Source organism: Paenibacillus sp. P32E (assembly GCF_001909085.1).
GTDB lineage: Bacteria > Bacillota > Bacilli > Paenibacillales > Paenibacillaceae > Paenibacillus_AQ > Paenibacillus_AQ helianthi.
In genome coordinates this window covers 288,357-346,027 of record NZ_LVYY01000002.1, presented here as the reverse complement: position 1 = coordinate 346,027, position 57,671 = coordinate 288,357, and the positions used below count along the sequence as shown (strand labels likewise).

General features: G+C 48.4%; 59 protein-coding genes (2 of these 59 cut by a window edge). 47 read left to right on the top strand and 12 right to left on the bottom strand.

Going from position 1 to position 57,671, the window contains the following annotated elements; translation table 11 throughout:
* Positions 1 to 1,294, bottom strand: the 5' portion of a protein-coding gene (locus A3848_RS03690; protein ID WP_074083589.1) for a preprotein translocase subunit SecA. 983 nt of this gene lie to the left of the window's left edge; the window shows 1,294 of its 2,277 coding nt (coding positions 1-1,294); its start codon is at positions 1,292 to 1,294; the stop codon falls past the left edge of the window.
* 254 nt (positions 1,295 to 1,548) lie between these two features.
* On the opposite strand from A3848_RS03690, the gene A3848_RS32105 reads away from it, so the two are divergent.
* Positions 1,549 to 1,707 (top strand): hypothetical protein, encoded by a 159-nt coding sequence (locus A3848_RS32105; RefSeq protein ID WP_178381898.1) that lies wholly within the window; start codon positions 1,549 to 1,551, stop codon positions 1,705 to 1,707.
* 155 nt (positions 1,708 to 1,862) lie between these two features.
* Here the strand turns inward: A3848_RS32105 and A3848_RS03685 are convergent, their stop codons facing one another.
* Together A3848_RS03685 and A3848_RS03680 are read right to left on the bottom strand one after the other, a co-directional pair.
* Positions 1,863 to 2,735: a sulfurtransferase gene (locus A3848_RS03685; protein ID WP_074083588.1), complete on the bottom strand. Its 873-nt coding sequence runs from the start codon at positions 2,733 to 2,735 to the stop codon at positions 1,863 to 1,865.
* An 84-nt stretch (positions 2,736 to 2,819) separates the two neighbouring features.
* On the bottom strand, positions 2,820 to 3,080 hold the full coding sequence (locus A3848_RS03680; RefSeq protein WP_178381897.1) for a hypothetical protein: 261 nt from the start codon (positions 3,078 to 3,080) through the stop codon (positions 2,820 to 2,822).
* Positions 3,081 to 3,363: 283 nt separating this feature from the next.
* On the opposite strand from A3848_RS03680, the gene A3848_RS03675 reads away from it, so the two are divergent.
* A complete protein-coding gene (locus A3848_RS03675) occupies positions 3,364 to 4,368 on the top strand; it encodes a phosphotransferase (RefSeq protein WP_074083586.1) in 1,005 nt (334 codons plus the stop codon).
* Here A3848_RS03675 and A3848_RS03670 read toward each other — a convergent pair.
* Positions 4,305 to 5,729 carry a cryptochrome/photolyase family protein gene (locus A3848_RS03670; RefSeq protein ID WP_074083585.1) on the bottom strand — a complete coding sequence of 475 codons (1,425 nt, stop codon included), beginning with the start codon at positions 5,727 to 5,729 and terminating at the stop codon, positions 4,305 to 4,307. The genes A3848_RS03675 and A3848_RS03670 overlap by 64 nt on opposite strands.
* Positions 5,730 to 5,990: 261 nt before the next feature.
* Between A3848_RS03670 and A3848_RS03665 the strand changes: the two genes are divergently transcribed.
* The 5 genes from A3848_RS03665 to A3848_RS03645 are packed head-to-tail and all read left to right on the top strand — an operon-like array spanning position 5,991 to position 9,515.
* Positions 5,991 to 6,962 carry an ABC transporter ATP-binding protein gene (locus tag A3848_RS03665; protein ID WP_074083584.1) on the top strand — a complete coding sequence of 324 codons (972 nt, stop codon included), beginning with the start codon at positions 5,991 to 5,993 and terminating at the stop codon, positions 6,960 to 6,962.
* The gene (locus tag A3848_RS03660) at positions 6,955 to 7,701 is read left to right on the top strand and encodes an ABC transporter permease (protein WP_074083583.1); all 747 of its coding nucleotides are present in this window, start codon (positions 6,955 to 6,957) and stop codon (positions 7,699 to 7,701) included. The genes A3848_RS03665 and A3848_RS03660 overlap by 8 nt, the downstream gene beginning before the upstream one ends.
* Positions 7,701 to 8,075 (top strand): GntR family transcriptional regulator, encoded by a 375-nt coding sequence (locus A3848_RS03655; RefSeq protein WP_074083582.1) that lies wholly within the window; start codon positions 7,701 to 7,703, stop codon positions 8,073 to 8,075. The genes A3848_RS03660 and A3848_RS03655 overlap by 1 nt, the downstream gene beginning before the upstream one ends.
* Positions 8,076 to 8,088: 13 nt before the next feature.
* Positions 8,089 to 8,790, top strand: a complete 702-nt coding sequence (locus tag A3848_RS03650; protein WP_074083581.1) for an ABC transporter ATP-binding protein — start codon at positions 8,089 to 8,091, stop codon at positions 8,788 to 8,790.
* Entirely contained in the window at positions 8,784 to 9,515 is a 732-nt protein-coding gene (locus A3848_RS03645; protein ID WP_074083580.1) for a hypothetical protein, read from the top strand. The genes A3848_RS03650 and A3848_RS03645 overlap by 7 nt, the downstream gene beginning before the upstream one ends.
* Positions 9,516 to 9,690: 175 nt before the next feature.
* On the opposite strand, the gene A3848_RS03640 is transcribed toward A3848_RS03645, so the two are convergent.
* Positions 9,691 to 10,071 carry a PilZ domain-containing protein gene (locus A3848_RS03640; protein WP_074083579.1) on the bottom strand — a complete coding sequence of 127 codons (381 nt, stop codon included), beginning with the start codon at positions 10,069 to 10,071 and terminating at the stop codon, positions 9,691 to 9,693.
* Between the two features lie 186 nt (positions 10,072 to 10,257).
* On the bottom strand, positions 10,258 to 10,542 hold the full coding sequence (locus A3848_RS03635) for a hypothetical protein (RefSeq protein ID WP_074083578.1): 285 nt from the start codon (positions 10,540 to 10,542) through the stop codon (positions 10,258 to 10,260).
* A gap of 269 nt (positions 10,543 to 10,811) precedes the next feature.
* Between A3848_RS03635 and A3848_RS03630 the strand changes: the two genes are divergently transcribed.
* From A3848_RS03630 to coaD, 12 genes are all read left to right on the top strand, one after another.
* The gene (locus A3848_RS03630; protein WP_074083577.1) at positions 10,812 to 12,446 is read left to right on the top strand and encodes a diguanylate cyclase domain-containing protein; all 1,635 of its coding nucleotides are present in this window, start codon (positions 10,812 to 10,814) and stop codon (positions 12,444 to 12,446) included.
* A 500-nt stretch (positions 12,447 to 12,946) separates the two neighbouring features.
* Positions 12,947 to 13,747 carry a glycoside hydrolase family 73 protein gene (locus tag A3848_RS03625; protein ID WP_074083576.1) on the top strand — a complete coding sequence of 267 codons (801 nt, stop codon included), beginning with the start codon at positions 12,947 to 12,949 and terminating at the stop codon, positions 13,745 to 13,747.
* A gap of 5 nt (positions 13,748 to 13,752) precedes the next feature.
* Positions 13,753 to 14,031: a holin gene (locus tag A3848_RS03620; protein ID WP_074083675.1), complete on the top strand. Its 279-nt coding sequence runs from the start codon at positions 13,753 to 13,755 to the stop codon at positions 14,029 to 14,031.
* A gap of 94 nt (positions 14,032 to 14,125) precedes the next feature.
* A complete protein-coding gene (locus A3848_RS03615) occupies positions 14,126 to 14,548 on the top strand; it encodes a hypothetical protein (protein ID WP_074083575.1) in 423 nt (140 codons plus the stop codon).
* A 125-nt stretch (positions 14,549 to 14,673) separates the two neighbouring features.
* Positions 14,674 to 14,811, top strand: a complete 138-nt coding sequence (locus A3848_RS32100; protein WP_167374602.1) for a hypothetical protein — start codon at positions 14,674 to 14,676, stop codon at positions 14,809 to 14,811.
* 159 nt (positions 14,812 to 14,970) lie between these two features.
* A complete protein-coding gene (locus A3848_RS03610; RefSeq protein ID WP_074083574.1) occupies positions 14,971 to 15,222 on the top strand; it encodes a hypothetical protein in 252 nt (83 codons plus the stop codon).
* A gap of 94 nt (positions 15,223 to 15,316) precedes the next feature.
* Positions 15,317 to 17,035, top strand: coding sequence for an alpha/beta fold hydrolase (locus A3848_RS31160; RefSeq protein WP_083611883.1), 1,719 nt, complete (start codon positions 15,317 to 15,319; stop codon positions 17,033 to 17,035).
* A gap of 97 nt (positions 17,036 to 17,132) precedes the next feature.
* Positions 17,133 to 17,597 (top strand): ferritin-like domain-containing protein, encoded by a 465-nt coding sequence (locus A3848_RS03590; RefSeq protein ID WP_074083573.1) that lies wholly within the window; start codon positions 17,133 to 17,135, stop codon positions 17,595 to 17,597.
* 158 nt (positions 17,598 to 17,755) lie between these two features.
* Entirely contained in the window at positions 17,756 to 18,379 is a 624-nt protein-coding gene (locus tag A3848_RS03585; RefSeq protein WP_143192328.1) for a hypothetical protein, read from the top strand.
* A 216-nt stretch (positions 18,380 to 18,595) separates the two neighbouring features.
* Positions 18,596 to 18,982, top strand: coding sequence for a LytTR family transcriptional regulator DNA-binding domain-containing protein (locus A3848_RS03580; protein ID WP_074083571.1), 387 nt, complete (start codon positions 18,596 to 18,598; stop codon positions 18,980 to 18,982).
* Positions 18,983 to 19,352: 370 nt separating this feature from the next.
* A complete protein-coding gene (gene rsmD, locus A3848_RS03575; RefSeq protein ID WP_074083570.1) occupies positions 19,353 to 19,961 on the top strand; it encodes a 16S rRNA (guanine(966)-N(2))-methyltransferase RsmD in 609 nt (202 codons plus the stop codon).
* The gene (gene coaD, locus A3848_RS03570; RefSeq protein ID WP_167374609.1) at positions 19,945 to 20,466 is read left to right on the top strand and encodes a pantetheine-phosphate adenylyltransferase; all 522 of its coding nucleotides are present in this window, start codon (positions 19,945 to 19,947) and stop codon (positions 20,464 to 20,466) included. Before rsmD ends, coaD begins: the two co-directional genes overlap by 17 nt.
* Here the strand turns inward: coaD and A3848_RS03565 are convergent.
* Positions 20,435 to 21,667, bottom strand: a complete 1,233-nt coding sequence (locus A3848_RS03565) for a nucleoside recognition domain-containing protein (RefSeq protein ID WP_074083568.1) — start codon at positions 21,665 to 21,667, stop codon at positions 20,435 to 20,437. The genes coaD and A3848_RS03565 overlap by 32 nt on opposite strands.
* A 153-nt stretch (positions 21,668 to 21,820) precedes the next feature.
* Between A3848_RS03565 and A3848_RS03560 the strand changes: the two genes are divergently transcribed.
* On the top strand, positions 21,821 to 22,858 hold the full coding sequence (locus A3848_RS03560) for a SepM family pheromone-processing serine protease (protein WP_074083567.1): 1,038 nt from the start codon (positions 21,821 to 21,823) through the stop codon (positions 22,856 to 22,858).
* Here the strand turns inward: A3848_RS03560 and A3848_RS03555 are convergent.
* Positions 22,848 to 24,086, bottom strand: coding sequence for a nucleotidyltransferase (locus A3848_RS03555; RefSeq protein WP_074083566.1), 1,239 nt, complete (start codon positions 24,084 to 24,086; stop codon positions 22,848 to 22,850). The two genes, A3848_RS03560 and A3848_RS03555, sit on opposite strands and share 11 nt — an antisense overlap.
* Before the next feature lie 150 nt (positions 24,087 to 24,236).
* On the opposite strand from A3848_RS03555, the gene A3848_RS03550 reads away from it, so the two are divergent.
* From A3848_RS03550 to A3848_RS03475, 16 genes are all read left to right on the top strand, one after another.
* The gene (locus A3848_RS03550) at positions 24,237 to 24,758 is read left to right on the top strand and encodes a YceD family protein (RefSeq protein WP_074083565.1); all 522 of its coding nucleotides are present in this window, start codon (positions 24,237 to 24,239) and stop codon (positions 24,756 to 24,758) included.
* Between the two features lie 52 nt (positions 24,759 to 24,810).
* Positions 24,811 to 24,984, top strand: coding sequence for a 50S ribosomal protein L32 (gene rpmF / locus A3848_RS03545; RefSeq protein WP_019911234.1), 174 nt, complete (start codon positions 24,811 to 24,813; stop codon positions 24,982 to 24,984).
* A 342-nt stretch (positions 24,985 to 25,326) separates the two neighbouring features.
* Positions 25,327 to 25,923 (top strand): transcription factor FapR, encoded by a 597-nt coding sequence (fapR, locus tag A3848_RS03540; protein WP_074083564.1) that lies wholly within the window; start codon positions 25,327 to 25,329, stop codon positions 25,921 to 25,923.
* Complete coding sequence (gene plsX / locus A3848_RS03535) at positions 25,907 to 26,896, top strand: phosphate acyltransferase PlsX (RefSeq protein WP_074083563.1); 990 nt, start codon at positions 25,907 to 25,909, stop codon at positions 26,894 to 26,896. The genes fapR and plsX overlap by 17 nt, the downstream gene beginning before the upstream one ends.
* A gap of 8 nt (positions 26,897 to 26,904) precedes the next feature.
* A complete protein-coding gene (locus tag A3848_RS03530; RefSeq protein ID WP_143186362.1) occupies positions 26,905 to 27,894 on the top strand; it encodes a beta-ketoacyl-ACP synthase III in 990 nt (329 codons plus the stop codon).
* A 92-nt stretch (positions 27,895 to 27,986) separates the two neighbouring features.
* Positions 27,987 to 28,910, top strand: a complete 924-nt coding sequence (fabD, locus tag A3848_RS03525) for an ACP S-malonyltransferase (RefSeq protein ID WP_074083561.1) — start codon at positions 27,987 to 27,989, stop codon at positions 28,908 to 28,910.
* Positions 28,911 to 28,957: 47 nt separating this feature from the next.
* Complete coding sequence (gene fabG / locus A3848_RS03520) at positions 28,958 to 29,707, top strand: 3-oxoacyl-[acyl-carrier-protein] reductase (protein WP_074083560.1); 750 nt, start codon at positions 28,958 to 28,960, stop codon at positions 29,705 to 29,707.
* A 120-nt stretch (positions 29,708 to 29,827) separates the two neighbouring features.
* Positions 29,828 to 30,061: an acyl carrier protein gene (locus A3848_RS03515; RefSeq protein WP_019911228.1), complete on the top strand. Its 234-nt coding sequence runs from the start codon at positions 29,828 to 29,830 to the stop codon at positions 30,059 to 30,061.
* A gap of 197 nt (positions 30,062 to 30,258) precedes the next feature.
* Positions 30,259 to 31,497, top strand: coding sequence for a beta-ketoacyl-ACP synthase II (gene fabF, locus A3848_RS03510; RefSeq protein WP_074083559.1), 1,239 nt, complete (start codon positions 30,259 to 30,261; stop codon positions 31,495 to 31,497).
* 13 nt (positions 31,498 to 31,510) lie between these two features.
* Positions 31,511 to 32,215 (top strand): ribonuclease III, encoded by a 705-nt coding sequence (gene rnc, locus A3848_RS03505; RefSeq protein ID WP_074083558.1) that lies wholly within the window; start codon positions 31,511 to 31,513, stop codon positions 32,213 to 32,215.
* Positions 32,216 to 32,553: 338 nt separating this feature from the next.
* The gene (gene smc / locus A3848_RS03500; RefSeq protein ID WP_074083557.1) at positions 32,554 to 36,123 is read left to right on the top strand and encodes a chromosome segregation protein SMC; all 3,570 of its coding nucleotides are present in this window, start codon (positions 32,554 to 32,556) and stop codon (positions 36,121 to 36,123) included.
* A gap of 206 nt (positions 36,124 to 36,329) precedes the next feature.
* A complete protein-coding gene (gene ftsY / locus A3848_RS03495) occupies positions 36,330 to 37,328 on the top strand; it encodes a signal recognition particle-docking protein FtsY (protein WP_074083556.1) in 999 nt (332 codons plus the stop codon).
* A 393-nt stretch (positions 37,329 to 37,721) separates the two neighbouring features.
* Positions 37,722 to 39,185, top strand: a complete 1,464-nt coding sequence (locus A3848_RS03490) for a circularly permuted type 2 ATP-grasp protein (protein WP_074083555.1) — start codon at positions 37,722 to 37,724, stop codon at positions 39,183 to 39,185.
* Positions 39,186 to 39,254: 69 nt separating this feature from the next.
* Positions 39,255 to 40,208 carry an alpha-E domain-containing protein gene (locus A3848_RS03485; protein ID WP_074083554.1) on the top strand — a complete coding sequence of 318 codons (954 nt, stop codon included), beginning with the start codon at positions 39,255 to 39,257 and terminating at the stop codon, positions 40,206 to 40,208.
* Positions 40,205 to 41,071, top strand: coding sequence for a transglutaminase family protein (locus A3848_RS03480; protein WP_074083553.1), 867 nt, complete (start codon positions 40,205 to 40,207; stop codon positions 41,069 to 41,071). The genes A3848_RS03485 and A3848_RS03480 overlap by 4 nt, the downstream gene beginning before the upstream one ends.
* A 243-nt stretch (positions 41,072 to 41,314) precedes the next feature.
* Positions 41,315 to 42,124: an SDR family oxidoreductase gene (locus A3848_RS03475; protein WP_074083552.1), complete on the top strand. Its 810-nt coding sequence runs from the start codon at positions 41,315 to 41,317 to the stop codon at positions 42,122 to 42,124.
* 83 nt (positions 42,125 to 42,207) lie between these two features.
* Here A3848_RS03475 and A3848_RS03470 read toward each other — a convergent pair whose 3' ends face one another.
* The 4 genes from A3848_RS03470 to A3848_RS03455 form a co-directional block, all read right to left on the bottom strand.
* Positions 42,208 to 43,317, bottom strand: a complete 1,110-nt coding sequence (locus A3848_RS03470) for a HAMP domain-containing sensor histidine kinase (protein ID WP_178381896.1) — start codon at positions 43,315 to 43,317, stop codon at positions 42,208 to 42,210.
* Positions 43,277 to 43,978 carry a response regulator transcription factor gene (locus A3848_RS03465; protein ID WP_074083550.1) on the bottom strand — a complete coding sequence of 234 codons (702 nt, stop codon included), beginning with the start codon at positions 43,976 to 43,978 and terminating at the stop codon, positions 43,277 to 43,279. Before A3848_RS03465 ends, A3848_RS03470 begins: the two co-directional genes overlap by 41 nt.
* Before the next feature lie 203 nt (positions 43,979 to 44,181).
* The gene (locus tag A3848_RS03460; protein WP_074083549.1) at positions 44,182 to 44,697 is read right to left on the bottom strand and encodes a GNAT family N-acetyltransferase; all 516 of its coding nucleotides are present in this window, start codon (positions 44,695 to 44,697) and stop codon (positions 44,182 to 44,184) included.
* 125 nt (positions 44,698 to 44,822) lie between these two features.
* Positions 44,823 to 45,644 (bottom strand): CPBP family intramembrane glutamic endopeptidase, encoded by an 822-nt coding sequence (locus A3848_RS03455; protein WP_074083548.1) that lies wholly within the window; start codon positions 45,642 to 45,644, stop codon positions 44,823 to 44,825.
* Between the two features lie 264 nt (positions 45,645 to 45,908).
* Between A3848_RS03455 and A3848_RS03450 the strand changes: the two genes are divergently transcribed.
* The 11 genes from A3848_RS03450 to nagE form a co-directional block, all read left to right on the top strand.
* Positions 45,909 to 46,703, top strand: coding sequence for a DUF2087 domain-containing protein (locus tag A3848_RS03450; RefSeq protein ID WP_074083674.1), 795 nt, complete (start codon positions 45,909 to 45,911; stop codon positions 46,701 to 46,703).
* A gap of 21 nt (positions 46,704 to 46,724) precedes the next feature.
* Positions 46,725 to 47,102: a GIY-YIG nuclease family protein gene (locus A3848_RS03445; protein WP_074083547.1), complete on the top strand. Its 378-nt coding sequence runs from the start codon at positions 46,725 to 46,727 to the stop codon at positions 47,100 to 47,102.
* Between the two features lie 105 nt (positions 47,103 to 47,207).
* Complete coding sequence (locus A3848_RS03440) at positions 47,208 to 47,603, top strand: DnaJ family domain-containing protein (protein WP_074083546.1); 396 nt, start codon at positions 47,208 to 47,210, stop codon at positions 47,601 to 47,603.
* Between the two features lie 126 nt (positions 47,604 to 47,729).
* Positions 47,730 to 50,225, top strand: coding sequence for an ATP-dependent helicase HrpB (gene hrpB / locus A3848_RS03435; protein ID WP_074083545.1), 2,496 nt, complete (start codon positions 47,730 to 47,732; stop codon positions 50,223 to 50,225).
* A 111-nt stretch (positions 50,226 to 50,336) separates the two neighbouring features.
* On the top strand, positions 50,337 to 50,993 hold the full coding sequence (locus A3848_RS03430; protein ID WP_074083544.1) for a general stress protein: 657 nt from the start codon (positions 50,337 to 50,339) through the stop codon (positions 50,991 to 50,993).
* Positions 50,994 to 51,401: 408 nt separating this feature from the next.
* A complete protein-coding gene (locus tag A3848_RS03425; RefSeq protein WP_074083543.1) occupies positions 51,402 to 51,761 on the top strand; it encodes a replication termination protein in 360 nt (119 codons plus the stop codon).
* Positions 51,762 to 51,881: 120 nt separating this feature from the next.
* Entirely contained in the window at positions 51,882 to 52,274 is a 393-nt protein-coding gene (locus tag A3848_RS03420) for a DivIVA domain-containing protein (protein WP_074083542.1), read from the top strand.
* A gap of 111 nt (positions 52,275 to 52,385) precedes the next feature.
* Positions 52,386 to 55,139, top strand: a complete 2,754-nt coding sequence (locus A3848_RS03415; RefSeq protein ID WP_178381895.1) for a CHASE3 domain-containing protein — start codon at positions 52,386 to 52,388, stop codon at positions 55,137 to 55,139.
* A gap of 165 nt (positions 55,140 to 55,304) precedes the next feature.
* A complete protein-coding gene (locus tag A3848_RS03410; RefSeq protein WP_244169655.1) occupies positions 55,305 to 56,174 on the top strand; it encodes a PRD domain-containing protein in 870 nt (289 codons plus the stop codon).
* 85 nt (positions 56,175 to 56,259) lie between these two features.
* Positions 56,260 to 56,697 (top strand): PTS sugar transporter subunit IIA, encoded by a 438-nt coding sequence (locus tag A3848_RS03405; RefSeq protein ID WP_305953418.1) that lies wholly within the window; start codon positions 56,260 to 56,262, stop codon positions 56,695 to 56,697.
* Between the two features lie 57 nt (positions 56,698 to 56,754).
* Positions 56,755 to 57,671: the 5' portion of an N-acetylglucosamine-specific PTS transporter subunit IIBC gene (gene nagE, locus A3848_RS03400; RefSeq protein ID WP_074083540.1), read on the top strand. Its footprint extends 538 nt past the window's final position; only the first 917 of its 1,455 coding nucleotides appear in the window; its start codon is at positions 56,755 to 56,757; its stop codon lies off the right edge, out of view.

Here is a 57,671-nt window from a genome sequence, read left to right as displayed (position 1 = left end):
GTCCCGACTTATGGACGGACGAGATTTCGTGTACAAGCGACTTAATCTTGGCTTCTTTATGGGTATAAATCCGGTGCGGATGGTCGATCCGGATATTTGGCCGGTTCGGCGGGATTTGCACGACCTCCAGCGTATAAATATCTTTGAACTCCATTCCGGAAGCATGCGCAGTAGCCGTCATTCCGCAAATCTGCGGATACAGGCTGATGAAGTGTTGAATGGTGATCGTCCCGAGAATTTTTCCACTGGCTGTGGAGGACAGCCCCTCTTTGGCCGTAAGTGCGGCTTGCAGCCCGTCCGGCAAATACCGGTTCTCCGCCACGCGGCCGGTATATTCTTCGATCAGCTCGATTTTTCCGTTCCGGACGATGTAATCGACGTCTTTCATTAATAACGTTTCCGCATGCAGTGCGCAATTTAATGACGTCAGCAAGTGACTGTTATGGCTATCGTACAAATTGCCGCATCCCAGCAACGATTCCGCTTTCTCGGCACCTGCTTCATTTAAGTAAACGTTCCGCTGGAACTCGTCGAAGTCGTAAAACTCTGCTTGCTTGAGCTGCCGAGCTACTTCTGCAAAACGAAAGCCGTCGCTCCTGGAAGAGGCCGAATCGCCGCTGATGACTAGCGGCACCCGCGCTTCGTCGAGAAGCAGCGAATCCGCTTCGTCGACGATGACGTTATGGAAAGGACGATGCACGGTATCGGCTTCGCTTAGTGCAATTGTGTCACGCAAGTAATCGAATCCCGCTTCTTTAGCCGTAACATAGGTTATATCCTTGGTGTATGCTTCCCGTTTCTCGTACAGGCTCATGCCCGCTTGAACCGAGTTTACCGTTAACCCGAGGAAACGATAGACCGGGCCCATCCACTCCGCATCCCGCTTAGCCAAATATTCGTTAAAAGTCAGCACATGAACGCCTTTGCCGGTCAGTGCATTTAGATATGCAGGCATAACAGCAGAGAGTGTTTTTCCTTCACCGGTGTGCTGCTCGATCAGAAATCCCTCATGTAGAGCAATGGCAGCCATAATCTGGACTTCGTAAGGCTGTAATCCGAGCTTTCTCTTCGCTGCCTCGCAGACTAACGCATAAGCATCGACAAGCAGCTCGTCCAAAGGTGTACCTGACCGCGCTTCTTTTTGCAGCCGGAGGGATTCCTCTTGGAGTCGCCCGTCATCCCAGGCTTCCATATTCCGTCTCCTAATGAGCTCCGTTTTGTCCCGATAGACCTTCAGCTTATTCTGGTTATCGAGGTTTTTGAATTTTTGCATGAACTTGACGGCTATATTCATATTAATGTGATCTCCCCTCGTTAGACATACGCTTAGTTTTAAACAACATTTGCGCTGATCTGTTGCTTGCCAGCAAACGCCAACTTTTTGAAAACCATTTGGTTGAAAGTAATGGCGAATGGAATTGTCATTTCCAGTTATTGGTTGGTAGGATTGTAGCTTATGTATTGCACAATGTAAATACTATTTTGCATTTTGGAAGCTTCATAGAATCAAATAGCAGAGAGTGAATTGTTGAATAGGATAATGGTATTATGGCCTATGATGCTGCAGGCGGTTTTTTTGAACTCGATATGGGACGGTTTGGGGAGCTGTTGGGTGAGGAACTCACTGAATCACTGGAGGCTTTGCTTCAAAATCCACATGCCAGACATCGATCCAGAGAAGGTGTTTGTCTGTTATTATACGGTTGAAGGGGCAGCATATAGCTGGACTTGGAGGTGTGGTCGGAAGAGAGGATTTAATGCGGGATCATCTTTCTCCGCTTATGGTTAAATCCGCGATGACTTGATATTTCGCAGGGTGCTCTCCAGCACAAAAAGCCCACGCAGGACGCGGGCACTTCATGTTAACTATTCCCCGTAGCCACCGGATTCTCCTCATAACTAATCCAGTCGCTCCAGCTTCCTGCATACAGCCGAACCTTCCTGTATCCGGCCTTCTCCAGCGCCAGCACATTCGGGCAAGCGGTTACGCCGGAACCGCAGTAGACGATGATCTCGGCATCCTTGTCCAGCTCAGCAAAATGCTCCTGCAGCTGCTCAGTGCTCTTGTAGCTTCCATCTTCATTCTGTGTGTCTTTCCAGAAGAAGTTCACCGCGCCAGGGATGTGTCCGGCCTTATTGTCGAGGGTCTCGTTCTTCCCGTGATAGCGATCATTTGCACGCGAGTCGATAAGGACGGGAAGGGGGACGGAAGCTGAATTGGCAGCGGTAGCGGCGACCGTTTGTTCAGATATCTGTCGAACTTCCTCAACACCTGCCTGCATCTGGGGCTGGACCTTTGGCACAAAAGTACTCGGAACCCGCACCGGCTGATGATCCGTGACCGGGAACTTCTCGGCTTTCCAGGCACTGAATCCGCCTTCCAGAATATATACCTGATCATGCCCTAGATAACGAAGCAGCCACCAGAGCCGCGCAGCGTTCATTCCGCTCTCATCGTCGTAGGCAACAATACGTGAATCATTGCCTATCCCGAGTTTGGCCAGTCGTGCAGCAAGCACCTCCGGGTCGGGTAGAGGGTGGCGCCCGCCATGCTCCCCTAACGGGGAGGACAGATCCAGCTCTAAATCGAGATAAATTGCGCCAGGAATATGCTCCTGTTCATAGCTCTTCCGTCCAGCATCTGGCTTACCAAGCGTAAACCGGCAATCCACAATCGTCTGCTCCGGCTCATAGAGCCTTGCCAGCAGCCAGCGTTTGGAAACAGTAGCATCCATTAGAATCCCATCCTTTGCTCAATCAATATGAAGTTTATTATAGCGGAAAAAATCGGGGATTGGCAGGATAAGCTCCAAAAATAGCTAATTCCGGTCCACAAACTGGGCCTCGACGGCAGCGGTTGCCGGCGGCAGCCCCATGCTTTGTTTCCAGATCAGAATCGGTTTGTCATCCTTCGGCCCATAATATACAGCTTTGATATGCGTGGAAGGGTCTGTGCGGTTGCCATTTAATTGTTCAAGGTCTATTGTGTCATCCCCGTTGCCAAGGCCGATCTCCGCAGACTTTTTGATTTTGATGACCGGCCGCATAGGAGTGATATAAAAGATACCGTCACCCTCCATTTCTTCAAAAGGCAATCTGCTGCTCTGTTTCAGCTTTTTCTTGCGCGGTGAAATGTAACCCTGGCCCAGCTTTCCGTTCTGCCAAAGACCTCACTGATAGGGTCTAAGTGAAGTAAGTGTTTTTGGCAATTTGACATAGCCAGACACTGATTTTACAATTGCCCTTGAACTGATTAATATTTTTCAAGATGTGTTCTACATCGGCCACATGTTCACCACCTTACATATAAGACCTGCTTATAGAAGATTCGTTACACAACAATTAAGAGAGGGGCATAAGCCTATGGAGAAAATGATAAGCCAGGCCTGGCCGGCTTGGAATGGAACGCTGAGGAAGCGGAGCGGCGGCTGGAATAATACAACCTATTTTGTGGAAAATAGTGCTCACCGCGCCGTACTCCGCATTTATGATACGCACAGGGATCGAGACAAAATAAAATTTGAGCATGCCGTGCTGCAAAAACTGGGAGGGCTTGATTTACCTTTCAAAGTACCGGTACCGATCTGCACCCCAGCTGGAGATACAGTAGTTCAGCTGAAGGATGCGGACGGCAAATTTGCCTGCTTGTTCAAATATATCGACGGAGATTCACCGGCGGAAGAGGAGAATGGATATTTCGAATCCTTCGGGCGGGCTGCGGGTTGGTTATCCACTGTGCTGTCTGACATCAATCCTGAGCTGGCTCCAGTGTACAAGCCTTATTATGAGCTGAGGCCGGCTTATCCACTATGCACCTCAGAAGTAATCCTTGAGCTCTGTCTGAAGCCGCCAGTACCGTTTGCAGATCTTGCTCCAGAGCTTAGCATGCTGTACGAGGCTTATGACACCATCGCGGTTTCGCTGACCGAGCTGCAAGAACTGCCGCATCAACTGGTGCATGGGGACCTGAATGCTTCCAATCTGCTGGTAGAAACAACAGATCACCGGCAAGTAGCTGCGCTGCTCGATTTTGAATTCTGCACCTTCGATGTCCGGGCGATGGAGCCGGCGGTTATTCTGTCCGGGCTGCTTGGGCATGCGGAGGTGAAGGCAGCAGTCCGGGATTTTTGCCGGGGCTTCAGCCGCCATATCCGTCTCTCTGAAGCAGAAATTAAGGCTATTCCAGTGCTGATGCTGCTTAGAAAAGTAGATGTTTTCCTTCATTTTGTCACCCGATATCTGGAAGGGACCGATGAGGCGCATGTGCTGCAGGAGCAGGTGAAACTTTTGTCAGAAGACATCTTTCAGTTATCGGCGGGGACTTCACTTATTCTAGAGATTCTAAAGGAAGAACAAGAGGGAGCTTGAAGCTGCTTTTTTTTACTTTGAAGAATCTGCTTATAGGTTTCAATTGCCAGTGCCCGTGAACTTTTTAGATCAACAATCGCTCCAGGGCGGGGGAGATGGATTTCTTTGTCCGACAATTCTGTTAGCTCCGGCAGCCAGGTGCGGATATAGCTTCCGCTTGGATCATGAGTCTGTGATTGGGTTACCGGATTCATAATTCTGAAGTACGGGGAGGCGTCAAATCCAAGAGATGAGCTCCACAGCCAGCCGCCCCGGTTCAGCACATTATCGTAATCGCTAAGCTTCAGCCGGAAGTACCGTTCTCCGTAAATAAACGGACAGCCCAGATTCTTGGTGAGAAACATCGCGGTAATCATCCGCAGGCGGTTCGGCATCCAGCCCGTTTCGTTCAACTGGTGCATAGCCGCATCAATGACTGGAATACCTGTGTTTCCCTGGGACCAGGCTTCAAAATGTCTGGTACCCAGACTAGTCAGATCAAAGACATTCTCATAGTTGAAAAAATCAGCATCCAGGCGGGCCTGAATCAGGTAAAAATCCCGCCAGGCCAGCTGCCGCAGCCATTCTTCCGCTCCGCGTTCTTCCCCCGACAGCCTTGTATAGATCATCCGTACTGAAATCGCCCCTGTATTCAAATACCGGCTGATCCGGCTCGTGCCATCCTCCGCATATTTATCGCGTCTCACTGTGTAATCCTGTAGATTCTCACTAAGGAAATGATCGAGTGTACGATACGCGTCCAGGTCATTTGTCCGTAAGGATAGCTGCCTGAGCAGGCGTTCAACCTCATCAGGAACCCTGAAGGTGGTTGCTACACTTTGCTCCAGGCTGGCCGTTTGCAGATCCTTTATGCCCGTGGAATAAGGAGGACGGAAACGTTCTGTAAGGAAGGTGCGCCAGCGGCGGTAAAAGGGTGTAAAGACCTTGTATGGCTCCGCACGGCCGCTCCACTCCATGAATTCATCCAGGTCACAGAGCATGCTGCCGGAATAAGTCTGAAAACGGATGCCAAGTGAGGATGCTGTAGCATTCAACTGCTTGTCCCTCTTTACGGCATACGGTGTGTAATCTGTATGAACTAATATTTGCTCAATGGGATGGGTCTGTACCAGCTTCTTAACGACTATGTCAGGCTCTCCGTACAGAATATGCAGCTGTTTACCTGCCAGAATGTAGTCCTGGTGCAACCGTGCAACTTGCGTGAGAAAGTTAAAGCCGCTGTGTTCAAGATACCGCTCCTTACGCAGCAGGAAAGGGTCAAGGATCAGTACATGCAAGCTGGCTACACCAGCAGAATGGATGGCATCAAAGGCTGGTAGATCGATCGTCCGCAGATCTTTGCGGTGAATGAAGAGTATCATAAGAACGGGTTCCTTTCTGAACTTGACTGATCTTTTGATCATAGCGGGGCCGTACAGCTTCTGCAAGCCAAATACGTTATTACCCGCAACCTACTGAAAGATATCAATTTCCTCCATCTAGGGTACAGCAGGTCTCCGGATATGAAGTGATGGAATAATTAGGCTTTACAAAACCAGAGAGTCGGTGTACTATTTAACTAACACACCGGTACAATAGAATGTTCAACCGGAAACATTTGATTTCAAATCCAGGAGGGTGCCATGAGTCAGGTTGCTTATCATGTTGAATCATCAGGTTTTGCGAACGCGCCGATCGTATTGCAGATGAATGAGGTTAGTAAGATTATCAAAGGGCAAGCCATAGTGAATAAGCTGTCCTTTGATATCCGTAAGGGAGAAATTGTCGGGCTGCTAGGACCTAACGGAGCCGGGAAAACAACCACCATCCGTATGATGACCGGTCTAATCCGTATGTCGGAAGGAGATGTGCTGGTTGACGGACACAGTATCCGCAATGACTTCAACAAGGCCATCGCCCACATTGGCGCGATCATTGAGAACCCTGAGTTTTATCCCCATCTGACGGGTTATGACAACCTGAAGCAATATCAGCGGATGAGTGACGGCATCACGGATGCACGGATTGATGAAGTGGTAGAGCTGGTCGGCCTGCAGGAAGCTATGGGCAAAAAGGTAAAAGCCTATTCCCTGGGGATGCGCCAACGGCTGGGGATCGCCCAAGCGCTGCTGCAAGCACCAAAGCTGCTCATCCTTGATGAGCCTACAAACGGGCTGGACCCTGCGGGAATTCGTGAAATGCGTGAATATATGCGCACCATCGCTGAGGTGGAAGGCATATCGATACTGATTTCGAGTCATATGCTTGCGGAGATCGAACAAATCTGCCACCGTGCGGTTGTAATACAGAATGGCCAACTGATCGCAGTAACTCCGCTAGGAGAAGAAGTGAAGGTTGGGGGCGAAATTCCCCTTGCCATCCGGGTAGATAAACTGGAAGCTGCGCTTACGGTTATCAGAGCACAGTCAGGAGTTCAGTTCATTCGGACGGATGAGGCGAATTCTGAAGTCCTGGTCAGTATGAAGGACAATGAAGTACCGGGGCTAGTAGCAGCTTTCAGCGAGGCGAGAGTAGGGATCTACCGTATTACAGATAACAAACAGAGTCTTGAAGAAGAATTCCTCAAATGGACAGGAGGGAACCGCATTGCGTAAATTTAACAATCTGGTGCTGAACGAATGGCTTAAATTATCGAAGAAACGGACTTTCTTTGTAGTCTATGCTCTTTTAATCGTATTGCCGTTTTTGGTAGGGTACATTGTGCATTCCGTTGCGGCAGAGCTTTTTGCTTCCGGGCCTGCGTTTGCGGCGGAAATGATGATGCCGACGGCTATTGGCCAAGTGGTGAGTATTCTGGTCATTATCGGGACAGCGGGTATTGTCACCAAGGAATATAGCCAGGGAACGATCAAATTCCTGCTGATCCGTGCGCGTAGCCGTACCGCCATCCTGGCCTCCAAATATATGACCGTCCTGCTGTACGCACTCAGCCTGACTGTAGTAACTACTATAGCAGTGTATGCTTCTGGCAGTGTGTGGTTTGGAATGGATGGAGATCGCCTGGGCATTGGTGACCTTCTCACTTCCGTGCTCTACAACAGCGTGTATCTTGTGATGTACACTGCGCTGGCTTTTATGATTGGAATATTGACTACCTCTACTGGCGTAACCATAGGAAGCACGATGTTTGCTATTACAATTAGTAATATGGTCATTTTCCGCGATTTCTACAAATACGTATTATTTCCCAACATGAATCTGGCTGCTTACGAAGGAGGAGGAGCACCGATTCCAGGAATGACGCTGCATTTCTCCATTCTGGTGCTGTCCGTATACTTCGTGCTGTTTCTTCTGGCGGGATTTATGGTGTTCAGACGAAGGGACGTTGCTTGATGACCATAGAATTTGACAACAATCAGCCGATTTATCTCCAGATCATGAATTATATGAAAGGGGAGATCGTTACTGGAAAGTTGAGACCGGGCGACAAAATCCCCTCCGTACGTGAATTGGCCGCTGAACTACAGATTAATCCGAATACGGTGCAAAGAACCTTTCAGGAACTGGAGCGTGAAGAAATCGTGGAAACCCGGCGTGGGATGGGCAGATATGTGACCGGCAATGAACAGACTATTCTTACTATTAAAAAAGAGATGGCACAGGATGTGCTGGAACGATTTTTCCGCGGCATGCAGGAGCTGGGTTTTCAGAGTGAGGAGATCCTGACGGCTGTAGCAGAAAATATTGCTTCTAGGACTAAATCATAGGGGGATTGTTTCAGTGGACAGGATACTTCAAGTTGAAAATGTGACCAAAAAATACGGTTCCAAGCATGCCCTGAACGGAGTTTCCTTGGAACTCGGCGCCGGTAAAATCGTCGGCCTGCTCGGCAGCAATGGTAGTGGAAAAACTACACTGATGAAGCTGATTGCCGGGCTTGCCCAGCCGACTTCGGGGAAGATTTCTGTGTTGGGTGTTCCGGTGGGGGAAGCGAGTAAATCGCTGGTGTCTTTCATGCCAGACTGTCCCTTAACAGAATCATGGATGAAGGTGGGAGATGCACTTAAGTTTCAGCAGGACTTCTATCCAGACTTTGATCTAGGCAAAGCAAAGAACATGCTGGAATTCATGAAATTAAGGGAAAGTGACAAGGTCAGTACCTTGTCCAAGGGAATGAGTGAACGCCTGCAGCTGACCATGGTGCTCTCGCGCAGAGCCAGCTTATATATTCTGGATGAGCCTATCGGCGGAGTTGACCCTGTGGCGCGGACAAAAATACTTAATGCGCTAATGGAGTTCTACGAGGAAGACAGTACGATCCTGCTATCCACGCATCTTGTGACCGACATTGAGCGAATATTTGATGAAGTGATTTTTATCAAAGAGGGTGAGCTTGTCCTGCATAGCGAAGTAGAGGATCTCAGGCTCCAGCGGGGGAAAAGTATCGATGAGCTGTTCAGAGAGGTGTATGCAGAATGTTGAAGCTGATGAAATATGACTTGAAACGCAGACAGGAGCGGATCCTCGCTTACTTCGTCATTATGCTGCTTGTCCAGGCTGGAATATGGATTTCGAACAGCTCTATGGGGGTTGATCTGCTCTCCTATAATATGATGGCATATGGCGTTTTTGGTTGTACCCTGCTGCTCTTTGCCTTTTTCAACTATGTCCGTTACTTAAAGTCATATGCCAGAAGGCTTGTGCCGGTAGGTACTTTACAGAATGTTCTCTCACCGCTGTTGCTCAACTGGATTCTTCTGCTGCTGGTGACGGGTCTTGCCGCGATCCATCTAGGTCTATATATTCTGGTTTACTCCTCTGATTTTCTACCGGTGAATTTCTGGCGGGTGGCATCATGGTGCATATTCAATCTCCTATGGACCGCCGGATTTGAACTGATCCTCTTAATGTTTGCCGTCACCATAGCTAAAAGCCTTCGGGTAAAGGGGACCATCTGGATTGCTATCGCTGTTTTTGCAGTGATCGAGAACGGAATAAGCTTTATTGAGAATCAGTTTTGGGGAAGCTACATTAGTGCACTGAATAACGCATTCCAGTTTAAGGTTTATGAGGCCTCTGCAATACGTACCGGACTGAAACTATCCGATATCGGAACTAACTTCTGGGCTCTGATCTTTGAGGCTGCTGTTGGAGCCATACTTATTTATGTAATGAAGCTATTGATCCAGAAAAGGATTGAAGATTAAATTTCATAGTTCCGGGAATGTTCAAATGGAATGCAAAGGAGCGAAAGTATGGCCATGGGCTGTGCTTTCGCTTTTGCGTATGTATACTTCAGCTACCTCAGTTCCAGAGAACCGACACCGCGCATTTCTTAAAAAGACGTCCTCCTTAAGGAGGGCATCTAAGATGATGAGCCTGCTATAATCCTTGCGCTCTGCGGGTATTGGTCCAGATCTCCAATTCGCGCAGCAACTGCTCTTCTTCGTCTTCCTGTAAATCGAGACGGATTCCGTACTGGAACTGGCCCAGTCCAAACATCCATCCCCAACGCACGCTTCCTTCGAATTGCAGCTTGTCTTCCGCGAGCTGAAAGTGAATGATCAGCTTGGTATCACCAGAGGTAAAGCGGAGATTTAGCGGGGTGCGCACCTTGCAGCCTGAACGGCTAAGGTCAAGCAGCACTCCTTCTGTTAATTTTCCGGCACCTGGACCTGAATTGCTCGCGGGAAGTTCCAGCCAGCATTCTATGGGCTGGTTCATCACGTATCGGAACGGTTCTTTTCTGCTGGAGTCGTCCATTTCTACCTCCGCTGTTTTTTTTGCTATTATATCGAACTGCAATGATCAGGGCAATCTACTAAAGTGCTATTTTTAAAAGAAAAGATTTAAATTTTCTGAATACCAACAGAAATACCCTCAGCCTCAGTTAAAAGAGGGAGGGTATTTGGAAATAAAAGGGGTGCTATGTTAGGGCTGTTTAGTCGATTACAGATTGTAGAGGGAAGACATGCAGTCAACGAACATCTTGTTGTATTCAGACCGTGACAGGTCCCGTGATGAAGCGATGTCTCTGCCCAGGAATTCAAACCAGGTAATTTCAGTGCTATCCTTTTTATAGAAGAATCTTTCATGCTCCATAGAAAAAACAGCATTGTCATATGAAGGGACATGCTCATACTTGAGCTCGGTACCCAACTTCTCGGAAATTAAAGTAGCCAGAAGGATAAGCATCTTGAACGGATCATCATACATTTCAAATTGTTCTGACATCAGTGTTCACTCCTTGGGATGGTTGATGAGCAGATTATACTACAGCCGCGTCGTGTAAGCATTACCGTTCAGGTAACATAGTATTATTTTGCTATAAGCAATCAGATAAATGAAGAATGAGAGTCATATACAAAATATGTATTTAATAATCTTGTATCATTTTCAGAATGAATATGACCGATACATAATTATCGACTGTTTTCGACAAAATGAATTGTTGCCTTTTTTTACAGTAGCTGCAATCCAGGCACCTCAAGGAGAGAATGAAAATGTTTTTAAACCTGCGTACACTACTTTCCAGCGCTTTTGCCGTAATGATTATTCTATTAACCATGTTGTTAAGCTACGTCATAGGGAATCAGTCTACCCGGTCTGTCGAGCTTAGTATCGGAAGTTCCCTCGCTGCGGAGGCCTATCAGATGTCCGAGAAACTGGATCATTTCATGTGGTCGCGGACTGGAGAGGTAGAGGTGCTCAGCAAGCTTAATGCTTTTCAGGTGCCCGTGGACAAAAAGGAAGCTGACGGCTTATTGAACCAATTAAAAAGTAGTCTGCCCGTGTTCACCTGGGTTGGATTCCTGGATTCGAAAGGGAATGTGCTCTCATCTACGGACAATATCCTGCTCAGTCAGAATATAAGCCAGCGTCCCGTGTTTCAGGAGGGTTCAAAGGGAACATACATCGGGGATGTGCACGATGCCGTTTTATTGTCGAAGCTATTGCCGAATCCAAGTGGTGAAGCCTTGCAGTTTGTAGACATAAGTGTGCCTGTTCATACCGGGGAAGGACTGGTGACAGGTGTGCTGGCAGCACATTTAAGCTGGGAATGGTCCAGAGAAGTAGAGAAATCCATAGTCACTCCCCTCAAGGAGCGTTTAAAGGATGTAGAGGTTTTTGTAGTTAGTCAAAAAAATGACACCATCCTTCTGGGGCCCAAGGAGCTAGTGGGTAAGAAAATGACGGATGAAACACTGCAAAAAGCACGAACTGGGGCAAACTCCTGGACTGTAGAATCTTACGGCAGGGATAATGAATCGTATTTAACCGGTTATGCTTATGGTGACGGGTATCAGAACTACCCCGGTTTGGGCTGGTCTGTAATTATCCGGCAGCCTGCAGATGTGGCGTTCGCCTCAGTACATCAACTAAAACGCAATATCGCGTACAGTGGATTGGTTGCGGCAGTTCTATTTGCTGTTATGGGCTGGTTCGTGGCAGGGTGGATCGTACGGCCGCTGAATAATATCACAAAGACAGCTGATTTGCTCAGCACTGGAGCCAAGGTGGAGATCCCTGCCTCAACCCGGTTCAAAGATGTGGCTGTTCTGTCGGAATCGTTACGGAATTTAGTGAACCATTTGACCAAGACGGAGAACAAGCTGAGCTATATGTCAGATATGGCGCTTCATGACAATCTTACCGGTCTGCCGAATCGTACCGCGCTGGATGAGTTTCTGGCCCATGCCGTCAGTAAGGCCAAACAAAACCGGAGTACACTAAGCTTTTTATATCTGGATCTGGATGGCTTTAAAAAAGTGAATGATACCTTGGGACATGCTACAGGTGATGCGTTGCTGCAGGAGGTGGCATTCCGGCTGCTCGATTGTACGAGGGATAATGAAATTGTAGCCCGGTTGGGCGGTGATGAATTTGTAGTGATCCTTCATACTTCTGCAACAAAACCCATGCAAGAGGCTGAGATTGTGGCTTCACGGATTATCAGCAAGATAAACCTGCCGATCATCATTCAAGGGGAAAATATCCATGTAGGGTGTAGCGTGGGAGCTGCAGTATGGTCCCCGGATGGTGCGGACACCGTAGAAACGCTGCGTCTGGCCGATGAGGCCTTATATATCTCCAAACGCAGCGGAAAGAACCGGATTACTTTTGAGGCAGCCTGCTGATGATGACCCAAGCAACAATAGATCCTCTATTCATAGGTCAAAAGAACTATCGGATCGGGTGTGAAGGAAGGGTTAATTCTTCAAAGTCATATGCTTAAGCTGGAACTGGAGGATAAGTTAAGTTCAGCGTAATCTTTTACGCGGTTTGGACCACCACTTAATCCATAGAAATCCTTCGTCGTCTCGAAAAAATTTAACCCCAACCCAGCTTAGAGGTGTCCAAAATTCTTTGAAATAATATGAAGGCATAGGATAATAGACCCTCCTTAGTAGTTAATTATTACTATACTACTGTAAATATATGAAATTCACAAGAACTATATGTTTAATATTACCAGTCCTATTCTTACCTCTATATTACAGGGTGCTGCAAAAAAACGCGGGAGCTGATGCTCTGGCGTTTTTTTGCATTCAAATCTATTAAAAACAAAACATCCATAGGGAGCAGCACAAGCAGATTATCTTAAAGCGCATTTTATATAGAGAAAGGATGTGATGAGATGACCGAGAAGGAATTTATTGCTGCCATTGCCCCCTTTGCTATAGCTGATATGCGCCGAAGCCATATTGCAGCCTCCTTGACGATCGCACAGGCAGCGCTCGAATCCGGCTGGGGAAGTAGTGGGTTGACGGTCAGGGCCAACAATCTGTTCGGGATCAAAGGCAGGGGTCCAGCCGGCAGCATCACGATACAGACAACAGAATATCAGAACGGGAAAGCTGTGCAGGTATCTGCGGCTTTTCGTGCTTATAATAACTGGGGAGAATCGGTTGCGGATCATTCTGCTCTGATCCGGGATGGGGTTTCGTGGAACCGAAATCTGTACAGCAAGGTGATTGGTGTAGGGGGAGCCGACGCTGCAAAAGAGATCGCTGCGGCAGGTTATGCCACGGATCCCGGTTATGCTTCGAAGCTTATTCAAATTATGAATGCCAATAATCTGTTTCAATATGATGAGATGGAGGATGATGAGATGTCGGCAGAGGATAGACAGAAGCTGGCCACTCTGGAAGTGCAGCTGCAGGAGCTTCAACAGCTTGTCAATGGACTGGGAACAAGCAGGGATATGCTGCAGACAGGAGTACAAGAGCAGGGTCAGACCCTTAAAGATGTGATTGAACGGCTTGCAGCCATAGAAGGACGTTCAACCATGAATGTTCCGGAATGGGCACAATTGGCCGTCAGCGCCGCAGCGGCTGCGGGACTATTGGATACACCTTCCCAAGGCAGTTATGACTTCTATAGAACGCTCACCGTATTATACCGGGCAGGCCTCCTCACAGCGAAGAAGGAGGGGTGATGAACATGGTGAACGAGGCGCTGAATAATGTTCTTGCGTTTGCTTCAGTGTTGGCTGTTTTTGTTCTCGCGTTGGTTCAATTGGTCAAGTCCACAGTGAACCTGCCACGAAACCTGGTTCCTGCCGTTGGACTTGTGATTGGTCTGTTTGTCGGTGCTGTAGCTTACCCGTTTACCGAAATGAATCTGATTCTGCGCCTTTGGGCAGGTGGACTTGCCGGATTGTCCGCAACCGGACTTTTCGAGCTTGCATTCAATAAGAGGGATGGTTCAACCAAGGACTGAAGTCCTCTTATCATTTAGGCCTTGCTCACAGGCCAGTAGACCAAGCAATAGATAGTTTTCCAAAATATGATAAGGAAGGAAAGGAGGTGTTCATATGGGAACTTATTTGGATGCAAGAACTTCACAGAATGCCAGTACTGCCAATTCCATCGCCATTCCGATTCTGGTGATCAATACGCCTCAACTATTCGGTCAGATTGGCCTGATTACTGAAGGAATTACGACGAATCCCCGGGTGCTGCTCAAGGGAACTGTATCTGTCCAGCTTCCACTCGCTCTGGTAGGCATTACAATAACGATTGTCAGAGGGACATTGCCCACTGACCCGGTAGTATACTCAGCGACCTCCACTTTTAATTTAAGTGTCCTGGCACCACAGGTAATTGCGTTCTCTGCCGCTGATTTCTTACCACCGGTTTCACCCCAGCTTACGTATACTGCATTTGTCTCCTCCAATCTCCTGGGTACCATTCGTGTTGGACCGGAGAGCTTTGACGGAATTCTGGTATCGGATTAAGGAACAGCATCCTGCCTTTGAAAAATTCACAAGCAGCGGCCTAAAAATAAACCGTTTAGCCCAATCTGTACGGGGGTCGGGGACATATTCTGTTGTGTAGTGATCAAATTGAAGGAGGTAATCTCATGGGTGCAGATTGTGGTTATGGCGGTAATGTGGGTGGAGCTAATGTTGGTCCTGTTGTAAGTCCTTTTACTTCGACAGGTGCGATTCTGGTGCTTTACATCCTTCTGGTTATTATCTTGAGTGCTTGCTTCATCTAAGTACAGGAAATGGTCGCGCGATCTCTGAGCAGAAATGCCGGGTCGCGCTTCTTTTACCCGTTGTGAAGGACAAGCCAGTGTAAATATAGAGGAGTAGTGTAGAATAAGAAGGGGACAGTTTTGTTTGTGAAATACATTATTCATAGGAGTGGTGAAGTTATGGAAGAGAAAGAAAGAATTTATATCGTGCTTAAACTGATTGAAGCGGGTGTACCTCTAGAGAAAGAGGCGCTGGAGTTGGGTGAGGAGGATTTTAATGAAAGAATAGAGGAGATTTTTGATGACCGGCTGGTAGAGAATATCATCTTCACAAGGTCCGGCAACAGGCTGCTTGGCGTTAACACACAAGGTGTGAGATTGACCCGGCGCGGCAAAGACTTTATTTTCCTGAAGGAGAGTGGCAGGTTGTGAGTAGATAAAGGATGAATTTCAAAAAAATAATTGTAACCATTTACCATCTAGTTCGTATTAGAAAAGGATGTGATTTCAGAAAGGGGATATTAACATGAGAAACAAATTGTCACTCATATTGGCTTGTGTGCTGCTGCTGGGTGTATGGTCTTGGTCAGCACCGGCGGCACATGGAGCAGCACTTAAAACAACATTTAGTGTGAACAATGAAGTCGTGAAGTTTCCCGTGAATGCGGCTCCGTTCGCAAAAGGCAATACGGTACTGGTCCCTATCCGTAAGGTTGGTATAGCGTTAGGTCTGGAAGTTAATTACATAAAAGAACAAAAAGTACTTCAACTAAGCCGTAACGGCCAACAGATTACGCTGAAACTTGGTGCAAATGAAGCAATATTGAATGGGAAGGATAAGTTTGCGATTGAAGAAAAGGCGGTGCTTCAAGGCAATCTTATTTATGTTCCCATATCCTTGCTGAATGCCATGGGGTTAGTGGTCTCCTATGATTCATCCTTGGCTCAAGTTAGAGTCTATACTCCACAGGTTTTCGCTGAGAAAGTAACAGGACTGCTGGCCTCTAATCAGCATGAGGTGTTATGGCAGCAATTTTTTAATGAGTCAAGCCAAAAGGCCATTTCTGTTGCTAAGCTTCAGCAAGTTTGGCAAGGCATAACCGAGACCTTTGGCAAGTACCTTAAGATTGATTCAGTATCAAGTCATCAAGTGAGTCATGAATTGACTATTGCCTCCACAGCCATTTTTACAAAAGGGAATTTGACTATAACGATAACCACAGACAGCTCCGGCGAAATCAAGGGACTCTGGTTTGCCCCTGCAGCAGCAGCAACACAATCTAATGCTCCAGAGCTTAAGCTTCCCGATGGAGTAACCGAGGAAGAGGTGGTTGTTGGTGCGGGGACATCACATCCGCTTAAAGGGCTGCTGACGCTCCCCAATCATTCGACTCATCCTTTGGCTTCTGTAGTGCTTGTTCAGGGTTCAGGAGCATCAGACCGTGACGAAACAGTATTCGCTTATAAGCCTTTCCGGGATATAGCCTATGGACTTGCCAAACAAGGCATCGCAGTGCTTCGTTACGATAAACGGAGCTATTCTTATCCGGAGCAGTTTATAGGAGCTGCAGCCGCAACCGTTAGTGTTAAGGATGAAACGGTTGATGATGCGGTTGCCGCATCTAAGGTGCTCAAGGCTGACAAACGAATGAATCCCGCACAGGTATATCTGGTTGGTCATAGCCTTGGAGGTATGCTTGCTCCGAGAATTGATGCTGACGGCGGTAGCTTTGCAGGACTGATCCTGCTGGCGGGATCGCCGCGCAGTCTACTGGAGATTATTTACGATCAGAATATGGCGTCTATCCAAAATTTATCAAACTCTGATCCGCGTAAGACACAGACTATGGCAGCAATCGACGCCGAAAGCTCCAAGGGAAAAGAGTTGTCTGCAATGACCTTAGAGCAATCCAAGGCAATGCCTAGTGTATTTGGTGTTCCGGCTTATTATTTTAAAGAGATGGATATGCATCCTACGGCCGAGTTGGCTCGTAAGCTTACCAAACCCGTGCTAGTGCTGCAAGGTGCCGATGATTTTCAGGTCTATCCGGACAAAGACTTTCCGCAGTGGAAGGATGTTCTAAAAGGGAATCCTGCAGCTTCCTTTAAGCTTTATCCAGGTCTTAATCATTTCTTTGTGAATGATGAAGGGGAAAATGCGGGAACCGCAGCGGGATATAACAAACCAGGAATGGTAGATCCTCAGGTCATCGCTGATATGGGGCAATGGATTTTGAATTTGTAATTAGGCTAGGACGATGTATCCGCCGCGGGGTAACGTTTAGGCTATAGGTGAATATCCTGTAACTAAGTGTTCCTATTATATTAAAGGCGGTGTCGCCGTGAATTATCAAACGTATTTTGCTCCTCATTTCCAGTCGTCCAACCAGCTTCTGTCTCGCAATGACGAAATGGTCCTCCAATTGATCCAACAGTCAATTCAAGGAGAGCGGAATGATGAGCTGTTTTATGACTTCCTTATTAAATTGGCTCCAACAAGGGGAGAACAAGAGATTATTGCAGGCATCCGCGATGATGAGAGAAAGCACCGGAGCATGTTCAAGACGCTTTACACACAGCTGACCGGAATGGCCCCCAAGGTTTCAGATGAAGGGACAGAACCATTGCCGGCCAGTTATCTGGAAGGTATTGAAAAGGCACTGATCGGCGAACTCAAAGCATTTGAAAAGTATCGCAAGCTTTATTTGCATATCAATCCCCAGTACCGGGACTGGATCTTCGAGATCATGACAGATGAGATTAAGCATGCCAGCTACTACAATTGGCTGTACGCCAAAAATAAGTAATCAAGAGATCAAAAAAGCACCGGGCAGGTGCTTTTTTACTGTAAAAGACTTTTCTTCTGATGCAACACGAATGTTGAAATCATAAATAGTGTACACATCCCAAGGAACAGATATATAATTAATGTAATGAATGAAAAAAGAGCAGGCGGTGTTGTGGGTTGTTTTGGGAGCCGGCAGGATTTATGTTTTTCTCGATTATAGAAACGATTGGCGTATATTATTTGGTTATGGCGCTCTTCCGTTTCAAGCCCGGAGATTTTATCTGGGAAGCTCTAATCGTAAGCCTCTTGATCAATTTGCAAAGTTACATACTTAGAAATGAACTCTCATTAGCGTACTTAGTACCATTAATTACGGTGTTAATCTTTATCTTTTTCTTTTCAGTTGTTGTTAAAATCCCTCTGGTATGGTCATGGATCACAACTATCCTTGGATATGCAATCTATGCATTATTGCAAACCGGGTTGGCGTTTCTTTTATTTGTTTCCATCGATGCTGCCCAGGCCAGCCTATCCAATGGTTATCTTCTGCAATTTTCCTCAGGGCTGATAAGTGTAATTCTCTCCATCTGGCTATACAAGATTGGCTGGGGTTTTAAATTCGATTTTGAGCGGCTCCGTTTTAAGTTTGAGGACATCCTGATTATCGTGCTAATTGTTGTATTTCTAGGTCTGCTATCTGTTATCGTCTACTACGAGCAATTGTTCATTCTCATTGCATTTTTTGCAGTTACAGTCATATTCTTGTTGTATTATGCTGTTTCGAAAGAGCGGGGGAAGTAACTAGCGGAATCTCCTTCGCCTTTTTCTATCCTACCGGGTGAATCGGGGTGAAGCAGAAGTGAAGAGTTTCCTGAAAAAGGCACGTCACAGCATCAATTACCGGATGGCTTCTTTACTGGCTATGACAGCAATGTTTATAGTAACTACAGATAGTATCCTTTTCATATATAAAGGTAAGACACCGGAAGAATTGCTTAAGTAGCTTGGAGGCATACCATGGACACCATAAGTGTAACTAGAGATATTGAGGGAAAGACGGGTCTTATAACTGTTAGAATTGATGAGATCATCTACCTGGGTACGGACAGCCGCACAGCGATTTTGTTGCTGCACACGTTGGACTCCGTTTATTTTACAGCCGGGACTTTAAAATATTGGACTCAAGTCCTCAACGCCTCAGGCTATTGCTTTCTGCTCGCTGACCGGAACAATAGCATTAATATACGGAGGATCGTAGAAATCAATAAGCTGCTGAAAGTAGCCTACTTCGAACCCGAGTCGGAGAGGAACAAAGCCTCAAAATACAGCACCATGTCCAAAAGCGGCCTTAAAGAGGTGCTTCAGGTTATAACAGAACTGGATTCCACAGTTGTTTTTACATGAAAGGCTACCTCTTTGGCGGCTTTTTTTTGTTTTTTTCATTTGGGGAAACTGTAATATCGAAGTGTATATAGAATATAAAAATCGGGCGCCCCTTTCGGAGCGCCCTTTCATGGGAGAGGAGAAACCGGACGAAGAGCTTATGGGGAAACGTAAGCCTGCTCCGCGGTTGTCTACGACATCTTGCAATGTCGATAATTACATGATGGCCCTGAATGTCCAATTTTATACACGGAAAGTCGGAAGAAATTAGCCGCCTCGGTAGGACACCTGCAGACATTTTTTTATTTCAATAGACAATTGTGGTACTATAGGCTTGGACTTATGCCCTAAACGGCATAACTAACAGAGACATAAGAGCAGGTGAATAGTGGTGAGAGTTGTATCGGGAAGTGCAAAGGGCAGACCCTTGAAAAGTGTTCCGGGCAGCGGGACGCGGCCTACAACCGACAAGGTAAAGGAAGCGATGTTCAGTATGATCGGGCCTTATTTTGAGGGAGGTGCCGCGCTGGATTTGTTCGCAGGAACGGGCGGGCTCGGAATTGAAGCCTTGAGCAGGGGGATGGATCAGGCTGTTTTTGTGGACATGGAACAGAAGAGCATTGATACGGTGCGCGCAAATCTGAAGGCGGCCAAGGTGGAGGAACAGGCAGAGGTCTACCGCAATGAAGCAGGAAGAGCGCTAAGTGCGCTGGAAAAACGGGGGCGTTCGTTCGATCTTGTCTTCCTGGACCCTCCATACAGGCTGAAGCATGGGGATGAACTGATGCTGGCTATGGTTCAAAAGGGACTGCTGCGCCAGGATGCGGTAATTGTACTAGAACATGAGTCAGGCTATGAATATCCGGAGGACATCCCGGGATTCCATAGAACACGGCAAGCTGTATATGGAGAGACGACAGTCTCTATTTATAAGTATGAGGCTGCCTCCCAAGAAGTACAGGAGAGCAGCAAGGAGGGTAATGATGAGTCTGCAGATTAGAAAAGAACGTGTCGCCATTTATCCGGGAACGTTTGATCCGGTGACGATGGGGCATATGGATATTATTAACCGTGCAGCCAAACAGTTCGACAGACTGATTGTTGCCGTCCTTAACAACTTAAGCAAAAATCCGTTGTTTTCCGTAGAAGAACGTACCGATCTGCTCCGGCAGGCCACCCAGGATATTCCCAATGTGGAAGTAGACAGCTTCCGTGATCTGCTGGTCAATTATGTCCGGCAAAAGGACGCCCAGGTGATTGTCCGCGGAATCCGAACGGTTACCGATTTTGAATATGAGCTGCAGAATGCCTCGATTAATCATAATCTGGACCCCGATGCAGAAACTATTTTTATGATGACTAATCCGAAATATTCCTATTTAAGCTCGAGTGTCGTGAAGGAGATTGCCCACTTCGGCGGGAACGTCTCCGACTTTGTGACGCCTGAGGTAGAACAAGCCATGAATCTCAAATTTAAGCGGATGGACGGCGGAATGAAGCCGTAATATAAACAGCTGCAGACAGAGCTAATAATAGGAGCAGGATCAGAGCCTGCAAGGCCGCTAACTGTGGAATTGAGCGCCAGACCGTTAAGGGATTTAGCGTGACCGCCGGCAGGTGCTCATCCGGTACACTTATTGCTGGCTGCACATTCGTCTGAAGATTAAGCAGCGGTTTCCACAGGAGAAACGTGAATAAAAAAGCGTACATGCCGTGCAGCAATCGAATGGCAGCATAAGACAGATAGCGGACGCCGGCTTGCTTAAGGAGAGTCAGCGCCTGGAGCTGTCCACAGATTCCGCTCCAGGCCAGGGCCGCCGATAACCAGGCCGCTGTGAGAGTGTTCATGGAATTGAAGGCAGGAAGGGCTGCTGTTCCTGTAGTAAGCGTATAAGCCCCAAGGTGAACCTCAAGCAGACTTGAAAACAGTGCCGGCGGAAGCTGTGGGAGCGCAGAAGCCGCTATATGGATTACAACTGCGAAGATGATCATATAGCCGCCGACGATCATCAGGTTCTGGACGGCAGAACCCACGGATTCACCAAGCAGTCTTCCGAAGCTGCGTCCATCCTGTGCACGTGCGTCCGCAGCAGCGCGATAAACGCGTGTCAGCAGAGAGGCTCTTTTATGGTGAGCCTGTTCCTGGATTGCGGTTGATTGGAGCTTAGAGCGTCCGGTAAATAGAGCGGAGGTACAGCCGGCGGATAACCCGGCAAGCCAGTGGATGGCCAGTAGTGTGTATCCGGAAGCGGGACTGTGCAGAAAAGCTGCGCCTATAACGATAAGCACAGTCACCGGGCTGGCATAGTGCGCCAGGGAGGCCAGCCTTCCTGCCTCCTTGTCCGTAATCCGGCCCTGTTTATGCAGCTGCATAACCGCTCCTGCTCCGGCGGGAAAACCTGCGGTCATTCCCAGAGCAAGTGTCCATCCACCGGCTCCGGGCAACCGGAATACTCGCTTCATAAGGGGTTCAAGCATTACACCGAAGCCGTGGACTGCTCCGGAAGCCGTAAGCATCTCCGAGAGGATCAGGAAAGGGAGCAGGGCCGGGAAGACAAGTGTCCACCATAGCTTAAGGCCCTGCAGGGAGGCCGCAAATGAGGACTCCGGTGCAGATACGATAGCAATAGCCAGCAGAATGGCTGCAGCCCCGCCTGCGAATGGAGCGGCACCTGAGGTTATTCGTTGTATTTTTATAGGACTCATTTTGAGCATCACCTCTTCATAGCTTAGGACATAGGCTAAAGACTGTTATCAATTTATGCAGAGAAGACAACCGTCATGCCTCGGTCCAACCGGCCGCTTCACAAGATCATTCCAAGTGTATAGTCCAGTGCTGAGGGAAAGAAGGGAAAAGCAGTGAGGCAAATGAAACGCCGGGTAGGATTCCGTGCCACAGCCTACTTGTTCACATTTGTGGTGATTCTTTATGTTGCTGTATTTATGAATACGCCCTATATTGTCTATCAACCCGGTAGCGCCTCTGAGGTAGCGCCAATGATTCAGGTTCAGAATGCAGATAAGGATGAAAAGGGAACTTTTATGATGACCACAGTATCTGCGAGCTACGCCAATGTTGCACTTCTGGTAGCCTCAGTATTCAATTCCAATGCTGAGGTTGTCCTGAAGGAGACCCGGCTGGGAGATAAGACGGAGCAGGAGTATGCGGCCGAGCAAGTATATTACATGAACAGCTCGCAGTCCTATGCCGTACAGGCGGCTTATCATGCGGCGGACATTCCTTATAAAGATGTGGTGGATTATCTGTATGTGTTCTCAGTACCTGTGACGGGCAACCAGGAACAGTTCAAGCCCGGCGATAAAATCATCAGTGTAGAGGGGCAGACTATACCCGATCCGGATGCGTTATCCAAGCTTCTTTCGACTAAAAAAATTGGTGATCCTGCAGTTGTTGTGCTGCAGAGAAAAGGCAAAGAAGTTGAGGAAACGGTCAAGCTGGTAGAAGTCAAGAATCAGCAGACTGGAGTGGTGAAGCCCGGTCTTGGGGTAGTGATCGGAGCGGTACAAAAGGTAAAACCTGAGATGGAAGGCAAAATGGTAAGCTTTGTGGACACAGATGTAGGCGGGCCTTCGGCAGGTTTGATGTTTACCATGGAGATATACAACCAATTGACTCCTGGTGATCTGACCAAAGGCCATCGGGTTGCAGGTACAGGCACTATTGATCCGGACGGGAAAGTAGGTGCTATTGGCGGAGTTAAGCATAAGATCGTTGCAGCTGACCGGAAAGGGGCAGAGATCTTTTTTGTGCCCGTTCAAAATTATGAGGAAGCCAAGGCGAAAGCTGATAAAATCGGTACTGCCATGAAGCTTGTACCGGTATCGACCCTTGCCGATGCGCTGAAGTATATGCAGGAGCTGCCGGTCAAATCCTGACCGGGGGCTCCAGATAGTCGCTGTAAAGATCTGTACGCAAGGGGTTGCTGAATGCTCCGGCATAAGCGGAGGCGGCTTGCAGATCTCTTTCAAGCATTGGATGAGAGAATTGCGCCGGACTAGTCACTACGGGCCAGCTGGCACGGTGCTTCATCTGCTTCAACAACGGGCGTCCGCTTTCCCGGAAGCCGAGGACCCGGATGTAACCGGGCCCCTTCGCGAGGAGAGCCGGTGCCATTTCTTCCTTGCTGTGGTTCAGCAGGGTATGAATCAGTAAACGCTGAAGCCTGGTGCGCGTGTAACGCTTGCTTTTCAGCGCCTCCAGTACTGCGGATACAGTGAAGCGCGGAAGAGAAGGCAAAATCCGCAGCAACCGGTTTTCCAGGCCTTCATTCATGTCCTGCAGGATTTGCAGCTCGGCCGGTGTTCGAGTGGAGAGCAGGTGGCGGAGCTGAATCCTGAAGCTTTCCAGATTCAGCGGGCCTCTGCCCGCCGCATGCTCTCTTTCCAGGATGGACATGCTATAATCTGGCATGTAAGCTGCAGGTGATCCGCCTTCTGAGAGCGCCTGGCGTATCGCTGTGGCACTTGCGATTCTCGACCCGCTCTGCAGCGGGTCGTGGAAGCCTGCGCCGGTGCGCGGCACAGTGAGGGGCCTGATTGCGCTGCCGAGCCGCCGCAGCGCGATCAGGTAGTGCAGGCCGAGGCTGTTGTTCGGCTGGCGCAGCAGCCCGGCAGCATCGAAGATTCTCTCCTTTCCCGGGAGAGAATCTTCCCAGACGGACGCCGCAGCCAGGCTGTACGCGGCGGGGAAGCTCGCTCCGAGTGCCATGCGGCGGCGGATCTCGCTCTTAAGCGCGCTGCTTTCTTTGGCCAGGAATTCGGCCAGCGGCTGCAGCGCGCTCAAAGTCCCGGCTTCGGAGCCGAAGCACAAGCTGTCCACGACCCCGGTCGCTTCCAGCAGAGCTACTGCTCCGAAGGCGAACCACTCTGCCGGCTGGACGGCATACGCCACTGGCAGCTCAATCACGACGTCGGCGCCCATATGGAGCGCCATCTCCGTACGGGCACGCTTGCTTACCGCCGCCGGTTCGCCGCGCTGGGTGAAGGGTCCGCTCATGATCACAATGGAGTGATCTGCACCGGATAGCCGCTTGGCCTCTTCGAAGTGGTGGACATGTCCATTATGTAAAGGGTTGTACTCTGCAATAATGCCTACTGTAGTCACTATAATTTCACCTCATATTCTTGATCATTAGGATTCCAGATTAGTTATATCATAATTTGATCTGACCGCTGAAACAATATAAAGGGAAAATGGTTGACAAAGTTAGGTAATACTAGGTATAATAAATTTTGTTTGTTTGGAGTGATGAATATGAAGATTCACTTTCGCAAATTGGCTAATGCCGACGAGCCTCTGCGCATTCAGGAAACGCTGGATGTAACCGAGCTTGTCAAAGGGCGAAAGGATATACTCGCTGTTGCACCACTTTCAGTGGACCTTAAAGCGCTGCCCGCGGACACCGATTGTGTGAATGTGGTGGGGAAATTGAATGGGAATGTGGACATGTTATGTGCGCGTTGCCTTACAGAGGTTAACAGTGAATTGAACATTCCTTTTGCTGAGACTTTCAAATGGCTTAAGCAGCCGCTTCTTCCCCAAGATGAAGATGAGGAATTCATTTACGTCGAGGATGAGATTGTGGATCTTGTCCCGTTTGTGGAGGAAAATTTCGTACTGCACTTACCGGATTCGGTATTGTGCAAGGCAGACTGTCTTGGTCTTTGTCAGAAATGCGGACAAAATTTGAACGAAGGCACCTGCAGTTGCGACAACACAGTGATCGATCCTAGACTCGCTGCGTTGAAAGGATTCTTTACCAAGCAAGATGACTGAGAACAAATCCCGGGTGATAACGGGTTAAAACAGAATTAGGAGGTGTAACACAATGGCAGTACCTCAACGGAGAACGTCCAAAACACGCCGTGACAAACGCCGCACCCACTTCAAACTGGTTGTGCCGGGCATGGTGAAATGTGAACAATGCGGAGAGCTGAAACTGGCTCACCACGTATGCAAAGTTTGCGGAACTTACAAAGCTAGAGAGATCATCAAACAATAGTCTATTCGAAAGGTAGCACTTCATCAGCTGGTGAGGTGCTATTTTTTTTGAAAATATACGATTGAATAGGCTTGCGTAAGCAAGTCTGGAAGTCAACGCTTTATTTTTGCTTCGGCATGCTTTATACTACATATTAGTACCTGGTTCTAAATATATTCAAAAGATTTATAGCAATGATAATAGCGGCCATCCCAGGCCGGATGCTATTTTTAAAATATAAGGATTCTTGGCTATGCCACCCATTACCCTTATATTTCCTGCTGAAACGGAGCCTGTCCATTTCATGGGCGCTGAAGCCGTTTCCGCTTGGCATGTGCCAGGAGGTGAGCCGCCATAGAGCGGATGTCCAAGAAAGAGCGTCAGCAGAAGCTGCTGCAGATCATAGACGGTAACCCTTTTGTGACTGACCGGGAACTGACCCGGCAGCTCAAGGTGAGCATACAGACGATCCGGCTGGACCGGATGGAGTTAGGGATTCCCGAGCTGCGTGAGCGGATGAAGCAAATGGCTGAGCACTCTTATGATCAGGTGCGGTCCTTGCCTGCAGATGAAGTGGTCGGTGATATTGTAGACCTGCAGCTGGACCGGAGCGGGATTTCCATCTTTGAAATCCGTGAGGAACATGTATTCTCCAGAAATGGGATCGCACGTGGACACTATGTATTTGCCCAAGCCAATTCACTGGCGGTAGCCATTATCAATGATGAGATTGCCTTGACGGCTTCCGCCGATATTCGGTTTGTTCGAATGGTGCGGCTTCATGAGAAATGTATTGCCAAAGCGCAGGTGCGTTCACTCGCGGGCCGAAACGGTAAAGCGGAAGTGGACGTATTTACCTATGTCGGTGAAGAGTTAGTTTTTCAGGGCCATTTCATAGTGTACCGGTCCGCAATTGAAGAATACAGCGAAGGGGGAAACCGCAGTGCTGATCGCCATTGATGCGATGGGTGGGGACAATGCTCCTGAGTGTAATGTCCAGGGTGCGTTATCCGCAGCTGCAGAGTGGAGTGACACGCAGATTGTGCTCGTCGGTGATGAAGCCAGACTTGAGCCGCTGCTGAAGAATAAGCCTTCCAATGTGACTGTGCGTCACGCAGGTGACGTTATTGGTGCTGATGAAGAGCCTGTAAAGGCGGTCCGCCGTAAAAAGGATTCGTCCATGGTAGTTGCAGGCCGTATGGTTCGCGAAGGTGAAGCTGACGCCATGATCTCGTCCGGGAATACAGGAGCCTTAATGACGACGGGGCTGCTTGTTGTGGGGAGAATGCAGGGGATTGAACGCCCTGCGCTGGCGCCAATGATTCCGACCCTGGATGATGTCGGTGTGCTGGCGCTTGATCTGGGTGCCAATATGGATGCCAAGCCCCAGCATCTGGTGCAATATGCGCTAATGGGCAGTATTTACCGCAACAAAGTGCATGGCATTGCTAAACCGCGCGTGGGTCTGCTGAACGTAGGCACCGAGCCTGGAAAAGGCAATGAACTGACGAAGGAAGCTTACCCGCTGCTTGAAGCGCTGCAGGGGATTCATTTTGTCGGCAATGTGGAAGCGCGGGATGTGCTCACCGGCAACTGCGATGTACTCGTATGTGACGGATTTGCAGGGAATATACTATTGAAGACACTGGAAGGTACAGCGGGTGCGATGTTCTCTCTGCTGAAGGAACAGTTCAGTAAGTCTCTGAAGACGAAGCTGGGGGCGGCCATCCTGATGCCTGAGCTCAGAAGCCTCAAGGGTAAAATGGATTATAAGGAGCATGGCGGGGCACCGTTGCTCGGTCTCAGCGGGTTGGTAGTGAAAGGGCATGGTTCATCTGACGGGAATGCTGTCAAGAATGCAGTCAGACAAGCACGAATTGCTTTGCAAGCGGATTTGGTATCCAGTATATCCAAGGAAATCAGCGGGAAGTGAGTGAGGACATGAAACAATTGCGTCCGGTAGGAATAATTGGGACAGGGAAATATGTGCCTGAGAAAATATTAACCAATAGTGATCTGGAGAAGATCGTCGAAACTAATGATGAATGGATTGTCAGCCGCACGGGCATCCGGGAACGGCATATTGCCGCGCCGCATGAAGCGACCTCGGACCTTGCATACGAAGCAGCGCTCAGAGCGCTGGATTCAGCGGGAATGAAAGCAGAAGATCTCGATCTGATTATTATCGCTACGGTAACGCCGGATAGTGCATTTCCGTCCACGGCCTGCATCCTTCAGGACAAACTGGGTGCAAAAGGCGCGGCGGCATTTGATTTGTCGGCGGCTTGTTCAGGCTTCGTATACAGCTTGGCTACAGCAACCGGATTTATCCAGAACGGAATGTACAACAATGCTCTTATTATCGGTGCAGACACCTTGTCGCGTATCACCGATTACACGGACCGTAATACCTGTGTTCTTTTCGGTGATGGTGCAGGTGCCGTTATTCTTGGGGAAGTGCCGGAAGGAAGAGGATTCCAATCCTTTGATCTCGGCGCTGAGGGCTCCGGCGGAAGTCTGCTGAAGATGGAAGCGGGCGGTTCGCGGCTCCCGGCTTCACAGCAAACCGTAGAAGATAAAAAACACTTTATTTACATGAACGGCCGTGAGGTTTTCAAATTTGCAGTACGGATTATGGGTTCAGCTACGGAGCGTGTGCTTACCAAAGCAGGAATTTCCAAAGAAAATATTGATCTGTTTGTACCGCATCAGGCGAATATCCGCATCATTCAATCTGCGATGCAGCGTTTGGATCTGCCGCCGGAGAAATGCGTAATCAATGTCGATAAATATGCTAACACATCAGCAGCATCGATTCCGCTTGCGCTTGTAGAGGCAGCAGAAGAAGGCCGGATGAAGGAAGGCGACACCGTGCTGATGGTAGGTTTCGGTGGAGGTCTTACATGGGGCGCTTCTGTCCTGATCTGGTAATGCCACAGGTCCTATAATATAGAAGGAAGTGGTGGCAGAACGGCCGGAGCAGGCTAAATGCCTCACTGTTCAACGAGAAGGAGTTCAGACTGATGGGTAAAATTGCGTTTGTTTTTCCTGGCCAGGGTGCACAGGCTGTGGGTATGGGTAAGGATATATATGATGCTCTTCCGCATAGCCGTGCGGTGTTCGAAAAGGGCGACGAAGTGCTTGGATTTTCGCTCAGCCGGCTTGTTTTTGAGGGGCCGGACAGTGATCTGAAGCAGACTGTTAATACACAGCCTGCACTTGTTACAACTAGTGTGGCTTACCTGGAAGCGCTGCGGGAACAAGGGGTAAATCCTGATTATGTTGCAGGACACAGCCTTGGGGAGTACAGTGCCCTTGTAGCTGCCGGTGTATTGTCATATGAGGATGCGGTGAGCCTGGTGCGTCTGCGTGGGCGCTTTATGGAAGAAGCGCTTCCCGGCGGACAAGGGGCAATGGCAGCTGTGCTGGGTGCGGAACGTGAAGCCTTGACTGAGCTCTGCCGCCAAATATCGGATGCAGGTCATGTTGTGGAGCTGGCCAATGTGAACTGCCCGGGTCAAATCGTTGTCTCCGGTTCCAAGGCGGGCGTTGAAGAAGTGGTGCAGCGAGTGAAGGAAATTGGCGGTAAACGGGCCATTCCTCTTGAAGTAAGCGGGCCGTTTCATTCATCTCTGATGAAGGAAGCTGCTGAACGCCTGGCTGTTGAACTTGGAAAAGTAACCTTTAACACGCCTTCTGTGCCGGTGATTGTCAATGTGAATGCGACAGCGGTCACAGAACCGGATGAGATCCGCGAACTGTTAGTTCGGCAGGTGTTTTCTCCTGTGCTGTGGCAGGATAGTGTAGAATGGCTGATTGCAGCTGGAGTGGATACCTTTGTGGAGATTGGTTCAGGCAATGTGCTAGCAGGATTAATCCGCAAGATTGATAAGACCGTTAAGGTTGTGAATATCAATAGTCTGGAAAGTGTGCAGACAGGCTGGTGAATTCCGGTATAGTCAAACGATGTGGAATGATGAAAGGGGAATATGGCATGTTCTCAGCATTAAAAGGCCAGACAGCTCTCGTCACAGGCGGATCACGTGGCATTGGACGGAGTATTGCGCTTGCGCTTGCGGAGTATGGAGTGAAAGTAGCCGTGAATTATTCAGGCAATGAAGCGGCTGCTCAAGAGACCGTCGCTCGTATCGTCGAACTTGGCTCGGAAGGGATTGCCCTGAAGGGCGATGTCGGCAACAGCCAACAAGCGGATAACCTGGTGAAAGAGGTTATTAACACCTGGGGTAAGATTGATATTCTGGTCAATAATGCCGGTATCACCAGGGATAATCTGATCATGCGTATGAAAGAAGAAGATTTTGATCAGGTGATCGAGACGAATCTGAAAGGCGTGTTCAACTGTCTGAAATCAGCTACCCGCCCGATGATGAAGCAGCGGTATGGCCGGATTATTAATATTTCTTCCGTTATAGGCGTAATTGGGAATGCCGGGCAGTTGAACTACTCAGCAGCCAAAGCAGGTATTATTGGAATGACCAAGTCAGCGGCACGCGAGTTGTCCTCCCGGGGTATCACAGTGAACTGCATTGCCCCGGGCTGTATTGATACCGAAATGACACAACAGTTGTCCGATGAAGTCCGCAGCGAGTACGAGAAGGGGATTCCCCTTGCACGACTCGGGCGGCCGGAGGACATTGCCATGGCGGTTGTATTTCTAGCCTCGGAAGGGGCAGCCTACATGACGGGTCAGACACTTCACGTGGATGGCGGAATGTACATGTAAGGCCAACAAAGCTGTAAAGTCTACAGTGGAAGAGAATTGGGGCGGCCGGAAAGCGTTTTTTGAGCTCTATGGTATTTTGACTTCATATCTCGTATAATACCAAAAGAGGAGGTGAACCGGATGTCCGATGTATTGGAGCGTGTAAAACGCATTGTCATCGACCGCTTAGGTGCCGATGAAGCTGAGGTAACATTAGAAGCGTCTTTCAAAGATGATTTAGGTGCTGATTCTCTTGATGTAGTAGAATTGGTTATGGAATTGGAAGATGAATTCGACATGGAAATCTCTGATGAAGATGCAGAGAAGATTACGACCGTGGGTGAAGTTGTGAAGTACATACAATCTCATACCTAGAGTCATATGATTGAGAGTCCCGTTCCTACAGAGGGCGGGACTTCTCCTCATTTTACAGCATTTATGCAGTACCAAAGGATGCCATATGCACCTTTACGGGGAAAATAACTGGACCGCGCATGGAATGACCTTGCGGCGATTGAAGTTTATATAGTTTTATAACAAGAAGATACAGCCTACAGATGGGGTGATTGCGTTTGAGTCATAGAGTGGTTGTTACAGGTATGGGCGTGATAACGTCGCTGGGCACGGATTTGGACACGTTCTGGGATCATTTGATTAGCGGCAAATCCGGAGTTTCGACGGTGGACGCCTTTGATGTCAGCGAGTATACGACCAAAATAGCGGCATCAATTAAAGACTTTGATCCGGAGGCGCGGTTTGGCCGTAAGGAAGCACGCAAGATGGACCGTTTTGTCCAGTTTGCAGTCGCAGCAGGTGAAGACGCGCTGAAGGACAGCGGACTTGTGATCGGTGAGGATATTGATGCGGAACGGATCGGCGTATCTGTGGGTTCCGGTATTGGCGGACTCGGCACTTGGGAAGACAATCATAATATTCTCTTGGAAAAGGGCCCCAAACGGGTCAGCCCGTTCTTCATTCCGATGATGATTGCCAACATGGGATCTGGTCAACTGTCGATTAGTTTAGGAGCCAAGGGCCCGAATACTACAACAGTTACAGCCTGTGCAACAGGAAGCCATTCCATTGGAGAGTCTTTCCGCTTGATCCAGCGCGGAGATGCAGATGCGATGATCTGTGGTGGTTCGGAAGCCACGATTCGTCCAACGGGCATGGCAGGTTTTTGTGCAATGAGAGCGATGTCGACGCGCAACGACGAGCCTGAGAAGGCGAGCCGCCCGTTCGATATCGACCGGGATGGGTTTGTTATGGGTGAGGGAGCCGGGATTTTGATTCTCGAATCACTCGAGCATGCCGAGAAACGCGGTGCCAAGATTTATGCCGAGGTCATTGGCTATGGTCTAAGCGCGGATGCCCACCATATGACAGAGCCTGATCCGGATGGTGCTGCACGTTGCATCAAGATGGCGATTCGGGATGCTGGAATTGCTCCTGAAGAGATTGATTACATCAATGCTCATGGAACCTCAACACCTGTAGGTGATAAGTCGGAAACATCCGCTGTAAAAATGGCTCTTGGTGAGCATGCATATAAGGTTGCAATCAGCTCCACCAAATCCATGACAGGCCACTTGCTTGGTGCTGCAGGAGGGGTGGAAGCCATAATTTGCGGATTGTCTCTGCAAAAAGGTGTGATTGCACCTACTATTAATTTGGACAACCCCGACCCGGAATGCGATTTGGATTATGTTCCGAATGTTCCGCGCAAAGCGGATCTGAACATCGTTATGTCGAATTCATTCGGTTTCGGTGGACATAACGCGACGATTATTCTCAAAAAATATAATCAGTAAGGGAGACAGTGCAGTGAAAGGAGACCTGAAGCAGTTACAGAGCCAACTTCAAATCCAATTTCACGATGCTGCACTTCTGAAGCAGGCCTTTACCCATGCATCCTATGTGAATGAACACCGTTTCAACCAGCATCAGGACAACGAGCGTCTAGAGTTTCTTGGCGATGCTGTTCTGGAGCTTACGGTTTCTGAATATTTGTACAATCTGCTTCCAGACAGACCTGAAGGTGAATTAACCAAGCTGCGGGCTGCAATTGTATGTGAGCCCTCCTTGGTCAGATTCGCAGAGAGTCTGGGCTTTGGACGCTTTGTATTGCTGGGTAAAGGGGAAGAACTTACGGGCGGCAGAACCCGCCCGGCCTTGCTGGCCGATGTGTTCGAATCCTTCGTGGGAGCGCTTTATCTGGATCAAGGGCTGGAAACAGCACGGCGGTTTCTAGATAATCACGTATTTCCGCTGGTGGAGACGGATGGCAAGCTGCAAATGCAGATGAGCGATTTCAAGACGGAGCTTCAGGAGCTGATTCAGCATCACGGAATGGGTACGCTGGAATACCGGATTATTGAAGAACGCGGACCGGCACATGAACGGGAATTCGTCTCTGAGGTCTATATGGCGGGCCGGTCCCTTGGCAGAGGCAGTGGACGCTCCAAGAAAGAAGCGGAGCAGCAGGCAGCAGCAGCGGCACTATTGCAGTTGAAGGAAGATGGCGCTTAGTTTCCTGGCTGAATGGTAAGGTTTTGCTTTTTTTGAATTCCTTGAACTTATGAATAGACTTCAGGATTGTTCCACATCGTGGGGGAGTCCAGCGGAGGAGAGCAGCAATGGTCTGAATGCCGGCGTACAGGCGGAGGTCAGACTTTTGCTGCTCTTTTTCGAGAAAGAAATAAGTGTTCTAGAATGTGATTTTGAAAAGTTTATGCTCATGACTGCGGAATGCTTTGAAAATTAAGGCCTTATAAATTGGAGATACAGCCTGTGAACAGCTCATAATTAAGAGCTGTTTTAGGCGGTGAAACGCTATGGTATAATGGGGCAGAGGTGAATAACAGGGTATGTTTTTGAAACGGATTGAATTAGCTGGCTTTAAATCATTTGCCGACAAAACGGAAATGGAATTTGTTCGCGGAATTACAGCTGTAGTCGGCCCGAACGGCAGCGGCAAAAGCAATATTTCCGACGGCATCCGCTGGGTGCTCGGTGAACAAAGCGCCAAATCACTGCGCGGCGGGAAGATGGAAGATATTATTTTTGCTGGAAGTGATGCGCGTAAAGCCGTGAATTACGGGGAAGTCTCGTTGACACTGGATAATGAGGATCATGCACTGCCTCTTGATTTCAGCGAGGTGACTGTAACACGCCGTGTACACCGCAGCGGGGATAGCGAATACTTAATCAACAAGCAGGCCTGCCGGCTGAAGGATATCACAGAACTTTTTATGGATACCGGCATCGGGCGCGAGGCTTATTCAATTATTGGACAAGGCCGGATTGAAGAGATCCTCAGTACCCGTTCCGAGGATCGCCGCGGTATATTTGAAGAAGCCTCTGGAATTGTAAAATATAAATCACGTAAAAAAGATGCAGGACGCAAGCTCGATGAAACGGAGCAAAATCTGCTGCGCATTCATGATCTGATTAGTGAGCTGGAAGATCAGGTGGGACCGCTGAAGGACCAGTCCGAGAAGGCGATCCGTTACAAGGAACTGCGGGAGCAGCTCAAGCAATTGGAGATAGCTGTGTATGTTCACCAGATTGAAGGAATACATACGGCGTGGAAGGAAGGCAATGACCGGCTGGAAGTGCTCCGTAACGAACAGCTCCAGCTGTCTACAGTTGTATCTGCGCATGACGCTAAGCTCGAAAGTGGACGTGCTGAGCTGCGGACATTGGAAGCCGAAGTGGAGAAGCTGCAGGAACAGCTGCTACGATATAGCGAATCGAATGAGAAAAGCGAAGGATACGGCGAGCTGCTTAAAGAACGCAGACGCAATTTGGAGAGCAACCGGGAACAGCTGATGACTACGCTGGGTTCTGTTGGCGAACGCTCTGCCGACCGTCAGCGGGAGCTTGCAGAACTGGAGCACAAGCTTCAGCAATCCCGGTTGTCGCTCGAGGAGCTGCGTAAGCAGCTGCAAGACGAGGAGTCCAGGCTGGAGGGCGTTGCCGGAGGTATTAGCCAGAGCAAAGAAGAGAAGCTTAAGAGTGCTCTGCTTGAACTGATGAATCTGATGGCCCAGGCCCGGAATGAAATCCGCTATGCGGATCAGCAAAAAGAAAGCCTGGAGCGCAGAATGAGCCGAAGCCAGGAAGAGAGCGGTAAATGGACAGCGAAGCTGGAGGAACTGATTACCGCCCAGAGTGGGCTGAAGGATAGAATCGCTGGTTTGGGCAATGAAATCGGCGCGCTCCGTAATGCTTATATCACCGAAAGCGAACAGACCAGCAAACGCCAGAAGCTGCTGGAAGAGACGCAGGGCGGACTCCGTAAATGGGAGCAGAAACGTGAAGCCCAGGTTTCCCGGCATGAGACCATGAAGGAAATGCAGGATGATTTTGACGGATTCATGCTTGGGGTAAAAGAGGTGCTCAAGGGTGCGCGCAAAGGGCAGCTTAGCGGTGTGCACGGCGCTGTCGCGGAGCTGATATCCGTTCCCGAGAAGCTGGAGATGGCTGTGGAAACGGCACTGGGTGCTTCGCTCCAGCATGTAGTTATGGAAAACGAAGCCGTCTCCCGGCAAGCGATTGCCTTTCTGAAGCAGCGTCAGTTGGGACGTGCGACTTTTCTGCCGCTGGACGTTATCCGTCCACGGCAGATTGGTGGAAGTGACCGAACAATGGTTGAAGGAGCGGAAGGTTTTGTCGGAATCGGCTCCGAGCTGGTGGGATTCGAGGATAAATACGCCAGTATAGTCGGAAGCTTGCTGGGAAATGTGGTTATCGCCGAGAGCCTGGAGCAGGCCAACCGTATCGCAGCCAAGTGCCAATACCGCTACCGGGTAGTGACCTTGGAAGGCGATGTTGTCAATGCCGGAGGTTCCATGACCGGGGGTAGTCAGCATAAGAAGAATAACAGTCTGTTAAGCCGCAAACGCCAGCTTGACCAGCTCTTCAGCGAGATTGAGGAGAGTGAGCGGCAAATTGCAAAGCTGAAGCAGGGCATCAGCCGGTTGCGGGAGGAGCAGGAAACAGCTTCACTGAAGTTGGAAGAGCTTCGTCACGGTGGTGATGAGAAACGGCTGGAGGAGCAGCGTGTCTCCGGTGATTTGAAGCAGCTCGAACAGGAGCTTCGCCATGTGCAGGAGCAGGTTGATGGAGCCGGTGCCGAACGCAGCGGCTTTGAGAGCGAAGTGAAGGCACTGGATGAAAGCCGCAAGCATGCGGTTTCCGAGCTTGAACGGCTGGAGAAGGAAGAGAAAGAGGCCCATGAGGCGATCCGTAATGCGGAATCGGCACGCAAGGCAAATGAATCGGCAAAAGAAGAGCTGCAAAGCAAGCTGACCGGGATGAAGGTAACGGAGGGCAAGCTGGACCAGGAGATTTTCTCTCTGGAAGAGCAGCTGCGGCGTATGAGACAGGATGCGGGATCACAGGACAAAGAACTGCGCCACAGCCGCAGCCTGCTGATCACGATTGAGCAGGATCTGGAAGAAAACACAAGAGAAGCCGTGAAACAGAAGGAAGACCTGAATAACTTCCGCCTGAAAAAAGAAGAGACTGCGGGCAAGCTGGATCTGGCCCGGGCTGACCGTGCAGCCTTGACACGCAAGCTGGAGCTTGCGGAAGGTGAAACTAAGGATCAGCGTCAGGCCCTGAAAGCAGTCGATGATAAGCTGAGGTCAACTGAGGTTGCTGTAGGACGTTTGGATGTTGAACTGGATAATATCCTGCGCAAGCTGAGTGATGATTACGAACTGAGCTATGAACTGGCCAAGCAGCGTTATCCAGTACCAGAGGATGTGCCTACTGCCCAAATGGAGGTTCAGCGTCTCAAACGCAGCATTTCTGCGCTGGGAGAGGTCAACCTGGGAGCGATTGAGGAATATCAGCGTGTACATGAGCGCTATACCTTCCTCAGCGGTCAAAAGGATGATCTGGTAGAAGCCAAGACTACGCTGTACCACGTTATTCATGAGATGGAAGAAGAGATGTCCAAACGTTTCAAGCAGACTTTTGATGCCATCCGCCGTGAATTCGGTACCGTTTTCTCGAAGCTGTTCGGCGGAGGCAGAGCAGACCTTATGCTGCTGGACCCTGAACATATGCTGGATACAGGCATCGATATTGTGGCCCAGCCTCCAGGTAAAAAACTGCAAAATCTGCAGCTGTTATCCGGAGGAGAACGGGCACTGACCGCCATGGCACTGCTGTTCGCCATCCTTCAAGTCAAGCCGGTTCCGTTCTGCGTATTGGATGAGGTCGAAGCTGCACTGGATGAAGCCAATGTGGTACGCTTTGCCCAGTATCTGCGTGAATTCTCGGAGCAGACACAGTTTATTGTCGTCACCCACCGTAAAGGAACCATGGAAGAAGCAGATGTACTCTATGGGGTTACGATGGAAGAGGGCGGCGTATCCAAACTGGTTTCGGTTAAGCTGGAGGATGAAGAAGCAGAGATCGCTTAGGCAGGCAGATGCTGTCAAAGCCAGTTTATTCGAAGTAAATACATGGAGCAGGGCTATACGAACTAAGCGTATGCTTACGAAGCTAGTTTTGTACGAAGCCTAAGCAAGGAAGCAACTGCTCACAAAACTAGGCAGATGCTTCCGATGTGAGTTTGTACGAAGTAAATGCAGGAAGTAAGGCTATACAAACTTTTAGGAGGAACCATATGAGCTTTTTTCGAAAATTAAAAGAAAGCATCTCCGGCAAAACGGAGAGTGTAACGAAACAGTTCCGCGATGGTCTTGAGAAAACCCGTAAAGGGTTCGTGGAGAAGGTATCTGACCTGATCATCCGCCGCAAGAAGATCGATGAAGAGTTCTATGAGGAATTAGAAGAGATTCTGATTGGTGCCGATGTCGGAGTCAACACGGTGATGACGCTGGTTGAAGAGTTAAGAGCAGAAGTGAAGCAGAAACGCATTGAGGATGCTTCCGAGCTTCAGCCGATTTTGTCCCGGAAGCTGATGGAACTGCTACGCGGTGATGATGACAACAGTCTGAAAGAGAACCCTGACGGGATCACTGTCATTCTGTTCGTCGGCGTAAACGGAGTCGGCAAGACGACCACTATTGGAAAGCTGGCCCACCGTTATAAGCAGGAAGGTAAAAAGGTTCTGCTTGCGGCTGGCGATACCTTCCGTGCGGGTGCTATAGAACAGCTTGAGGTTTGGGGACAACGCGCCGGTGTGGATGTCATTAAGCAGCAGGCGGGCTCAGACCCGGCGGCGGTCATGTTTGATGCTGTTCAAGCTGCCAAGCAGCGGAACGTGGATATACTGATCTGCGACACGGCAGGCAGACTGCAGAACAAAAGCAATCTCATGGAAGAGCTCAATAAAATTTTCCGTGTCATCCAGCGGGAGATTCCGAGCGCCCCGCATGAGGTGTTGATGGTGCTGGACGCTACTACCGGGCAGAATGCATTAACTCAGGCCAAGCTTTTTGGAGAAAAGAGCGGTGTAACCGGTCTCGTTCTTACCAAGTTGGACGGAACAGCCAAAGGCGGGATTGTTGTCGCTATCCGTCAAGAAATGAACTTGCCTGTTAAGCTTGTGGGACTGGGAGAGAAGATGGAGGACTTGCAGCCATTTGATTCTACCCAATTCGTACACGCCCTCTTTGCCGGAATGATTGCTGAAGAGGACCTTAACGAAGAGCAGGAATAAACCGGGACCCTATAAAATAATACGAGACTTGGCGCTATGAGCGGCTGTGCTTTGAATAGAAGCAACAGCTGCTCTTTTTTTGTGGTTATAATTGTAAAAATTCAACACATGAAAAATTCATAATAGTACTGCTTGTCAACTCTCCCGCATACAATTCTATGTATTCCTATATACTCATACCCCTGATCAGCACTCCCTTGAGAAAGGAAGCGATTCCACAATTGCCAAGGTGGGTTATTAACTCCATCCCGCTGTTATATATATTGACATGAACATTAGCGTTTACGTATTATTAAGGTGTATTTCAATATTTACATCTCTTAAACTTTCAAAAAATAGGCCGGCTTGTCAACAAACATTACACATTATATTGATCCGAAAGGAGTCGGGCTCATGTCCAAACTTAATCCTCTGCCCGGACTGTCTCCGTATCCGCTGCAACATTTTTATGATGAAATGTATGCCGATGAACGGAGCGTCCGTCCGCATTACAAACATGTGAACCGCATGTTTTCCGGGATGAGCCCCGAAGAGCTGCAGGGCAAACAGAATCTCATGCAGCGTCGGATGATGGAAGAGGGAATTACCTTTACACTGTACAATCCTGCACAGGATCATCCCATGGAGCGTACGATTCCCTTTGATATGATTCCGCGGATTATCCCCAAACTGGAGTGGGAAAGACTTGAAGCCGGTATCGTTCAGCGTATTACGGCGTTGAATCTGTTCATTCATGATATCTATCATGAGCAGTACATTGTCAAAGACGGAATCGTTCCGAGACGTATGATCATCTCGAACTGCTATTTCCGGCCGGAGATGTCCGGCATGCGGGTACCCGGCGGGGCTTACGTTACTACTTCGGGAATCGATCTGATCCGTCATCATGATGGTGAATATTACGTGCTTGAAGACAATTTGCGGACGCCCTCAGGATTTTCCTACCTATTTAAAGGCAGATCCCTGATGAATCAGCTGTTTCCCGAATTGTCTTTTGCCAGCTCCATCCGTGATGTCGACCACAGTTTGAACCGGTTTCTGTCCGTGCTGCGCAGCCTCTCACCGTCTAAGACGAAGGACCCGGTCATTGCTCTGCTAACTCCGGGCGAATACAATTCAGCTTACTACGAGCATGCTTTTCTAGCCCAGCAAATGGGAATATACCTGGTGGAAGGCAGGGATTTGGTTGCCCAGGACCATAAGGTGTATTTGAAGGAAATGAACGGTCTCAGGCGTGTGGATGTTCTGTACCGCAGATTAGACGATGATTTCATAGATCCGCTGGCGTTTCAGCCGAATTCACTCCTGGGTGTTGCCGGGCTGATGAACGCCTACCGGGCAGGGAATATTGCCATAGCCAATGCACCGGGAACCGGAGTAGCTGATGATAAAGCGATGTATGTATACGTACCGGATATGATCCGGTATTATCTGAACGAAGAACCGATCCTGGGAAATGTGCCTACTTATCTGCTGTCCCGTGCACAGGAGCGCCAGTACGTGCTGGATAATCTGCATGAGATGGTTGTGAAGGAAACCTCCTTGTCCGGAGGATACGGGATGCTGATTGGCAGTGAAGCGACCAAGGATGGGCTTGCTGATTTCCGTCTCAAGATTCTTGCCGATCCGGCCCGGTATGTCGCCCAGCCGATTATGTCACTATCTAGAGCTCCAGTGCTATCAGGTGGCTGTATGACGCCTAGACATATTGACTTGAGGGCTTTTGTGCTCATGGGTGCCGACCGCAAACCGCATGTTATTCCTGGTGGTCTGACACGGGTAGCCATGAAGGAAGGCTCGCTGGTGGTGAATTCGTCACAGGGTGGCGGCGTGAAGGATACTTGGGTAATGGCTTAGTGTATACAGCATAACGCTTCAGAATTAACAAAATGCGGCGTCAATACGTTAAATGAAGGAGTGGCAACGATGCTGAATCGCAATGCGGAGGCTTTGTTTTGGATTGGCCGGTATATGGAGCGGGCGGAGAATCATGCCCGGCTGATCGATGTGCATTATCATATACAACAGGAAGAGGACTTCCAGGCTGAAGGACATAAATGGTCACGGCTGATCGATGCGCTGGGTGTCAGAAATGAATACCAGCAGCAATTTGACAGCTATTGCGAGCAGGATGTCTTGTCCTTCATTACACTGGACCTTGGCAATTCCAATTCAATATTCTCTTGTGTTCACCAGGCGAGAAATAACTTGCGGACGCTGAGACAGCATCTTCCCAGTGAGTTGTGGGATATTGTCAACAGCTTCAACCTGTGGCTCGGGGAACAATCCCTTGCAGATATAATGGCCGGACCCCATCAGTTCTATCAGCATGTCAAAGCGCGTGCGGCCATGTTCCTCGGTGCGGAGCAATCCGTTATGCTGAGAGCCAATGAGTGGCGCTTCATTGAGAGCGGACGCTTCCTGGAGCGGGCGGAGAATACGACCCGCATTCTGCAGGCTGTTACGGTATCCTGTAAGTCCAAAGATATCAATGCTATTTATACACAGCTACAGGCGGTCCTCAAATCAGTGAGCGGGTATCAAGCCTTCCGACGCTATTACGCCGATGCGATGTCCCCGGAGAGCATATTGGAGTTTTTGATTGTAAATGCGTATTTCCCCCGTTCGATCCGTTTTTCGTTCCACAAGCTGGAGGAGCATTTGGCCAAACTTGAGCTGGATACTTCAGAGAAGGGCTCCGGTCACGAGCGGGTGATCCGGCAGGCTGGCAAGATCAAGGCAGAGCTTGACTACATGGAGAAGGAAGAGATGTCCGGCGATCTCGTAGAGGATGTATTGCAATCGCTGATGATCTCTTGCCAGAAGCTCGGTAAAACGATGGAAGGCGCCTTTTTTCGCCGTGAAGGAGTTTCTGCATGAAAATTCAGATCCATCATACAACCACATACAGCTACCCGGAGCCGGTTACGGACAGTGTCAATGAAATCCGTCTAACGCCGCGGACCAATTACCGTCAGTCCTGTTATCATCATGAGGTAGAAGTGTTTCCACCAGCGAATCTGCTTACCTATGAGGATTTTTTCGGCAACCGTGTGCATGCCTATTCAGTGAATAAGCCTCATAGGGAGATGGTGATTCATACTAAAGCCACCGTAGTTACACTGGATAAGGAGCAGGGTGCCGATCTGCCGCATATTCCGTTGGAGGATCAGGTGAAGCTGCTCAACGACGATCAGTTCCAGAACCGGTATGTGGAGTTCATTTTGCCTACCCGATATACCGAAGTAACACCAGAGCTTGTTGAGTTTGCGTCACAGCATCCCTTTGATGAAGCAGAAGATATGTACGAATGGACCAAAAAGCTGTCGTCGACGATCTACGAACAGTTTACGTATGATCCTGAAGCGACCAGTGTCAATACAACTGTTAAAAAAGCATTAACTCTCAAACGAGGTGTGTGTCAGGATTATGCTCATCTGATGATCGCGGTCTGCCGTAGTGTCGGGCTGCCTTCACGGTATGTTAGCGGGTATCATTTTGTTGGTGACCTTCAGGGAGGCAATGCCGATTTCGAGCAGGCTTCGCATGCCTGGGTGGAGACACATATCCCCGGAACGGGATGGCTGGGCTTTGATCCTACGAATAATGTGGAAGTGAACTGGCGGTATATCAAGCTGGGACACGGCCGGGATTACAAGGATATCGTACCGGTAAAAGGAGTATACCGCGGTGTATCCGGTACGTTGACGGTGAAGGTGGATGTGCGTAAGCTGGAGAATTGAAGGAGTGAGGAGAGCCCTGCGGCAGCGGGGCTTTTTTTGATTACACCCGGGCAGTTCACCCATTTCTTTTGCCCTTTTTGGGATATGTCTAACAGGTAGTGAATAGGGGGTTGTTTGTACTTGCAGTGAGCATGTTGCAACAAGTTTGTGCGAATTTTGCATGAAATGATTATAATCAAGGCCCATTTGGGTAATCTTGAAACAGAGCCACTAAGTTGGACGAATTGGAAAGGGAGTGTACATATGAGCCCGAATATAGCAAAAAAGCAGCGTTTCCTCGGTAAAACAGCCATAATTACAGGCGCGGGCTCTGGGATCGGCAGAGCGACGGCGATTCAGATGGCCCGTGAAGGTGCAAATGTAGCCTTGTTTGACCTGGTGAATGAACGTACCTCCGTCCTGGAGCAGAAGCTGAACAAACAACGCAAGGACTGTGCACTCGCTATCGATGTCGATACTTCGGATGCAGGGCGCATGGAAGAGGCAGTACGCAAGACGGTGGAGCATTTCGGCGGACTGGATATTGTTTTTGCCAATGCCGGAATCAATGGAGCGGTAGGCCCTATCGAAGAGCTGAGCCTGGATGATTGGGAGCGTACGATATCCGTGAATCTGACGGGAACCTTTCTTACGCTGAAATACAGCATTCCACATCTGAAAGAAAAAGGCAAAGGCAGCATCATCATTACGAGCTCCATCAACGGCAACAGCCGTTTTGCCAGCTTTGGCTGGTCACCCTATAGTACTACCAAAGCGGGGCAGGTTGCTTTTGCCAAGATGGCTGCTCTGGAGCTGGCGAAGTTCAAAATCCGTGTCAACGTCATCTGTCCGGGAGCCATCTCGACGAATATTGATGAAAGCACGGAATTTAATGAAGATGTAGAGGCCATTGTGATCCCGATTGAGTTCCCGGAAGGTGCGCAGCCACTTGCTGATGGGCCGGGTAAACCGGAAAATGTGGCGGACCTGGTGTCTTTTCTCGCCTCGGATGACTCGATTCATATCACGGGAGCACAGATTGTGATTGATGGCGCAGAATCATTGCTCTCCTGATATACTCACACAGTAGGATACAGAATCCCTGAGAACAAAAGAGTCTTATCCGGTGGTGGACCATGGATTAGGCTCTTTTTGTATTATGCCTCTATTCTTAATCTAATTTCAAAAGCGGTTCTGTGATCCAGGTTGTGTACAGTAACTGTACCGTCATGCAGCTCAATAATGCTCTTTACGATAGCAAGCCCCAGACCTGATCCATTGGTCTGTCCAAAGCGTGATTTATCAGCTGTATAAAATCTTTCAAATACAAAGGGTAAATCCTCATCCAGTATCGGTTCCCCATAGTTAATAATACGTACGAGCGCTTCATGATCAGCTTTACTTAACTCGATATCAAGGTATTTTCCTTCGCTTCCATACTTGATAGCATTACTAATAAGGTTATCAAATACCCGTACCAATAGAATCGGGTCTGCATTAATCATGATTTTTTCATTGCTGTAAAATAGTCTATACTCCATCTCCGCCTCTGTAAGTGCAGGAATAAATCCAAGAATCACTTGCTCCAAAAGTTCTCCTAGATTGAGCAAGCTCTTATTGATGGTTAATTCCGAATTCGTGAGCTTTGAATATTCAAAAAGATTGTCAATCAGAACCTTGAGTTCATTACATTTTTGGAAGGCTATACCTGCATAGTGCCTTAAGCTTTCTTCATCCGTGTATTTGACATCCGCAATCAATTCCATATACCCAAGGATAGAGGTCAACGGTGTTCTTAAGTCATGCGATAAATTTGTGATCAAATCATTTTTTGTGTTTTCCCAGCTTTTTTCTTCTTCCATCAAAATCTTTAGTTTATAGACCATGCTATTGACGGTGGTGGCCAATTTTCCAAGCTCGTCAGAGCTTTTTACCGGAATGTTGACTTCTAAATTACCTTTAGAGATGGTTTCCAGTGTTTTCGTGATATCTTCGAGATATGCGATGCTCCCTCTGGTCATCAGAAGAAGAAATCCAATCATCAGCAAGATAAGAACGACAAATAATAGCAGGGAAAATATAATTAAATGCTGCATGAAAAATACCGCGAAGGGGTGGTTTTTGGAGGCCACAATTAGGGCCATAAATATCAAAAGCATACATAAACCGGTCAAAGCAGCACTAGTGAAAAAAACTAGTATCAACTTATAGCGTATGGTGCCCCGTTTATTTTTCAATTTTGTAGCCAACTCCCCATACGGTTTCAATGATATCAGGTGTTTTTGGCGTTTTCTCAACTTTCTCCCTAAGTCTCCAAATATGAACCATGATCGTATTATTAGATTCAAAATATTTTTCTTTCCATATCGCTTCAAATATTTGTTCCGCACTAAACACAGTGCCGGGACTACTGGCGAGCAATAATAGTATTTCATATTCCGTTGGGGTTAAATTGATCTCACCGTGGTCAGTAGAGACGGAATGATTATTTTTATTGATCACTAAACCTTTGATATGAATGACACTGTCCTCATTCTTTTGTTGGCCCGGTACATTTAAAATGTTATAACGTCTTAACTGTGATTTGATCCGTGCAATCAGCTCCATTGGATTAAAGGGTTTGGATAAGTAATCATCTGCACCCAGTCCAAGCCCAAGAATCTTGTCCATATCCTGTGATTTGGCGCTTAGCATAATAATAGGTAAGTTCATGGTCTGCCTAATCCTTCTGCAGGTCTCCATTCCATCCATTCCTGGCATCATAATATCGAGCACAACCAGATCTACTGTCTGATGGTTCAGAATGTTAAGGCCCTCAGTTCCATCAAAGGCTGTTAATACCCGATACCCTTCATTGACAAGATAAATCTCAATTAACTCAACAATTTCCTGTTCATCATCAATAAGTAGAATACTATATTGCTCCATAGTAGATCCCTTTCAAATAACGCTCTGTGATGAATATGTTCATTCATGAGTTATGCACTTGAAGTCCTTCACTGTTCTCCGTTAGAATTCAAGCCTTCATTGATTTTCCATTCAACATATAGACCTTCGCTTGATGGAATAATAAGACGTCAATTATTTTATATAAATATCCGGCAGTCGATTAGTGAAGTGAATTCAGATATTCATTTTCGATAATCACTGTCAAGTATACAGTAGAAGAATTGATTTACCCATTTACCTTGCCAGTGTAATTCTTCTCTGAATATACCTTCTCTGACCATTCCTAACCTTTCCAACACCTTGTATGAAGCGGTATTGAATTCATTACACATGGCAACGACTTTATGCGCATTCCAATCTTCAAAAGCATACTTCAACGCTATTTTTGCAGCTTCAACAGAAAATCCTTGCCCTCGATATTCAGGGAAAATACAATAACCCAATTCCCAACTTTCACGCTCTTTTACATACCAATGAATATGCAATTCTCCTATAGCTGTTCTTTCTGGATCATCAAGCTTTATTATGTATTGCTTATACCAATCACTATTAATTTTCTCTATTACATTCGTTCTAACTGCTTCCTTATCGGATGAAATAAAATCTTCGAAAGACCATAAGGAAGTACAAGTTTTTTTATCAACAATGAATTCTACATCGTCTAAAGTAGCCAGGGATAATACAATTCTTTCTTTCATTTCCTTTTCACCGCCCAATTAAAGTTATTATTTCATCACAACATAATTCTGGTTAGAGGCTGCCTTAACTCACGTGGATATACATCCATGTATTTGTCCATTATAGCTGTAGGCAAAAGTTAACTCTATGCAATAGATCCGTGATTTTCAGAAGGTGTTACTTTTCGGATGATAACAAGTCCATAAATAAATAAGGGCAGAAAGATTAGAATTGAGATTAAGGAGTTACTGACAGTCATAGTGAGGTAGGTTTTGTTCAGACCTCCGCCAACCGTAATTTCTTGAAGGCTGCCAAAGATATCAAATACACCATGAGCAATCATTGCTGGAAAAATGCTTTTATTCCTGATAACACAGGCTGCAAAATACACACCGATGAATATTCCATAAGTCATTTGTGTTAACGTAGCAAGCAATGAAGAATGATGAAGAAAAAAGTGGATGATATGTGCGGAACCAAACAATACACTGGATATGATTACCGCAGCATAACAACCTCTTCGGGTTACTCCCCATTTACGCAGCATTACTGACAATACAGCACCGCGGCACAGCACCTCTTCAAATAACCCCGTGGACAGATAAGTTAAGATGAACAATCCAATTACGGCCGGTCTTGAGGTATCTATAACAATATTGCCAAAAATAAAATCTGACCCATTAAGTAATGTTAACAAAATCATTGGCCAGTAAATCCATAATCCCTTCCAACTCGGACGGATGAATCCTGCACTCTTCAATAACCCCCACCGTTTCAGAAGCCATATTATTGCAAAACTAACCAGTACCTGTTCAATTATACCTGTTGCATATTCACTAGATTTCTGACCTAACAGAGATACAAACAAAGGATCTAAAGGTATGGACGTAAGGGCAATCGTCACAACAATCATAATAATTGAAAACATTACAGGCCGACCAAAAGCATAAGTTTTTAACTTTTCCATATAAAACTCCCCCTTGTAATAAAACTGGATACGACTCCATAAGTGTAGGCGAAAATATCCGCTGCGATCTAACTAATTACTTAAGGAAATCTAACGGAAATCTTAACATTTCTTAGCTGCTGTCCGGTGAGATGAGTGGAACGTAGATGAACAATGCCAATGGCTAGGGCAGTTTTTTTGGCATTTTATAAACAATGTAATTAGATGATTGTAAAATAACAAACAAAATGATAATATGTCTATATATTAAGGCGGAAATGGGTGATCGGGTTGGCGGAAGGTAATGAATCGGTTAGTATTTCGGAAAAATTCTGGAATGCCTCTATTAGTGAGCTGAAGCAGGGATATCTTTTTGAGATGCGGGAGCATTCAGGTTACTATACTTGTCTGGTCTGTGGAGAGGAATTTGAGAAGGGCTTGATCTATAAGAAAGAGAGTCAATATTATGAAGCCGGCAAATATGCAGCACTTCATGTGGAACAGGCACATGGAGGGATGTTTCACTGGTTGCTGGGACTGGACAAGAAGCTTACCGGATTAACGGAGCTGCAGAAGGGGCTGCTGAATGCTTTTCGGCACAGCTTGAGTGATGGAGAAGCAGCCAAGGAACTGGGCATTGGCAGTACCTCTACCGTGCGCAATCACCGGTTTACTCTGCGGGAAAAGGTGAAGCAGGCGAAGCTGTTTCTCGCTGTAATGGAGCTTGTGGAAGAAAAGCCGGGGGCATCCTCGCCTTTTGTCAGTATCCCGCGTTCCGCCGCCATGGTTGACGAACGGTTTGCCATTACGGAGGAGGAGAATACCGAAATCCTGAATACCTACTTTAAAGAGGGATTGGAAGGTCCAATCTCGGAGTTTCCCAAGAAGCAGAAGCGAAAAGCAGCAATTCTCCGCCAGCTGATTAAGCGTTTTGAAACCGGACGCCAATATACAGAGAATGAGGTTAACGCCATCCTGAAGGAGGCTTTTGCGGATTATGTTACGCTCCGGCGGTATTTGATTGATTATGGGCTGCTGGACCGTGAGCCAGATGGAAGCAGCTACTGGGTTAGTTTATAGATGAAGGAGAGAACAGCAAACATGGAAAAGTCAAAACGTAAAGAATTAGCCTATAACTACGCGCATTCCCACCGGCCGATGGGAGTATACCGAATCGTCAACACCTTAAATGATAAGGCCTTTGTAGGCAGCAGCATTAATCTGGATGGAGTCTGGAATAAGCATAAGTTCATGCTGGACATCGGAAATCATGACAATAAAGAGCTTCAGGCAGATTGGAAGGCATTCGGAGAGAAAGCATTTGTTTTTGAGATTCTGGAGCAGATTAAGCCTGAAGAGGATTTTGTGGCAGAGGTAACCGAACTCTCCAAATACCGCAAACAATTGCCCGATTTGGAGAGCAAATGGCTGGAGAAGCTGTCACCTTACGGAGAACGCGGTTATCTAAAACAGAAATAGTGAACGGGTGATTTCACTCATCCCCTATGCTAAACTATAGGCAAACGGCAGCACATCGGCCTGATAGCTTGATTGGGGCCTTGCAGCAGAGGAGGGAGAGTGGATATGACGATATTATCTTGGCTTGCGGAACAGAGGATACAGGAAGCTATGCGTAGTGGTGAGTTCGAGGATCTGCCGGGGCACGGCAAACCTCTTCAGCTGGAGGATCTGTCCGGGGTGCCGGAGGATTTGCGGATGTCCTTCAAAATCATGAAGAACGCCGGTCTGCTCCCGGAAGAAGTCACGCTGCGCAAGGAATGTGTAACTCTGGAGAAGCTGCTCGCGGCATGTCACAGCAATGGAAACACCGAGGATGGCGAACGAAAAGAGCTTAAATCCCAACTGACGCTGAAACGACTCCGCCTTCAGGAGCTGATGGGGCAGCGCGGATTCGGGAACAGCAGCGCGTTCTCCGACTATGGAGACAAGATTCAGGAGCAACTGACGCGGGAAGAATAATTGAATCGAGTTATCCGGCCGAAAGGGCAGGGTAGCTCTTTTTTGTATGCAGAGAGCTTGAAATTTACTAGGGTTTCGCCCATCATATTAGGAATACTAGACAATAAGAATACATGGAGAGATTCGATGAGACAGCTTCCCATTGCGCAGGTGCTCCCTGAGCTGAAAACCATATTGAACACTTCAACCGCTGCCGTTCTGCTAGCCGAGCCTGGCGCGGGGAAGACAACCGGTACGCCGCCGGCTTTTTTGGAAGAGGTTTGGCTGGCCGGAAAAACCATACTTATGCTGGAGCCCAGAAGGTTGGCCGCCCGGTCGGCAGCGAGCTACATGGCATCCTCCATGGGCGAAAGTGTCGGACAAACGGTAGGCTACCGTATGCGCAATGACACAAAAGTAGGCAAAAACACCCGTATTGTCGTGGTCACAGAAGGAGTATTGACCCGAATGCTGCAAAGCGATCCGTCGCTAGGCGATGTAGGGCTTGTGATCTTTGATGAATTTCATGAGCGCAGCCTTCATGCAGATCTGGGACTGGCGTTAACACTGGAAGCACAGGCTGTGCTCCGCGAGGATCTGCGGATTCTGATCATGTCGGCAACACTGGACGGCGACAAGGTATCGGCTCTGCTCGGAGGTGTGCCTATTGTGGATTGTCCGGGCCGGACCTTTCCGGTGGAAACGGTCTATCTGCCAGGCCCCGGAGACAGGCAGCTGGAGCAGGGAGCTGCAGCCGCTGTCCGCCGTGCACTTGCCGAGCAGCCTGGAGATGTGCTGGTCTTCCTGCCTGGGGAGGCGGAAATCCGCCGCACCGAGCGTGAACTGCAAAATGTTGCTCTCCCTCCTGGAACAGTGCTTCGTCCACTCTATGGGCAGCTGCCACAGGCGCAGCAGGATGCCGCGGTGGCAGCCTCAGTACCCGGAGAACGTAAAGTAGTTCTGGCGACTTCGATTGCTGAAACCAGCTTGACGATCGAAGGGGTACGCACGGTGATCGATACGGGGCTGCGGCGGACTCAGGTGTTCTCGCCGCGCACGGGCATGCCCCGGCTGACTACGGTGCCGGTCTCCAAGGCTTCGGCTGACCAGCGGCGGGGCCGTGCGGGACGCACCGCGCCGGGAGTATGCTACCGGCTGTGGAGCCAGGAGGAGCATGCCCGTCTTCCGGATGACAATGTACCGGAGATCATGGAGACCGACCTGGCGCAGCTGGCTCTGGAGCTGGCGCTATGGGGAGCGCCTTCCCCGGCGGCGCTGCTCTGGCTGGACGCGCCGCCTGCTGCGCCTTACGCGCAGGGCACAGCGCTGCTGCGCCAGCTCGGCGCGCTGGACGCCGGCGGCGCCATTACGCCGCACGGCCGCAGCATGGCCGCGCTCGGCGCGCACCCCCGCGTCGCGCACATGCTGCTGCGCGCGGCAGAGCTGGGAGCAGCGCCGCTCGCCTGCCGGCTGGCGGCGCTGCTCCAGGAGCGGGACCTCTGGCGGGGTCCCGCGGCAATGGACAGCGACCTCACGCTGCGCGTGGAGGCGCTGCTGAGGTTCGAGCGCTCCGCTGCGGACAGCGGCGGAGCGGACCCGGCAGCTCTGCGCGCGGTGCAGCGCGAGAGCCGGAGCTTCCTGGCGCAGCTGAAGGCCGCGCCGGGTGCACTGCCGGACAACATCAGCCTCACCGGGCTGCTGTTGTCGTTCGCCTACCCCGACCGCATTGGGCAAAAACGCGGCGATGGCGCGTTTCTGCTCTCGGGTGGCCGGGGGGCGGCCATGAGAGAAGGGCAGCCGCTAACGCGTTCGCCCTATATTGTAGCGGCCGGCATTGATGACCGCGCCGGCCAGAGCCGGATTATGCTGGCCGCAGAGCTGCCTGAAGCAGATTTGCTGAAGCATCACAAGAACAATATGATAGATGAGCGCGAAGTCTATTGGGATAATGATAGCGGAAGTGTACAGGCGCGCCGGCGGACCCTGCTGGGTGCATTGATCCTGAAGGAAACCTCGCATGAAAGACCAACAGCAGAAGAGGCAGAGGAGGTACTGCTTCGCGTCATTGAAGGCAGGGGGCTCGAACTGCTGCCCTGGGACAAAGGCACGGTTCAGCTGAGACAAAGGATGGTATTCCTGCATAGGCTGCGGGCAGATTTTCCGGATGGTTCGGAAGAAGCCCTGCTGTCCTCCCTCAAGGAATGGCTTCAGCCGTTTATTCAGGGGATGCGCAATCTCCGCGACCTGCAGCGGGTGCCTGTATCCAGAGCGCTGGAGGGACTGCTGGATTGGAGCAGCCGTCAGATGCTAGACAAGGAAGCCCCAACGCATATTACCGTCCCCAGCGGTTCACGGATTCCGGTGGATTACAGTAACCCAGAGGCACCGGTGCTTGCGGTCAGGCTTCAGGAGTTGTTCGGCCAAGTAGATACACCAAGGATCGGGGGAGGCAAGGTTGCGGTACTGCTGCATCTGCTTTCTCCGGCAAGGAGACCCGTGCAGGTGACGGCGGACCTCGCCAGTTTTTGGCGCAGCACCTATTTTGAAGTCAAAAAGGATCTCAAAGGACGCTACCCCAAGCACTACTGGCCGGATGATCCGCTGCAGGCAGTCCCTACAAACCGTACACGCCCTTCAAAATAAACGTTCTTCCTTGCTTACATCATCATTTCACTGAAAATGCTTACACCCTGTTTGGGATGTATATGATCGGGTAATAATGTAGCGAACGACAATTACGAAGGAGGGCTTCAAGTGACCGACAAAATCATAGGTGTATTCAACACAGAACAAGAAGCGACCAGAGCAATTGAAGAGCTGCAGCGACAGGGTGTAAGTAATGACGAAATCTCAGTGATCACACGTGACCGGAATGAACTCAAAAATATATCGGATGATACAGGAACTATGGCACCAGAAGGCGTAGCCACCGGTGCCGCAACCGGAGGAGTAGTTGGGGGGATTACCGGACTGCTTGCAGGAATCGGGGCACTGGCCATTCCGGGGATAGGTCCTATTCTGGCGGCAGGCCCTATAGTGGCTACTCTTACAGGCGCAGCCATCGGCGCAGGTGCGGGCGGTCTCGTTGGAGGATTAATAGGACTGGGTATTCCTGAGGATGAAGCCAAAGAATATGAAAGCTACGTGGACAGCGGAAAAATCCTCGTCCTGGTGGATGATAATGGACGCGGACGCGATATCCACAGCGTATTCACGGGCAACCGTTCCTTGAATGCCAGCAGATATAACAGCTTGTATGGCGATGGTACGCTGAATGATCCCATTACGGACCGGGGAGCAACAAACCCTGATGTTATAAGGGATGATACGACAGTAGGTAATTCCATGGGCAACAGAGGTTCCATGAACGCGGATGTCGACCCGGACCGTTACAACGGCAACCGGATGTAGGCCAGCAAGGCTGCGAGAAGCTGTATTGAAGCCTATGGGCGAAGAATAGAGTTATAATAAATTCAAAAGACTGCATTTCAGAAAATATCTGAGGTGCGGTCTTTTTGTTTTTAGAAAATGAAATCGGTTGAATACAGCGAACGGGTTGTCCCGACTATTGGATAATGATATCTAGAAGCCTCCTATAAACTTTATTTCATCATATGAAAAATTCATAATAGATAAACTAAAAGAATCACACACTCTAGATTCAACGATTTTACTCGAACTAATTGCGGTATTTAGATCCTAAAAAAGGTTTCAAGGAAGGGGATTCTCTCTGATTTTCTTATTGTGAAATCAGGGAAATAGTGTTTATACTGAAGTTGTGCAGGAAAGATAAGGAAACACATCATTAGGAGGTGTCCCATGGCGTTTATGATTGCCCAAAGGGCTTTTATCAAGGTATATCTGATTACAATGGTTGAGCAACATAAGGGGTATGGCTATCAGATGCTTGAGGATTTGCGGAGAGATTTCAAAACGCATGGCTATTCCCCTCCTCAGAGTGAAATCTACCGGGCACTGCATGAACTGGTCCAGCAAGGGATTCTATACCGGACCAAGCAGTTGAAAGGCAATGATCCCAAGGTGGACTTCCAAGAGATCGTCCTGTATCATTTCACCACGGATGGAGAGGAAAAAGCCAGATTGTATAAGAAGCAGGTCAAGACGGATCTTGACCGCTGTCTAGGGATTTTGAACAAAGCTGTTTCGGATAATTTCTAATCTTCAAGGGATTAGATTTTAATCTTAAGAACTACAACCTAAGTGATATTTCCAGGTTGCTGTTACCCTGTTATAATGATTACTGCCAGATGAAACGCTATATACTTGGAGGTAACTAACATGGATGAACACATGAAACGCAGACTGGATAAGCAGAGAAAGCTGTTCAGCCAACTAGGCATTACACTCGACGCACTCACCATACATGAGAAAGAATTCAGTATGAAGCTTCGCGGCTATGATGCCGAAGAGGTAGACACGTTTCTGGATAGCGTGATCAAGGATTATGAGCGCTTCTATGCTACAATAGCTGATTTGATGGATAAATGGCAGGAGCAGCAGATAGAGCTTCGCGAAATGAAGGACAAAGCCCAAAAGGCTGAAGCTGTTCCGGCACCCGCACCGGTCATCCGGGGGATTGATCCGATGGACCTGGAAGATGTGATCTTGAAGCTGGAAGCCAACGTAAGACAATTAAAGGACAGGCTGCCTAGGAGCGAAAGTTTTCTATAACAGCATTATAATGCAAATGGACCCTTGTTATCTGATTTGCCAGCATTTACAATTATAGAATAACTTGTGTAAATGAATTATATATTGGAATTCCAGATGGAGGGTGGACCATTGCATGATAAGCGAGGTTTACAGCTGAAGATCCGCGGGAAAATTGCTCTCGGTTACGCCATGATCCTGTTAATGCTGGGATTGTTTCTGCTGGTTGTATCCGGTAGGATTAGCGCCTTGGAGAAAGAAACTGTTTTTCTGAGCGATCATGATATGATTTTGCATGAGCTTACCTATCAGATTGAAAAAAATGTGCTGGACATGGAGACCGGTCAGCGGGGTTATGCCCTTACTGGAGACCCCAGCTATTTGGCTCCTTATGATAGCGGGACTACAGAGTGGAAGATTAATTACACTAAATTAAGCAGTATGATTAGGGATAATCCGGATCAGCTATTGAACTTGAACGATATCCAAGAGAATATTGTTCAATGGATCAAGATATCCGGACAATATGTAGTTGATCTTAAGCGCAATGGGCAGAATGAGGCGGTGAACGCTTTCTTTCGTAATGACAGCGGCAAGCTGATCGTTGATTCCATACGCTCACAGTTAGAGTACTTCCGGGATAACGAGCGGAAGCTTACCAGCGAACGTATTACCAATTTGAAAGAAAGCAACAATAAGCTTCTGAAGATTATGTATGTTCTCTGGACACTGGTTGCGTTCTTAGCAGCTCTTGTAACCTACCTGATCTCTGCCAGTATTGTCAATCCACTCCGTAGCGTCATTCAGGCGATCCGGAGTATTGCAGGCGGAGGAAATATGTCCGAGCGGATCACAGTGAAGACCCTGGATGAAATCTATGATCTGGGGAAAGCAACAAATGAACTTCTGGATACTGTGCAGCGGGATCACTGGAGCAATGAACAGATATCTTTAATGTCTATAGCGCTTCAGGAAACGACGGATTTATCAGTAGTGTGCAGGACATTTGTGAACAGACTGTCCTTTATGCTGGAGATGCAGTACGGAGTCATTTATGTTCTGGGTGAGAACGATCAATTGGAACGGAAGTATGTTTATGCCGGTTCGGAGAATCAGGAGTTCCGGAGCGGGAAGACAATCATCCGCCTGGGTGAGGGCCTCATTGGCCAGTGTGCGATTGATAAAAGGCTGAGCCGGATTGAGAATTTACCAGCGGATTACATAAGCATTAACTCCGGGCTCGGAAGATCCGCACCCCAATTTGCTGTTATTGCTCCTGTTCTATTCGAGAACAAAACTGTAGCCGTTCTGGAAGTGGCTTCACTTACCAAATGGGCCCCATACCATCTTGAGCTGTTTGGTGAGTTGCTGAAAATGTTGGGGGTCACCTTGAATTCTGTTTTGACGCGTATGGAGATCCAGCATTTGTATAAAGAATCTCAAGCGATGAACGAAGAACTACAGATTCAATCTGAGGAGCTTCAGGTACAGTCCGAAGAATTGCAGGTACAAACTGAGGAATTGCAGCATCATACACAGGAATTGCTGACTATAAACCGGGAGCTGGAGGATCAGAAGGCCGTTGCCGAGAATGCTGCAGTTCAACTGGAAAAGTATAATGAACAATTGGAGCTAAGTTCCCGCTACAAATCTGAATTTTTAGCAAATATGTCTCACGAGCTGCGCACACCGCTTAATAGTATGCTTATTCTTTCACAACTGCTTATTGAGAACCGCAATGATTCCCTGTCGGAAGAAGATCTCGGATATGCAGCGGTCATTCATTCGTCCGGCAGTGAGTTGCTGTCAATGATCAACGATATTCTGGATTTGTCCAAAGTAGAAGCAGGCAAAATGACAGTCGAACGGGATGCCGTCAACCTTACTGAATTGCCATTCATACTGAAGGGTTATTTCAACAAAATTGCTGAGCAGAAGAATATAGACTTCAAGGTAACACTTCAGGATGATGTTCCCGATTTATTCTTTACAGACGAAATGAGATTGCATCAAATCCTGAGGAACCTGCTTTCCAACGCTTTTAAGTTTACGGTGAAGGGTTTCGTGGAGGTGAACATTCACCGGGTTGAACCTTTTACGGAGTCACAGTTTCTTACAGCTGAACCTGTAATCGCTTTTGCCGTAAAGGATAGCGGTATTGGTGTCTCGGAAGCGAACCGGGAGATCATCTTTGAAGCGTTCCGTCAGGCTGACGGCTCCACAGCCCGGAAATTCGGCGGAACAGGCTTGGGATTGTCCATATCCCTTCAGCTTGCCAGATTGTTAGGCGGCACAATAATACTTGATAGCAAAGAGGGGACGGGCAGCACCTTTACGTTGTATCTCCCTTGCCGTGAAGAAGATGACGGGTTCAATACCGTTTTTTCAGATGTCTGGAGCACCCCGGCAGCCGCTGCTTTGGAATGGGGAGTACGGCAGGAGATACCTGTTAAGAAGGACAGTACACCATTCGAAAGAGAATATTTGAAGCTGCATGAGAAAACTGTACTGATCGTAGATGATGATATCCGCAACATCTATGCCCTGGAAAAAGGGCTGGAGCCCTATGACATGAATATTCTAACCGCTCATTCTGGATTCGAATGCCTGCAAATAGTCAGAGAACACCCTGAAGTAGATGTTGTGCTCCTGGATATCATGATGCCAAACCTGGACGGGTATGATACCCTTTCGATTATCCGTGACGAATTACAGTTGCCTGAACTTCCTATTATCGCGATTTCAGCCAAAACGATGAAGGAAGACCGTGAGAAATGTCTGGCTGCAGGAGCCTCGGATTTTATCAGCAAGCCTGTGGTGATTAAGGATGTGGTTACACGGATGTGCCGATTGTTGGATGGATTTGACTTTTCAAAAACCCATTGACGGAAATATAGGTTTGATTTATTATGGTTTTATAAATGATCATTTATATGCAAGCGGCGTGTTACCTTTAAGGGCATGAGCCAAGAATTGATCTCATTCATTTGAGTCTTTCTTGGCTCTTTTTGATGCAAAAAAATCTGACAATGAATGGAAAGGAGGGGGACCTTGGCCAAGGATAATGAGCAATTTGAGGTACTACGGGTGATCGGCAATAACGTTGTAATGGTGCAAGGAGGCCGAAAGGGCAAAGAATATGTGATTATTGGCAAAGGGATTGGATTTGCGGTAAAAGATTCAGGAATCATTGATGCGAATGACCAGCGGATTGAGAAATTATTCCGTCTGGAGGATCGTGAGGAATGGAGTCAATATCAGATTTTGCTTGAAGATATAGATCCCAAAGTGATGAGAATTACGGATGATATTATTGCGGATATTGCCCTTGAATTTTCTGGCAAGTTGAATGACAAGATCTATTTGGCGCTCCCCAGCCATATCCAGTTCACCATTTACCGTCTCCGGAACGGAATGGACATTGTCAACCCGTTCCTTCAGGAGACCAAAATGTCCTTTCCCAAGGAATTTGAGATCGCTTACAGGGCGGCAGAAAAAATCAGCGCGGAGTTCCAGGTTCAGATTCCAGAAGACGAAGTGGGATTTCTAACCTATCACGTGTATTCTGCGGTCAGTAATGTGCCGATTGGCCAGTTGGTGAAAGCCTCAAATATCGTCAGCGAGTTGCTGGATATGATTCGGGTAGAACGTCAGATAACCTTTGCACATGGCAGTATGAACCATATCCGGCTGATGATTCATCTAAGATTTTCGATTGAACGGATTCTGCAGGGTTCGCTCATCGACAATCCGTTCGTGAAGCATATTCAAAAAGAATACAAAGAGGAATACAAGCTGGCCCAAAAAATGGGCAAGGTCATGCAGGAATCCCTGGGGGCAGAAGTTCCGGAAGAAGAAATCTGCTTCCTCGCAATGCATTTGCGGCGTTTGTTCCAGACCTTAGACAAACAGCAACAGTGAGGAGAGAGAAGTAATGTTTGCTAAATGGAAATCGAAAAAAGAAAAGAACCCTACCGAAGTGCAGGTGCTGTAGATTTATGCTCCGGTGAGCGGCCAGGCCGTTCCATTATCAGGTGTCCCGGATGAAACCTTCGCAGGTGGACATATGGGGAAAGGAATAGCTATAGAACCTAGTGAGGGGAGATTAATGGCCCCTTTTGACGGAAAAATTGCCCATGTGGTCAAATCCAGTCATGCCGTGATAATAGAACATTCTTCAGGACTTCAGCTGCTGCTGCATATCGGAATGGATACCGTAAGCCTGAAAGGGAGCGGATTCACTAGTCATGTTAACAGCGGAGATGAAGTAAAAGCAGGGCAGACACTGATTGAATTTGATATCGCTTTCATACAGGCGGCAGGCTATCAGACCATAACACCAGTCATTGTAACCAGCAACGGAGAAACGGATCTTGAAATGGATTACCATTATGGTCCGGTTGTTGCCGGCAAAGTCATTATTCTGACTGTGGCATCCAGGTAATAAAGCATATAGCTTCATGGTTAGCCAAGTAAAATACGAAACAAGGGGATGATTGGAATGTTAGCTTTTCTGCAAAAATTGGGTAAGTCACTGATGCTTCCTGTAGCTACACTGCCGGCGGCGGCGATTCTGCAAGGTTTAGGATTGCTCGACTATGAAAAGGACTTACATTTAGGCAGTGCTATTGGTGGATTTCTGAATCAGTATATTGCCCCCTTTCTGAATGCTGGTGCAGGCGCCATCTTTGGGAATTTAGCATTGATTTTTGCGGTGGGTGTTGCTATCGGTTTTGCAGGGGACGCCGTAGCTGCCTTGTCCGCATTGATTGCCTATATGGTACTTACGAAAGTATTGGGAATTGTACCGGCCACCTTCGGTTTCATCGGGGATGATGTTGTGCTCGATATGGGCGTGCTTGGCGGAATCTTTGCCGGGGCGTGGGCAGCTTTCCTGTACAAAAAATATCATAACGTCAAAATGCCCGATTGGCTTGGTTTCTTTGCCGGCAAACGTTTTGTTCCGATTGTAACAGCTGCATCGACTATGGTCCTGGCTGTCTTGATCGGTATGATCTGGAGTCCGGTGCAGGATGTAATCAGTGATTTCGGTAACTGGGTTGTAAGTCTTGGCGCTTTTGGGGCATTCGTCTTCGGTACAGCAAACCGTCTGCTGGTTCCCATCGGTCTGCATCACGTAATTAACACCATTGCCTGGTTTCAGCTTGGTGATTTCAAAAATGCTGCCGGGGAGGTTATCCATGGTGATATATGGCGTTTCCTTGCAGGTGATAAAAGCGCAGGGATGTTCACAACGGGCTTCTTCCCAATTATGATGTTCGCTTTGCCGGGGGCTGCATTGGCCTTTATCCATACGGCAAAACCTGAAAAAAAGAAAATGGTGGCCTCGATATTTATTGGTTCAGCTATCGCCTCTATCCTTACCGGTATTACCGAACCTTTGGAGTTCTCGTTCAT

Excerpts from the sequence above, each read along its gene's own strand:
- A3848_RS03620 (WP_074083675.1), top strand. The coding sequence starts at position 13,753 with ATGGTGAACGAGGCGCTGAATAATGTTCTTGCGTTTGCTTCAGTGTTG.
- A3848_RS03550 (WP_074083565.1), top strand. The coding sequence starts at position 24,237 with ATGAAGATTCACTTTCGCAAATTGGCTAATGCCGACGAGCCTCTGCGC.
- A3848_RS03640 (WP_074083579.1), bottom strand. The coding sequence starts at position 10,071 with ATGGACGACTCCAGCAGAAAAGAACCGTTCCGATACGTGATGAACCAG.
- ftsY (WP_074083556.1), top strand. The coding sequence starts at position 36,330 with ATGAGCTTTTTTCGAAAATTAAAAGAAAGCATCTCCGGCAAAACGGAG.
- A3848_RS03665 (WP_074083584.1), top strand. The coding sequence starts at position 5,991 with ATGAGTCAGGTTGCTTATCATGTTGAATCATCAGGTTTTGCGAACGCG.
- A3848_RS03475 (WP_074083552.1), top strand. The coding sequence starts at position 41,315 with ATGAGCCCGAATATAGCAAAAAAGCAGCGTTTCCTCGGTAAAACAGCC.
- A3848_RS03515 (WP_019911228.1), top strand. The coding sequence starts at position 29,828 with ATGTCCGATGTATTGGAGCGTGTAAAACGCATTGTCATCGACCGCTTA.
- A3848_RS03625 (WP_074083576.1), top strand. The coding sequence starts at position 12,947 with ATGACCGAGAAGGAATTTATTGCTGCCATTGCCCCCTTTGCTATAGCT.
- A3848_RS03680 (WP_178381897.1), bottom strand. The coding sequence starts at position 3,080 with ATGGAGGGTGACGGTATCTTTTATATCACTCCTATGCGGCCGGTCATC.
- A3848_RS03530 (WP_143186362.1), top strand. The coding sequence starts at position 26,905 with ATGAAACAATTGCGTCCGGTAGGAATAATTGGGACAGGGAAATATGTG.
- A3848_RS03615 (WP_074083575.1), top strand. The coding sequence starts at position 14,126 with ATGGGAACTTATTTGGATGCAAGAACTTCACAGAATGCCAGTACTGCC.
- A3848_RS03465 (WP_074083550.1), bottom strand. The coding sequence starts at position 43,978 with ATGGAGCAATATAGTATTCTACTTATTGATGATGAACAGGAAATTGTT.
- A3848_RS31160 (WP_083611883.1), top strand. The coding sequence starts at position 15,317 with ATGAGAAACAAATTGTCACTCATATTGGCTTGTGTGCTGCTGCTGGGT.
- fapR (WP_074083564.1), top strand. The coding sequence starts at position 25,327 with ATGTCCAAGAAAGAGCGTCAGCAGAAGCTGCTGCAGATCATAGACGGT.
- A3848_RS03420 (WP_074083542.1), top strand. The coding sequence starts at position 51,882 with ATGGATGAACACATGAAACGCAGACTGGATAAGCAGAGAAAGCTGTTC.
- A3848_RS03445 (WP_074083547.1), top strand. The coding sequence starts at position 46,725 with ATGGAAAAGTCAAAACGTAAAGAATTAGCCTATAACTACGCGCATTCC.
- A3848_RS03580 (WP_074083571.1), top strand. The coding sequence starts at position 18,596 with ATGGACACCATAAGTGTAACTAGAGATATTGAGGGAAAGACGGGTCTT.
- hrpB (WP_074083545.1), top strand. The coding sequence starts at position 47,730 with ATGAGACAGCTTCCCATTGCGCAGGTGCTCCCTGAGCTGAAAACCATA.
- A3848_RS03635 (WP_074083578.1), bottom strand. The coding sequence starts at position 10,542 with ATGTCAGAACAATTTGAAATGTATGATGATCCGTTCAAGATGCTTATC.
- rpmF (WP_019911234.1), top strand. The coding sequence starts at position 24,811 with ATGGCAGTACCTCAACGGAGAACGTCCAAAACACGCCGTGACAAACGC.
- A3848_RS03675 (WP_074083586.1), top strand. The coding sequence starts at position 3,364 with ATGGAGAAAATGATAAGCCAGGCCTGGCCGGCTTGGAATGGAACGCTG.
- A3848_RS03460 (WP_074083549.1), bottom strand. The coding sequence starts at position 44,697 with ATGAAAGAAAGAATTGTATTATCCCTGGCTACTTTAGACGATGTAGAA.
- A3848_RS03645 (WP_074083580.1), top strand. The coding sequence starts at position 8,784 with ATGTTGAAGCTGATGAAATATGACTTGAAACGCAGACAGGAGCGGATC.
- A3848_RS03485 (WP_074083554.1), top strand. The coding sequence starts at position 39,255 with ATGCTGAATCGCAATGCGGAGGCTTTGTTTTGGATTGGCCGGTATATG.
- A3848_RS03480 (WP_074083553.1), top strand. The coding sequence starts at position 40,205 with ATGAAAATTCAGATCCATCATACAACCACATACAGCTACCCGGAGCCG.
- smc (WP_074083557.1), top strand. The coding sequence starts at position 32,554 with ATGTTTTTGAAACGGATTGAATTAGCTGGCTTTAAATCATTTGCCGAC.
- A3848_RS03610 (WP_074083574.1), top strand. The coding sequence starts at position 14,971 with ATGGAAGAGAAAGAAAGAATTTATATCGTGCTTAAACTGATTGAAGCG.
- A3848_RS03685 (WP_074083588.1), bottom strand. The coding sequence starts at position 2,735 with ATGGATGCTACTGTTTCCAAACGCTGGCTGCTGGCAAGGCTCTATGAG.
- A3848_RS03630 (WP_074083577.1), top strand. The coding sequence starts at position 10,812 with ATGTTTTTAAACCTGCGTACACTACTTTCCAGCGCTTTTGCCGTAATG.
- fabG (WP_074083560.1), top strand. The coding sequence starts at position 28,958 with ATGTTCTCAGCATTAAAAGGCCAGACAGCTCTCGTCACAGGCGGATCA.
- A3848_RS32100 (WP_167374602.1), top strand. The coding sequence starts at position 14,674 with ATGGGTGCAGATTGTGGTTATGGCGGTAATGTGGGTGGAGCTAATGTT.
- coaD (WP_167374609.1), top strand. The coding sequence starts at position 19,945 with ATGAGTCTGCAGATTAGAAAAGAACGTGTCGCCATTTATCCGGGAACG.
- A3848_RS03655 (WP_074083582.1), top strand. The coding sequence starts at position 7,701 with ATGACCATAGAATTTGACAACAATCAGCCGATTTATCTCCAGATCATG.
- A3848_RS03565 (WP_074083568.1), bottom strand. The coding sequence starts at position 21,667 with ATGAGTCCTATAAAAATACAACGAATAACCTCAGGTGCCGCTCCATTC.
- A3848_RS03440 (WP_074083546.1), top strand. The coding sequence starts at position 47,208 with ATGACGATATTATCTTGGCTTGCGGAACAGAGGATACAGGAAGCTATG.
- A3848_RS03425 (WP_074083543.1), top strand. The coding sequence starts at position 51,402 with ATGGCGTTTATGATTGCCCAAAGGGCTTTTATCAAGGTATATCTGATT.
- A3848_RS03670 (WP_074083585.1), bottom strand. The coding sequence starts at position 5,729 with ATGATACTCTTCATTCACCGCAAAGATCTGCGGACGATCGATCTACCA.
- A3848_RS03490 (WP_074083555.1), top strand. The coding sequence starts at position 37,722 with ATGTCCAAACTTAATCCTCTGCCCGGACTGTCTCCGTATCCGCTGCAA.
- A3848_RS03455 (WP_074083548.1), bottom strand. The coding sequence starts at position 45,644 with ATGGAAAAGTTAAAAACTTATGCTTTTGGTCGGCCTGTAATGTTTTCA.
- fabD (WP_074083561.1), top strand. The coding sequence starts at position 27,987 with ATGGGTAAAATTGCGTTTGTTTTTCCTGGCCAGGGTGCACAGGCTGTG.
- A3848_RS32105 (WP_178381898.1), top strand. The coding sequence starts at position 1,549 with ATGGCCTATGATGCTGCAGGCGGTTTTTTTGAACTCGATATGGGACGG.